The organism is Litoribrevibacter euphylliae (assembly GCF_042646085.1).
Lineage (GTDB): Bacteria > Pseudomonadota > Gammaproteobacteria > Pseudomonadales > Litoribrevibacteraceae > Litoribrevibacter > Litoribrevibacter euphylliae.
This window is the reverse complement of sequence record NZ_JBHRSZ010000005.1, coordinates 173,014-228,004: the sequence shown is the minus strand read 5'-3', so window position 1 is coordinate 228,004 and position 54,991 is coordinate 173,014. Positions and strand designations below refer to the sequence as shown.

At 46.1% G+C, this 54,991-nt stretch carries 62 protein-coding genes (2 of these 62 running past the window's edge); 50 read left to right on the top strand and 12 right to left on the bottom strand.

Translation table 11 applies throughout. The features are described from left to right. From rplJ to rplQ, 36 genes are all read left to right on the top strand, one after another. On the top strand, positions 1–168 hold the 3' end of the coding sequence (gene rplJ, locus ACFOEK_RS13865; RefSeq protein WP_386721944.1) for a 50S ribosomal protein L10. 327 nt of this gene lie to the left of the window's left edge; only the last 168 of its 495 coding nucleotides appear in the window; its start codon lies off the left edge, out of view; it ends in the stop codon at positions 166–168. Positions 169–252: 84 nt separating this feature from the next. Next, positions 253–621 (top strand): 50S ribosomal protein L7/L12, encoded by a 369-nt coding sequence (gene rplL, locus ACFOEK_RS13860; protein ID WP_386721942.1) that lies wholly within the window; start codon positions 253–255, stop codon positions 619–621. Between the two features lie 139 nt (positions 622–760). Further along, a complete protein-coding gene (rpoB, locus tag ACFOEK_RS13855; RefSeq protein WP_386721940.1) occupies positions 761–4,894 on the top strand; it encodes a DNA-directed RNA polymerase subunit beta in 4,134 nt (1,377 codons plus the stop codon). A 69-nt stretch (positions 4,895–4,963) separates the two neighbouring features. Beyond that, a complete protein-coding gene (gene rpoC, locus ACFOEK_RS13850) occupies positions 4,964–9,172 on the top strand; it encodes a DNA-directed RNA polymerase subunit beta' (RefSeq protein WP_386721938.1) in 4,209 nt (1,402 codons plus the stop codon). A gap of 124 nt (positions 9,173–9,296) precedes the next feature. Then, positions 9,297–9,671, top strand: a complete 375-nt coding sequence (rpsL, locus tag ACFOEK_RS13845) for a 30S ribosomal protein S12 (protein ID WP_284379860.1) — start codon at positions 9,297–9,299, stop codon at positions 9,669–9,671. Positions 9,672–9,774: 103 nt separating this feature from the next. Further along, on the top strand, positions 9,775–10,245 hold the full coding sequence (gene rpsG / locus ACFOEK_RS13840) for a 30S ribosomal protein S7 (protein WP_386721936.1): 471 nt from the start codon (positions 9,775–9,777) through the stop codon (positions 10,243–10,245). A 33-nt stretch (positions 10,246–10,278) separates the two neighbouring features. Then, positions 10,279–12,390, top strand: coding sequence for an elongation factor G (gene fusA, locus ACFOEK_RS13835; RefSeq protein ID WP_386721934.1), 2,112 nt, complete (start codon positions 10,279–10,281; stop codon positions 12,388–12,390). A gap of 22 nt (positions 12,391–12,412) precedes the next feature. Continuing rightward, positions 12,413–13,636, top strand: a complete 1,224-nt coding sequence (gene tuf, locus ACFOEK_RS13830; RefSeq protein WP_386721932.1) for an elongation factor Tu — start codon at positions 12,413–12,415, stop codon at positions 13,634–13,636. 175 nt (positions 13,637–13,811) lie between these two features. Then, positions 13,812–14,123 carry a 30S ribosomal protein S10 gene (rpsJ, locus tag ACFOEK_RS13825; RefSeq protein ID WP_284379400.1) on the top strand — a complete coding sequence of 104 codons (312 nt, stop codon included), beginning with the start codon at positions 13,812–13,814 and terminating at the stop codon, positions 14,121–14,123. 106 nt (positions 14,124–14,229) lie between these two features. Next, a complete protein-coding gene (rplC, locus tag ACFOEK_RS13820; RefSeq protein WP_386721929.1) occupies positions 14,230–14,868 on the top strand; it encodes a 50S ribosomal protein L3 in 639 nt (212 codons plus the stop codon). Positions 14,869–14,876: 8 nt separating this feature from the next. Continuing rightward, positions 14,877–15,482 (top strand): 50S ribosomal protein L4, encoded by a 606-nt coding sequence (gene rplD, locus ACFOEK_RS13815; protein ID WP_386721928.1) that lies wholly within the window; start codon positions 14,877–14,879, stop codon positions 15,480–15,482. Then, positions 15,479–15,775 (top strand): 50S ribosomal protein L23, encoded by a 297-nt coding sequence (gene rplW / locus ACFOEK_RS13810; RefSeq protein ID WP_386721926.1) that lies wholly within the window; start codon positions 15,479–15,481, stop codon positions 15,773–15,775. The genes rplD and rplW overlap by 4 nt, the downstream gene beginning before the upstream one ends. A gap of 14 nt (positions 15,776–15,789) precedes the next feature. Further along, positions 15,790–16,617 (top strand): 50S ribosomal protein L2, encoded by an 828-nt coding sequence (gene rplB, locus ACFOEK_RS13805; RefSeq protein ID WP_386721924.1) that lies wholly within the window; start codon positions 15,790–15,792, stop codon positions 16,615–16,617. A 10-nt stretch (positions 16,618–16,627) separates the two neighbouring features. Continuing rightward, positions 16,628–16,903 (top strand): 30S ribosomal protein S19, encoded by a 276-nt coding sequence (gene rpsS / locus ACFOEK_RS13800; RefSeq protein ID WP_284379412.1) that lies wholly within the window; start codon positions 16,628–16,630, stop codon positions 16,901–16,903. Positions 16,904–16,921: 18 nt separating this feature from the next. Beyond that, a complete protein-coding gene (rplV, locus tag ACFOEK_RS13795; RefSeq protein ID WP_386721922.1) occupies positions 16,922–17,254 on the top strand; it encodes a 50S ribosomal protein L22 in 333 nt (110 codons plus the stop codon). Between the two features lie 11 nt (positions 17,255–17,265). Then, positions 17,266–17,943 (top strand): 30S ribosomal protein S3, encoded by a 678-nt coding sequence (rpsC, locus tag ACFOEK_RS13790; protein WP_386721920.1) that lies wholly within the window; start codon positions 17,266–17,268, stop codon positions 17,941–17,943. Between the two features lie 14 nt (positions 17,944–17,957). Beyond that, positions 17,958–18,371 carry a 50S ribosomal protein L16 gene (rplP, locus tag ACFOEK_RS13785; RefSeq protein ID WP_284379420.1) on the top strand — a complete coding sequence of 138 codons (414 nt, stop codon included), beginning with the start codon at positions 17,958–17,960 and terminating at the stop codon, positions 18,369–18,371. Then, on the top strand, positions 18,371–18,562 hold the full coding sequence (gene rpmC / locus ACFOEK_RS13780) for a 50S ribosomal protein L29 (RefSeq protein ID WP_284379423.1): 192 nt from the start codon (positions 18,371–18,373) through the stop codon (positions 18,560–18,562). The genes rplP and rpmC overlap by 1 nt, the downstream gene beginning before the upstream one ends. Positions 18,563–18,564: 2 nt before the next feature. Then, complete coding sequence (gene rpsQ / locus ACFOEK_RS13775; protein ID WP_386721917.1) at positions 18,565–18,828, top strand: 30S ribosomal protein S17; 264 nt, start codon at positions 18,565–18,567, stop codon at positions 18,826–18,828. Positions 18,829–18,859: 31 nt separating this feature from the next. Beyond that, on the top strand, positions 18,860–19,228 hold the full coding sequence (gene rplN / locus ACFOEK_RS13770; protein WP_386721915.1) for a 50S ribosomal protein L14: 369 nt from the start codon (positions 18,860–18,862) through the stop codon (positions 19,226–19,228). A gap of 15 nt (positions 19,229–19,243) precedes the next feature. After that, the gene (rplX, locus tag ACFOEK_RS13765; RefSeq protein WP_386721913.1) at positions 19,244–19,561 is read left to right on the top strand and encodes a 50S ribosomal protein L24; all 318 of its coding nucleotides are present in this window, start codon (positions 19,244–19,246) and stop codon (positions 19,559–19,561) included. A 16-nt stretch (positions 19,562–19,577) separates the two neighbouring features. Continuing rightward, positions 19,578–20,117 carry a 50S ribosomal protein L5 gene (rplE, locus tag ACFOEK_RS13760; protein WP_386721967.1) on the top strand — a complete coding sequence of 180 codons (540 nt, stop codon included), beginning with the start codon at positions 19,578–19,580 and terminating at the stop codon, positions 20,115–20,117. A gap of 11 nt (positions 20,118–20,128) precedes the next feature. Then, positions 20,129–20,434 (top strand): 30S ribosomal protein S14, encoded by a 306-nt coding sequence (rpsN, locus tag ACFOEK_RS13755; RefSeq protein ID WP_386721911.1) that lies wholly within the window; start codon positions 20,129–20,131, stop codon positions 20,432–20,434. Positions 20,435–20,489: 55 nt separating this feature from the next. Continuing rightward, entirely contained in the window at positions 20,490–20,882 is a 393-nt protein-coding gene (rpsH, locus tag ACFOEK_RS13750) for a 30S ribosomal protein S8 (protein WP_386721909.1), read from the top strand. Between the two features lie 11 nt (positions 20,883–20,893). Continuing rightward, positions 20,894–21,427 (top strand): 50S ribosomal protein L6, encoded by a 534-nt coding sequence (gene rplF / locus ACFOEK_RS13745; RefSeq protein WP_386721907.1) that lies wholly within the window; start codon positions 20,894–20,896, stop codon positions 21,425–21,427. Between the two features lie 9 nt (positions 21,428–21,436). After that, positions 21,437–21,787: a 50S ribosomal protein L18 gene (gene rplR / locus ACFOEK_RS13740; RefSeq protein WP_386721905.1), complete on the top strand. Its 351-nt coding sequence runs from the start codon at positions 21,437–21,439 to the stop codon at positions 21,785–21,787. A gap of 10 nt (positions 21,788–21,797) precedes the next feature. After that, positions 21,798–22,298: a 30S ribosomal protein S5 gene (gene rpsE, locus ACFOEK_RS13735; RefSeq protein ID WP_386721903.1), complete on the top strand. Its 501-nt coding sequence runs from the start codon at positions 21,798–21,800 to the stop codon at positions 22,296–22,298. Between the two features lie 4 nt (positions 22,299–22,302). Further along, entirely contained in the window at positions 22,303–22,488 is a 186-nt protein-coding gene (rpmD, locus tag ACFOEK_RS13730; RefSeq protein ID WP_284379440.1) for a 50S ribosomal protein L30, read from the top strand. A gap of 3 nt (positions 22,489–22,491) precedes the next feature. Continuing rightward, entirely contained in the window at positions 22,492–22,926 is a 435-nt protein-coding gene (gene rplO, locus ACFOEK_RS13725) for a 50S ribosomal protein L15 (protein WP_386721900.1), read from the top strand. Then, complete coding sequence (secY, locus tag ACFOEK_RS13720; RefSeq protein WP_386721898.1) at positions 22,926–24,239, top strand: preprotein translocase subunit SecY; 1,314 nt, start codon at positions 22,926–22,928, stop codon at positions 24,237–24,239. The genes rplO and secY overlap by 1 nt, the downstream gene beginning before the upstream one ends. A gap of 32 nt (positions 24,240–24,271) precedes the next feature. Next, positions 24,272–24,388, top strand: a complete 117-nt coding sequence (gene rpmJ, locus ACFOEK_RS13715) for a 50S ribosomal protein L36 (protein ID WP_284379448.1) — start codon at positions 24,272–24,274, stop codon at positions 24,386–24,388. Between the two features lie 116 nt (positions 24,389–24,504). Further along, on the top strand, positions 24,505–24,861 hold the full coding sequence (rpsM, locus tag ACFOEK_RS13710; RefSeq protein ID WP_386721896.1) for a 30S ribosomal protein S13: 357 nt from the start codon (positions 24,505–24,507) through the stop codon (positions 24,859–24,861). 24 nt (positions 24,862–24,885) lie between these two features. Beyond that, positions 24,886–25,278, top strand: coding sequence for a 30S ribosomal protein S11 (gene rpsK / locus ACFOEK_RS13705; RefSeq protein WP_284379453.1), 393 nt, complete (start codon positions 24,886–24,888; stop codon positions 25,276–25,278). A gap of 11 nt (positions 25,279–25,289) precedes the next feature. Then, on the top strand, positions 25,290–25,910 hold the full coding sequence (gene rpsD / locus ACFOEK_RS13700; RefSeq protein WP_386721893.1) for a 30S ribosomal protein S4: 621 nt from the start codon (positions 25,290–25,292) through the stop codon (positions 25,908–25,910). Positions 25,911–25,936: 26 nt separating this feature from the next. Continuing rightward, positions 25,937–26,938, top strand: coding sequence for a DNA-directed RNA polymerase subunit alpha (locus tag ACFOEK_RS13695; RefSeq protein WP_386721891.1), 1,002 nt, complete (start codon positions 25,937–25,939; stop codon positions 26,936–26,938). Between the two features lie 41 nt (positions 26,939–26,979). Continuing rightward, positions 26,980–27,369, top strand: coding sequence for a 50S ribosomal protein L17 (gene rplQ, locus ACFOEK_RS13690; protein WP_386721889.1), 390 nt, complete (start codon positions 26,980–26,982; stop codon positions 27,367–27,369). A gap of 121 nt (positions 27,370–27,490) precedes the next feature. Here rplQ and uvrA read toward each other — a convergent pair whose 3' ends face one another. Further along, complete coding sequence (gene uvrA / locus ACFOEK_RS13685; RefSeq protein ID WP_386721887.1) at positions 27,491–30,313, bottom strand: excinuclease ABC subunit UvrA; 2,823 nt, start codon at positions 30,311–30,313, stop codon at positions 27,491–27,493. 81 nt (positions 30,314–30,394) lie between these two features. Beyond that, positions 30,395–31,081, bottom strand: coding sequence for a LuxR C-terminal-related transcriptional regulator (locus ACFOEK_RS13680; protein WP_386721885.1), 687 nt, complete (start codon positions 31,079–31,081; stop codon positions 30,395–30,397). Between the two features lie 188 nt (positions 31,082–31,269). Here ACFOEK_RS13680 and ACFOEK_RS13675 point away from each other — a divergent pair, with 188 nt between their 5' ends. The 3 genes from ACFOEK_RS13675 (at position 31,270) to mobA (ending at position 33,942) form a co-directional block, all read left to right on the top strand. Then, the gene (locus ACFOEK_RS13675; protein WP_386721883.1) at positions 31,270–32,646 is read left to right on the top strand and encodes an MFS transporter; all 1,377 of its coding nucleotides are present in this window, start codon (positions 31,270–31,272) and stop codon (positions 32,644–32,646) included. 81 nt (positions 32,647–32,727) lie between these two features. After that, positions 32,728–33,303 (top strand): single-stranded DNA-binding protein, encoded by a 576-nt coding sequence (ssb, locus tag ACFOEK_RS13670; RefSeq protein WP_386721881.1) that lies wholly within the window; start codon positions 32,728–32,730, stop codon positions 33,301–33,303. 75 nt (positions 33,304–33,378) lie between these two features. Next, positions 33,379–33,942 (top strand): molybdenum cofactor guanylyltransferase MobA, encoded by a 564-nt coding sequence (gene mobA, locus ACFOEK_RS13665; RefSeq protein ID WP_386721879.1) that lies wholly within the window; start codon positions 33,379–33,381, stop codon positions 33,940–33,942. Between the two features lie 11 nt (positions 33,943–33,953). Here the strand turns inward: mobA and moaA are convergent, their stop codons facing one another. Further along, positions 33,954–34,937, bottom strand: coding sequence for a GTP 3',8-cyclase MoaA (moaA, locus tag ACFOEK_RS13660; protein WP_386721877.1), 984 nt, complete (start codon positions 34,935–34,937; stop codon positions 33,954–33,956). Positions 34,938–35,161: 224 nt separating this feature from the next. Between moaA and ACFOEK_RS13655 the strand changes: the two genes are divergently transcribed. The 3 genes from ACFOEK_RS13655 to ACFOEK_RS13645 all read left to right on the top strand — a co-directional run bounded on the left by ACFOEK_RS13655 (position 35,162) and on the right by ACFOEK_RS13645 (position 37,258). After that, positions 35,162–36,055, top strand: a complete 894-nt coding sequence (locus tag ACFOEK_RS13655) for an SDR family oxidoreductase (protein WP_386721875.1) — start codon at positions 35,162–35,164, stop codon at positions 36,053–36,055. Between the two features lie 34 nt (positions 36,056–36,089). Then, complete coding sequence (gene moaC, locus ACFOEK_RS13650; protein WP_386721873.1) at positions 36,090–36,566, top strand: cyclic pyranopterin monophosphate synthase MoaC; 477 nt, start codon at positions 36,090–36,092, stop codon at positions 36,564–36,566. Between the two features lie 191 nt (positions 36,567–36,757). Next, the gene (locus tag ACFOEK_RS13645) at positions 36,758–37,258 is read left to right on the top strand and encodes a hypothetical protein (protein ID WP_386721871.1); all 501 of its coding nucleotides are present in this window, start codon (positions 36,758–36,760) and stop codon (positions 37,256–37,258) included. A 40-nt stretch (positions 37,259–37,298) separates the two neighbouring features. On the opposite strand, the gene ACFOEK_RS13640 is transcribed toward ACFOEK_RS13645, so the two are convergent. Beyond that, positions 37,299–38,573, bottom strand: a complete 1,275-nt coding sequence (locus ACFOEK_RS13640; protein WP_386721869.1) for an HD-GYP domain-containing protein — start codon at positions 38,571–38,573, stop codon at positions 37,299–37,301. A 181-nt stretch (positions 38,574–38,754) separates the two neighbouring features. Between ACFOEK_RS13640 and ACFOEK_RS13635 the strand changes: the two genes are divergently transcribed. Further along, positions 38,755–40,257, top strand: a complete 1,503-nt coding sequence (locus tag ACFOEK_RS13635) for an amidase (protein ID WP_386721867.1) — start codon at positions 38,755–38,757, stop codon at positions 40,255–40,257. Positions 40,258–40,359: 102 nt separating this feature from the next. On the opposite strand, the gene trxA is transcribed toward ACFOEK_RS13635, so the two are convergent. Continuing rightward, entirely contained in the window at positions 40,360–41,247 is an 888-nt protein-coding gene (gene trxA / locus ACFOEK_RS13630; protein WP_386721865.1) for a thioredoxin, read from the bottom strand. A gap of 174 nt (positions 41,248–41,421) precedes the next feature. Then, a complete protein-coding gene (locus tag ACFOEK_RS13625) occupies positions 41,422–42,165 on the bottom strand; it encodes a hypothetical protein (protein ID WP_386721863.1) in 744 nt (247 codons plus the stop codon). Positions 42,166–42,502: 337 nt separating this feature from the next. Here ACFOEK_RS13625 and ACFOEK_RS13620 point away from each other — a divergent pair, with 337 nt between their 5' ends. Together ACFOEK_RS13620 and ACFOEK_RS13615 are read left to right on the top strand one after the other, a co-directional pair. Further along, a complete protein-coding gene (locus ACFOEK_RS13620) occupies positions 42,503–43,648 on the top strand; it encodes a MalY/PatB family protein (RefSeq protein WP_386721861.1) in 1,146 nt (381 codons plus the stop codon). A gap of 12 nt (positions 43,649–43,660) precedes the next feature. Then, positions 43,661–44,590, top strand: a complete 930-nt coding sequence (locus ACFOEK_RS13615; protein ID WP_386721859.1) for a cation diffusion facilitator family transporter — start codon at positions 43,661–43,663, stop codon at positions 44,588–44,590. A gap of 33 nt (positions 44,591–44,623) precedes the next feature. Here the strand turns inward: ACFOEK_RS13615 and mtnA are convergent, their stop codons facing one another. Beyond that, positions 44,624–45,718, bottom strand: a complete 1,095-nt coding sequence (mtnA, locus tag ACFOEK_RS13610) for an S-methyl-5-thioribose-1-phosphate isomerase (protein ID WP_386721857.1) — start codon at positions 45,716–45,718, stop codon at positions 44,624–44,626. A gap of 36 nt (positions 45,719–45,754) precedes the next feature. After that, entirely contained in the window at positions 45,755–46,534 is a 780-nt protein-coding gene (locus ACFOEK_RS13605) for an S-methyl-5'-thioinosine phosphorylase (RefSeq protein WP_386721855.1), read from the bottom strand. A 301-nt stretch (positions 46,535–46,835) separates the two neighbouring features. On the opposite strand from ACFOEK_RS13605, the gene ACFOEK_RS13600 reads away from it, so the two are divergent. After that, complete coding sequence (locus ACFOEK_RS13600; protein WP_386721853.1) at positions 46,836–48,794, top strand: response regulator; 1,959 nt, start codon at positions 46,836–46,838, stop codon at positions 48,792–48,794. A 199-nt stretch (positions 48,795–48,993) separates the two neighbouring features. Here the strand turns inward: ACFOEK_RS13600 and ACFOEK_RS13595 are convergent, their stop codons facing one another. Next, entirely contained in the window at positions 48,994–50,046 is a 1,053-nt protein-coding gene (locus ACFOEK_RS13595; RefSeq protein ID WP_386721851.1) for a hypothetical protein, read from the bottom strand. Between the two features lie 40 nt (positions 50,047–50,086). Between ACFOEK_RS13595 and ACFOEK_RS13590 the strand changes: the two genes are divergently transcribed. The 4 genes from ACFOEK_RS13590 (at position 50,087) to ACFOEK_RS13575 (ending at position 53,097) form a co-directional block, all read left to right on the top strand. Beyond that, the gene (locus ACFOEK_RS13590; RefSeq protein ID WP_386721849.1) at positions 50,087–50,773 is read left to right on the top strand and encodes a hypothetical protein; all 687 of its coding nucleotides are present in this window, start codon (positions 50,087–50,089) and stop codon (positions 50,771–50,773) included. Between the two features lie 277 nt (positions 50,774–51,050). Then, the gene (locus ACFOEK_RS13585) at positions 51,051–51,419 is read left to right on the top strand and encodes a response regulator (RefSeq protein WP_386721848.1); all 369 of its coding nucleotides are present in this window, start codon (positions 51,051–51,053) and stop codon (positions 51,417–51,419) included. A 44-nt stretch (positions 51,420–51,463) separates the two neighbouring features. Beyond that, on the top strand, positions 51,464–52,078 hold the full coding sequence (locus ACFOEK_RS13580) for a histidine kinase (protein WP_386721847.1): 615 nt from the start codon (positions 51,464–51,466) through the stop codon (positions 52,076–52,078). A 35-nt stretch (positions 52,079–52,113) separates the two neighbouring features. Beyond that, entirely contained in the window at positions 52,114–53,097 is a 984-nt protein-coding gene (locus ACFOEK_RS13575; protein ID WP_386721845.1) for a sensor domain-containing diguanylate cyclase, read from the top strand. A 106-nt stretch (positions 53,098–53,203) separates the two neighbouring features. Here the strand turns inward: ACFOEK_RS13575 and ACFOEK_RS13570 are convergent, their stop codons facing one another. The 3 genes from ACFOEK_RS13570 to ACFOEK_RS13560 all read right to left on the bottom strand — a co-directional run. Further along, positions 53,204–54,454, bottom strand: a complete 1,251-nt coding sequence (locus ACFOEK_RS13570; protein WP_386721843.1) for a permease — start codon at positions 54,452–54,454, stop codon at positions 53,204–53,206. After that, positions 54,447–54,869, bottom strand: coding sequence for a MerR family transcriptional regulator (locus ACFOEK_RS13565; protein WP_386721841.1), 423 nt, complete (start codon positions 54,867–54,869; stop codon positions 54,447–54,449). Before ACFOEK_RS13565 ends, ACFOEK_RS13570 begins: the two co-directional genes overlap by 8 nt. A gap of 115 nt (positions 54,870–54,984) precedes the next feature. After that, positions 54,985–54,991, bottom strand: the end of a protein-coding gene (locus ACFOEK_RS13560) for a YacL family protein (protein ID WP_386721839.1). Its footprint extends 434 nt past the window's final position; only the last 7 of its 441 coding nucleotides appear in the window; the start codon falls outside the window, past its right edge — the gene reads right to left on this strand; the stop codon is at positions 54,985–54,987.

Genomic DNA, 54,991 nt, shown 5'->3' with positions numbered 1-54,991 from the left:
GCGGCGGCATTTGAAGGTAAAGTAGCGGATGTAAACCTACTTGCAACCTTGCCGACATACGACGAAGCGATCGCAAAGCTAATGAGCGTGATGAAAGAAGCAGCCGCTGGCAAACTGGTTCGTACAATTGCTGCGATCCGCGATCAGAAAGAACAAGAAGCAGCTTAATACGTTATCTGAAATTTCTACGTATTTTCTGTTTAGAACTAATTTATCGAGCGAAAGCTCCATTAATGATTCTGGGATAATATTATGTCTCTTACTAAAGACGATATCATCAATGCAGTTGCTGAAATGTCTGTGACTGACGTTGTTGAATTGATTGAAGCAATGGAAGAAAAATTTGGCGTAACTGCAGCGGCAGCGGCAGTAGCAGTATCTGGTGACACTAGCGCTGCAGCTGAAGAGAAGACTGAATTCGACGTAGTGCTTACTGGTGCTGGCGAGAAGAAAGTTAACGTAATTAAAGCAGTTCGTGCAATCACTGGTCTTGGCTTGAAAGAAGCGAAAGGCATGGTTGATGGTACTCCGGCAACTGTTAAAGAAGGCGTTTCTAAAGAAGACGCTGAAGAAGCTAAGAAGCAGCTTGAAGAGGCTGGTGCATCTGTTGAGATTAAATAATCTCGACTTAGCGCATAAAAGCTCTATAGTAAAGCTGGCTGGCGGCATTTTGTCGCCGGCCTTTTACCGTTTATAAAGAACTGAATTATTAGTGCTATCCGCACTATCGCGATAGTTGGTAAAAGAGCTGAGGATCATAATGGCTTACTCATACACCGAAAAAAAACGAATTCGGAAGGACTTCAGTAAAGTACCTCCGGTTATGGATGTGCCGTACTTGTTGGCAATCCAGCTGGATTCTTACAAGAAGTTTTTGCAGGCAGACGCAGATGCGTCCACAAGAATGGAAATGGGCCTGCACGCAGCATTCAAATCTGTATTTCCCATTGTCTCTTTTTCTGGAAACGCAGCGTTGGAATACGTTAGTTATCGGTTAGGCAAGCCTGTATTCGACGTAAAAGAGTGTGTGCTTCGTGGTATTACTTATTCTGCACCGCTTAGAGTTAAAGTTCGTCTAATTATCTATGATAAAGAATCGTCCACTAAGGCGATTAAAGACATTAAAGAGCAAGAAGTGTACATGGGTGAAATGCCGCTCATGACAGAGAACGGTACTTTCGTTATTAATGGTACTGAGCGTGTAATCGTTTCTCAGTTACACCGTTCTCCTGGTGTGTTCTTTGATCATGACAAAGGTAAAACGCACTCTTCTGGCAAACTACTGTATTCTGCTCGTATTATTCCTTACCGTGGTTCATGGTTGGATTTCGAGTTTGATCCTAAAGATAACGTATTTGTTCGTATTGACCGTCGTCGTAAGTTACCTGCAACTATTCTTCTTCGTGCTTTGGGTTATGAAGCTGAAGAAATGCTTGATATGTTCTTTGACACAGCTGAGTACGAGTTCCGTCAAGACGGTGTGTACCTGAAGCTAGTTGCTGGGCGTCTTCGTGGTGAAACTGCGACATTTGATATTGTTGACGCGAACGGTGAGTTAGTTGTTGAAACAGGTCGTCGTATCACTGCTCGTCACATTCGTACTATGGAAAAAGCCGGTCTTGAATGGCTTAAGGTGCCAGTAGAGTATCTATGTGGTAAGACTGTTGCTAAAAACATGGTGCACCCAGCGACAGGTGAGATTCTGTGTGAATGTAACTCAGAAATCACTATGGAGTTATTGGAAACCTTTGCGCAAGCAGGTGTGACTTCAATTGAAACTCTGTACACCAATGACTTGGATTGTGGTTCATTCCTTTCTGATACGTTACGTGTTGATCCTACTCGTAATAAATTAGAAGCCTTGGTGGAAATCTATCGTATGATGCGCCCTGGTGAGCCGCCAACCAAAGAGGCTGCTGAAGCGCTGTTCCATAACTTGTTCTTTACTGATGAACGTTATGACCTTTCGACAGTAGGTCGTATGAAGTTTAATCGCCGTTTGGGTCGAGAAGAGACGACTGGCGATGGTATTCTGTTTGATGCTACTTATTTGGAAGAAGATTCAGATAAGTCATCCGATATTGTTGAAGTACTGAAGACGTTAATCGATATTCGTAACGGTAAAGGTACCGTTGATGACATCGATAACCTGGGTAACCGTCGTATTCGTTCTGTTGGTGAAATGGCTGAAAACCAATTCCGTGTTGGTTTGGTTCGTGTAGAGCGTGCGGTACGTGAGCGCTTGAGCCTAGCTGAGTCTGAAGGGTTAATGCCTCAAGATCTAATTAATGCTAAGCCGGTAGCTGCTGCGATTAAAGAGTTCTTTGGTTCTAGTCAGCTGTCTCAGTTCATGGATCAAAACAACCCGTTGTCAGAGGTTACTCATAAGCGTCGTGTTTCTGCATTAGGCCCTGGTGGTTTGACTCGTGAGCGTGCAGGCTTTGAAGTTCGAGATGTACACGCAACGCATTATGGTCGTGTTTGTCCTATTGAAACACCTGAAGGTCCAAACATTGGTCTGATTAACTCGTTATCAACTTATGCGCGTACAAATGAGTATGGTTTCTTAGAAAGCCCTTACCGTAAAGTTGTTGATGGTGTTGTTACTGAAGACATCGAATATTTATCTGCTATTGAAGAGACTGAGCAAGTTATTGCGCAGGCAAACGCAGAATTAGATGGTGACAACCGTCTTGTTGATGAGCTAGTAACGGTTCGTCATAAAGAAGAAACAACGGTTATGGCTCCAGAAAAAGTAACCTATATGGATGTATCTCCACGTCAGGTTGTTTCTGTTGCTGCGTCACTTATTCCTTTCCTTGAGCACGATGATGCTAACCGTGCATTGATGGGATCAAACATGCAACGTCAGGCTGTGCCAACATTGGTTGCAGACAAGCCTGTTGTTGGTACTGGTATGGAGCGCTATGTTGCTCGTGATTCTGGTGTGTGTTTGATCGCAGCTCGTGGTGGTGTAATTGAAAGTGTTGATGCTTCACGTGTGGTTGTTCGTGTAAACGACGCCGAAACGCAAGCGGGTGAAGCGGGTGTAGACATCTATAACCTCACTAAATACGTTCGTTCTAACCAAAATACCTGTATCAATCAGCGCTCAGTTGTTCGTCCTGGAGATGTGGTTTCTCGTGGCGATGTATTGGCTGACGGTCCATCAGTAGATTTAGGTGAGCTGGCTCTAGGTCAGAATATGCGTATCGCCTTTATGCCGTGGAATGGTTATAACTTCGAGGATTCTATCCTTGTATCTGAGCGTGCTGTTCAAGAAGACCGTTTCACTACGATCCACATTCAAGAGCTAACTTGTATCAGTCGTGATACCAAGCTTGGTTCTGAGGAAATCACTGCTGATATTCCTAATGTCGGTGAAGCTGCATTAGCCAAGCTTGATGAGTCGGGTATCGTATATGTTGGTGCTGAAGTTGGCCCTGGCGATATTTTGGTTGGTAAGGTTACGCCGAAAGGTGAAACTCAGCTAACTCCGGAAGAGAAACTGCTTCGTGCGATTTTCGGTGAAAAAGCGTCGGACGTTAAAGATACTTCTCTTCGTGTAAAGACTGGTACCAAAGGTACTGTAATTGATGTACAGGTCTTTACTCGCGATGGTGTTGAAAAAGATCAGCGTGCTTTGGATATCGAAAAAGCTCAGCTGGATGAGTACCGCAAAGACTTAATGGCTGAGTTTGCAATCGTTGAACGTGCAACGTTTGAACGTTTAGGTGCAGCACTGGTTGGTAAAGAAATTATTGCCGGCCCTGGCATGAAGAAAGGCGACTCGTTAACTCAAGAGTACCTGGATAACCTCCAGCATGATCAATGGTTTAAGTTGAACTTGGCTGATGAATCTTTGAACGAGCAACTTGAAGCGGCGCAAGATTACTTGAAGAATCACCGCAAAGAGCAGGATGAGAAGTTCGAAGATAAGAAACGTAAGATCCAGACAGGTGATGATTTAGCGCCAGGTGTTCTTAAGATTGTTAAGGTCTACGTGGCTATTAAACGTCGTATCCAGCCAGGCGATAAGATGGCTGGTCGTCATGGTAACAAAGGTGTGATTTCTGCAATTATGCCTGTAGAAGATATGCCACATGATGAGAATGGCGAGCCAGTAGATATTGTTCTTAACCCACTGGGTGTACCGTCTCGTATGAACGTGGGGCAGATTCTTGAGATGCACTTGGGGATGGCTGCCAAAGGTCTAGGTGTTCGAATTAACGAAATGTTAAGAGAAGAGCAAGATCGCCTAGAGAAGGTTCAAAAGCTACGTAGCTTCCTAAAAGAAGTCTATAACACTGATGTGTCTGGTAATGTTCCTGCCAGAAACGAAGATATTGACTCTTTATCTGATGAGGAAGTTTTAGAGCTCGCTGGCAATCTAACTGGTGGTGTTCCGATGGCTACACCTGTGTTTGATGGTGCTAAAGAAGCAGAAATTAAGCACATGTTGAAACTGGCCGGTCTTCCTGAAAGTGGTCAGTTCACAATGTTTGATGGTCGTACTGGTCAGAAATTTGACCGTAAAGTTACGGTTGGCTACATGTACATGCTGAAACTTAACCACTTGGTGGATGATAAGATGCATGCTCGTTCCACTGGTTCGTACAGTCTTGTGACGCAGCAGCCGTTAGGTGGTAAAGCACAGTTTGGTGGTCAGCGCTTCGGTGAGATGGAAGTGTGGGCACTAGAGGCATATGGTGCAGCTTATACACTGCAAGAAATGCTTACAGTTAAGTCGGATGACGTGAATGGTCGAACTAAGATGTATAAGAACATCGTGGATGGCGACCACAGAATGGAACCTGGTATGCCGGAATCGTTTAACGTTCTGGTGAAGGAGATCCGTTCTCTTGGCATCGATATCGAACTGGAAACCGAATAATTAACTGAGTATTAACATGAGCGTCTAACTAATGTGTTGGCGCTCATAAAGCTAAATGAGGCTTTATAAATGAAAGACCTGTTAGGCTTGCTAAAAAACCAAGGCCAATCTGACGAGTTTGATTCGATCCGTATTGGTTTGGCATCGCCAGAAATGATTCGCGCGTGGTCGTATGGTGAGGTTAAGAAACCTGAAACCATCAACTACCGTACCTTTAAGCCAGAACGTGAAGGTTTGTTCTGTGCAAAAATCTTTGGTCCAATCAAAGATTATGAATGCTTGTGCGGCAAGTATAAGCGTATGAAGCATCGCGGAATTATCTGTGAAAAGTGTGGTGTTGAAGTAACGCTATCTAAAGTACGTCGTGACCGCATGGGGCATATTGAACTTGCTAGCCCAGTTGCACATATTTGGTTCCTGAAGTCATTGCCGTCTCGCATCGGTATGTTATTGGATATGACTTTGCGTGATATCGAACGAGTACTTTACTTCGAATCATTCGTGGTTGTTGAGCCAGGTATGACTACCCTTGAAAAGGGTCAGATGCTGAATGATGAAGAGTATTTCGAAGCACTTGAGCAGTTCGGTGATGATTTTGATGCTCGTATGGGGGCTGAAGCCGTTCAGTACCTTCTTCAAGATATGGATCTTGAACAAGAAGTGTCAGAAATTCGTGAAGAAATTCCTCAGACAAACTCTGAAACAAAGCTTAAGAAGCTAACTAAGCGTCTTAAACTGTTGGAATCTTTTGTTAAGTCAGGTAACGAACCTGGTTGGATGATTCTTGAAGTTTTACCTGTACTTCCACCTGATTTACGTCCTTTGGTTCCTTTGGATGGTGGTCGTTTTGCTACTTCAGATTTGAACGATCTGTATCGTCGTGTAATTAACCGTAATAATCGTCTTAAGCGTCTTCTTGAGCTTAATGCGCCTGATATTATCGTTCGTAATGAGAAGCGCATGCTTCAAGAGTCTGTCGATGCATTGCTTGATAATGGTCGTCGTGGTCGTGCTATTACCGGTTCTAATAAGCGTCCGTTAAAATCTCTTGCTGATATGATCAAGGGTAAAGGTGGTCGCTTCCGTCAGAACCTACTTGGAAAGCGTGTTGATTACTCTGGTCGTTCGGTAATTACTGTAGGTCCTCAGTTGCGCCTTCATCAGTGTGGTCTTCCTAAGAAGATGGCACTTGAACTGTTCAAACCATTTATTTTTTCTAAGTTAGAGTTACGTGGTCTTGCTACTACTATTAAAGCGGCTAAGAAAATGGTTGAGCGTGAAACTGCTGAAGTTTGGGATATTCTTGCTGAAGTTATCCGTGAACACCCGGTATTACTTAACCGTGCACCGACACTTCACCGTTTGGGTATTCAAGCGTTTGAGCCGCAGCTAATTGAAGGTAAAGCTATCCAGTTGCATCCATTGGTTTGTGCGGCGTATAACGCTGACTTCGATGGTGACCAAATGGCTGTTCACGTACCGTTGACTACTGAAGCTCAGTTGGAAGCGCGTGCGTTGATGATGGCAACCAACAACGTATTGGCACCTGCGAACGGTGAGCCGATTATTGTTCCTTCTCAGGACGTTGTACTTGGTTTGTACTATATGACTCGTGAGCGTATTAATGCTCAGGGTGAAGGTCTGGTTCTTGCGAATATCGAAGAAGCGCATCGTGCTTATTGGTCTGGTCGCGCTCATCTTCAAGCAAAAGTTAAAGTTCGAATTCGCGATGTTAGTATCGATGAAGATGGTAATAGCACCGAAAAGACTGAGTTGCGTGAGACGACTATTGGTCGAGCAATGTTGTTTGACATTGTACCGGAAGGAATTCCGTATGAAATGGTCAACCAAGCAATGAAGAAGAAAGCAATTTCTGCTCTTCTAAATCGTTGTTATCGTGTTGTTGGTCTTAAAGATACAGTTATTTTTGCTGATCAGTTGATGTATACCGGTTTCCATTATGCGACATTGTCTGGTGCATCGATTGGTGTAAATGACTTCGAAATTCCAAAAGAAAAAGCAAGCATCGTTGCTGCGGCGGAAGAAGAAGTTAAAGAAATTGAAGCGCAATATGCTTCAGGTCTTGTAACTCACGGTGAGAAATACAACAAGGTTATTGATATCTGGTCTCGTGCGAACGAAGTCGTTTCGACCAAGATGATGGAAAACCTTGGTAAAGAGTCAGTAGTTGACCGTGAAGGTAATGAAGTTCAGCAAGATTCATTTAACTCTGTATATATGATGGCTGATTCTGGTGCTCGTGGTTCTGCTGCTCAGATTCGTCAGTTGTCTGGTATGCGTGGTCTGATGGCGAAGCCGGATGGCTCTATTATTGAAACCCCAATTGTTGCGAACTTCCGTGAAGGTCTGAACGTTCTTCAGTACTTTATTTCTACACACGGTGCTCGTAAAGGTTTGGCGGATACCGCACTTAAGACTGCAAACTCAGGTTATCTAACTCGTCGTTTGGTTGATGTTGCGCAGGATGTTGTAGTAACTGAAGATGATTGTGGAACTGAAGAAGGTCTAGTCATGACGCCTCTTATTGAGGGTGGTGATGTTGTACTTCCTTTGGGTGATCGTGTTCTTGGTCGTGTTGTGGCTCAAGATGTACTTCAGCCTGGCAGTGATGAAGTTGCAATTGAACGTGGTACTTTGATCGACGAACGTTGGGTTAAGCGTTTAGAGCACATTGGTGTTGATGAGATTATCGTTCGTTCAGCTATTACTTGTAAAACTCGCTTCGGTATTTGTGCTAGCTGTTATGGTCGCGACTTGGCTCGTGGTCACTTGGTTAATCCAGGGGAAGCAGTTGGTGTTATCGCGGCTCAGTCGATTGGTGAGCCGGGTACTCAGCTTACCATGCGTACTTTCCATATTGGTGGTGCGGCATCTCGAGCGTCAGCAGTTGATAATATTCAAGTGAAGAATGGTGGTACGGTACGTCTTCGTAAGCTGAAGTCTGTGCAGCGTGATTCTGGTGAGCTAGTTGCGACTTCACGTTCTGGTGAATTGGCAATTGCTGATGAATTCGGTCGTGAGCGTGAGCTCTATAAAATCCCATATGGTGCTGTAATCAGTGTTCAGGATGGTGATGCAGTGACTCCTGGTCAGGTAGTTGCGAACTGGGATCCTCACACTCACCCAATCATCAGTGAAGTGTCTGGTCGAGCGCAGTTCTCTGGTATGGAAGATAAAATTACCATTGAGCGCCAAACGGATGAATTGACCGGTTTGTCTAGCATTCAGATTATCGATCCTAAGGATCGTCCTGCAGCAGGTAAAGACATTCGACCAATGATTTCCTTGGTAGATGATGCTGGTAACGAAGTTAAGTTTGCGAACTCTGATGCGCCAGCTCAATATATGCTGCCAGGTAGTGCTTTGGTTAATACTGAAGATGGTGCTGAAGTTCGAGTCGGTGATGTTGTTGCTCGTATTCCTCAAGAGTCTTCAGGAAACAAAGATATTACCGGTGGTCTTCCGCGAGTTGCGGATCTGTTTGAAGCACGTAAGCCTAAAGAGCCGGCTATCCTAGCTGAAATCACTGGTACGATCGGCTTCGGTAAAGAGACTAAAGGCAAGAAACGTCTTCAGATTATTCCATCAGACGGTGCTGATGCCTACGAGGTTCTGATTCCTAAGTGGCGTCAATTGAACGTATTTGAAGGTGAGCAAGTGACTAAAGGTGAAGTTATCGCCGATGGTCCAGCAAGTTCACATGATATTTTGCGCCTATTGGGTGTTGAGGCGTTGGCTCAATACATTACCAATGAGGTTCAGGATGTTTACCGTCTTCAAGGTGTTGTAATTAATGATAAGCACATTGAAGTTATTATTCGTCAGATGCTTCGTAAAGTAGATGTAGTAACTACTGGTGAGAGTGATTTGATTGCAGGTGATCAGGTTGAATTGTCTGAGATTGTTGAGGTTAACGAGAAACTCGTAGCTGAAAACAAGGTTCCTGCGAAATTCGAACATGTATTGCTAGGTATTACCAAGGCTTCCTTGTCTACGGATTCCTTCATCTCAGCGGCTTCTTTCCAGGAGACGACTCGAGTTCTTACGGAAGGTGCTGTAACAGGTAAGCGCGACTATTTACGTGGTCTGAAGGAAAATGTTGTGGTAGGTCGTTTGATTCCGGCTGGTACCGGTTTGACTTATCACAAGGAAAGAAAGCGTCGTCAGCAGCAAGAACTGGAGCCATTTGTGGCGCCGACCTTGAATGCAGATGAAGCTGAAGAGAGATTGTCTGAAGAAATGAAAGGGATTGAGTAAATTCTATTCATTTCTAAGACTTGACTAGGATTGCTGAGGTCATTAGACTTTCGCATCCTGAATAATGGTGGGGATTTTGTCTCCACCTTTTCTTGTTTTGTTCAATTAATGTGGAGTTGTTTACATGGCAACGATTAATCAGTTGGTACGTAAGCCTCGTAAACGCGTTGTAGAGAAAAGCAATGTTCCTGCTTTGGAAGCTTGTCCTCAACGTCGTGGTGTTTGTACCCGTGTGTATACAACCACTCCTAAGAAGCCAAACTCAGCATTGCGTAAGGTTTGCCGTGTGCGCCTAACCAATGGTTTTGAAGTAACTTCTTATATCGGTGGTGAAGGTCACAACTTGCAAGAGCACAGTGTTGTGTTAATTCGCGGTGGTCGTGTTAAAGACCTTCCAGGTGTTCGTTATCACACTGTACGTGGTAGCTTGGATACCCAAGGTGTTGCAGATCGTAAGCAAGGTCGTTCTAAGTACGGTACTAAGCGTCCTAAGGGTTAATAAACCTGTAATAGTAGATGCTTTACTGTAGATAAGAGTAAGGCCAAGCAAATAAATGTTGTTTTAGTCTTGGGGAAACCTGAAGACCTTTGAGGACTTATCAATGCCAAGAAGAAGAGTCGCCGCAAAACGTGAAATTCTTCCAGATCCAAAGTTTGGAAACATCACGTTGGCAAAATTTATGAACCACGTAATGGTTAGTGGTAAAAAATCAACAGCGGAAAAAATTGTTTATGGTGCGCTAGATGTAGTAGCAGAACGCACTAATGAAGATCCGTTAGAGTTATTCAATAAAGCGCTTGAAACAGTGCAGCCATTGGTTGAGGTTAAGTCTCGCCGTGTGGGTGGTGCTACATATCAGGTGCCTGTAGAAGTTCGTCCAAGTCGTCGTGAAGCGCTTTCTATGCGCTGGTTGGTTGACGCTGCGCGTGGTCGTGGTGAGAAATCAATGGCGTTACGTCTTGCAAACGAAATGCTAGACGCAGCAGAAGGTAAAGGTTCTGCAGTTAAGAAGCGTGAAGATGTTCACCGTATGGCTGAAGCGAACAAGGCGTTCTCGCACTACCGCTTCTAAGATATTTGTGCTTCTAAATAGCAGGAGAACCACGTGGCACGATCAACCCCCATTAATAGATACCGTAATATTGGTATTTGCGCGCATGTAGATGCTGGTAAAACTACTACGACAGAGCGTGTGCTTTTCTATACTGGTATTTCGCACAAAATCGGCGAAGTGCATGATGGGGCTGCAACCATGGACTGGATGGAGCAAGAGCAGGAGCGTGGTATTACTATCACCTCGGCTGCGACGACTTGTTTCTGGAAGGGGATGGCTCAGCAATTTGATGAGCATCGCATTAACATCATCGACACACCGGGGCACGTTGATTTTACTATTGAAGTAGAGCGTTCCTTGCGTGTTCTTGATGGTGCTGTGGTTGTTTTATGTGGTTCTTCTGGTGTTCAGCCTCAGACTGAAACGGTCTGGCGTCAGGCGAACAAATATGAAGTTCCGCGCATGGTCTTTGTTAATAAAATGGATCGTGCCGGAGCTGACTACTTTATGGTAGTTGATCAACTTAAAGACCGTTTAGGTGCGGTTGCTGTGCCATTGCAAATTAATATTGGTGCAGAAGATGAATTCGCTGGTGTAGTGGATTTGATCAAAATGAAAGCGATCATGTGGAGCGAAGCTGACATGGGCGCTACTTTTGAGTTGGTGGATATTCCTGCTGAGCTGGTTGAAAAAGCAGAAGAGATGCGTGAGCAGATGGTTGAGGCTGCTGCAGAGGCGTCTGAAGAGTTGATGGATAAATACCTTGAAGAAGGTGAGTTGTCCGAAGAGGAAATTAAACAGGGTATTCGTCAGCGTACATTGGCGAACGAGATTGTTCCTGTTTTGTGTGGGTCTGCATTTAAGAATAAAGGTGTGCAGGCTGTGTTGGATGCTGTTATTGAGTATTTGCCTTCTCCGACAGAAGTGAAGGCTATCGAAGGGCATTTAACAGATAAAGATGAAACGCCTGCGGTTCGTCATTCTGATGATAAAGAGCCTTTTGCGGCTCTGGCATTTAAAATTGCGACCGACCCGTTTGTTGGTACCTTAACATTCTTCCGTGTGTATTCTGGTGTGTTAAGTGGTGGTGATAGCGTTCTTAACTCTGTGAAGGGGAAAAAAGAACGTGTAGGTCGTATGGTTCAGATGCATGCTAATAGTCGTGAAGAAATTAAAGAAGTATGTGCTGGCGATATTGCAGCGGCTGTAGGCCTTAAAGATGTTACAACCGGAGATACATTGTGTGATCTTGCTTCTCCGATTGTATTGGAAAGGATGGAATTTCCGGAACCTGTGATCTCAGTTGCTGTTGAGCCTCGCTCAAAAGCTGATCAAGAGAAAATGGGGATTGCGTTAGGTAAATTGGCTCAAGAGGATCCTTCGTTCCGTGTAGAAACGGATGAGGAAACTGGTCAGACGATTATTTCTGGTATGGGTGAGCTTCACCTGGATATTATTGTTGATCGTATGAAGCGTGAGTTCAGTGTTGAGGCTAATGTTGGTGCGCCTCAAGTTGCCTATCGTGAAAAAATTCGTTCAACTGCAGAGATCAATCACAAATTCGTTCGTCAGTCTGGCGGTCGAGGGCAGTATGGTCATGTTGTTGTTCGATTCGAGCCAGCAGAAAATGCAAACTCAGAAACATTGGAGTTTGTTAACGAGGTTGTTGGTGGTGTTGTTCCTAAGGAATACATCCCGGCAGTTGAGAAAGGTATTCAAGAGCAGTTAAAAAATGGTGTGTTGGCTGGTTATCCTGTTCTGGGTGTGAAGGCTACTCTATTTGATGGCTCGTACCATGATGTTGACTCGAATGAGATGGCGTTTAAAATTGCGGCGTCTCAAGCGACAAAGCAGCTTTCTTCTGAAGGTGATCCAGCGTTGATGGAGCCAATGATGAAGGTTGAAGTTGTGACTCCTGAGGACTATATGGGCGATGTGATGGGTGACTTGAATCGTCGTCGTGGTTTAGTTCAGGGCATGGAGGATTCTCCTTCGGGTAAAGTGATTAATGCTGAAGTTCCACTTTCGGAAATGTTCGGTTATGCAACTGATCTGCGTTCCGCAACGCAAGGTCGTGCGACTTACTCAATGGAATTTGCAAAATATGCTGAAGCACCAGCAAACATTGCAGAAGAAGTTATTAAGAAAAATTTTGGCGAATAATTTAATTTCGAGGTAATTAAAAGTGGCAAAGGAAAAATTTGAACGTTCCAAACCGCATGTTAACGTTGGTACTATCGGTCACGTTGACCACGGCAAAACAACTCTAACTGCGGCATTGACTCGTGTATGTTCAGAAGTGTTTGGTGGTGAGAAAGTAGATTTCGCAAACATCGATAACGCTCCAGAAGAGCGTGAGCGTGGTATTACAATTGCGACTTCACACGTAGAGTATGATTCAACTGATCGTCACTACGCGCACGTAGACTGCCCAGGGCACGCTGACTACGTTAAAAACATGATTACTGGTGCTGCTCAGATGGACGGCGCTATCTTGGTATGTGGCGCGACTGATGGTCCTATGCCTCAGACTCGTGAGCATATCCTTCTTTCTCGTCAGGTAGGTGTACCTTACATCGTAGTATTCTTGAACAAAGCAGACCTTCTTGCTGAAGACTGTGGCGGTCACGGTACTGAAGAGTATGACGAGATGCTAGAGCTAGTAGAGATGGAACTGCGTGATCTACTAAGCGAGTATGAATTCCCAGGTGATGACACTCCAATCATCGCTGGTTCTGCTCTAATGGCATTGAATGGTCAAGATGATAATGAGCTAGGTACAACAGCAGTTAAGAAGCTAGTTGAAGCGCTAGATTCTTACATTCCTGAGCCAGAGCGTGATACTGACAAGCCATTCCTAATGCCGATTGAGGATGTATTCTCAATTCAAGGTCGTGGTACTGTAGTAACTGGTCGTATCGAAAGTGGTATCATCACTGTTGGTGAAGAAATCGAAATCGTTGGTATCAAAGAGACTACCAAGACAACTTGTACTGGTGTTGAAATGTTCCGTAAGCTGCTTGACGAAGGTCGTGCAGGTGAGAACTGTGGTATTCTTCTACGTGGTACTAAGCGTGATGAGGTTGAGCGTGGTCAAGTATTAACTAAGCCAGGTGCAATCACTCCGCACACTAAATTCGAAGCAGAAATCTATGTGTTAGGTAAAGATGAAGGTGGTCGTCATACTCCATTCTTCAAAGGTTACCGTCCACAGTTCTACTTCCGTACAACTGACGTAACTGGTTCTTGTGAACTACCTGATGGCGTAGAAATGGTTATGCCTGGTGATAACGTTCAGTTGTCTGTAACTCTAATTGCTCCAATTGCGATGGACGAAGGTCTACGCTTTGCGATCCGTGAAGGCGGTCGTACAGTTGGTGCAGGTGTTGTTGCAAAAATCATCGAATAATATTCGATATTTGCATTAATACTTGAGTTCAAAAAAGGAGGCTTATGCCTCCTTTTTTTATGTGTATTGTAGGGAGTTGACAAAAAATGATCAGTTGCTTACAATGCGCGTCCTTTTAAATGGGGTCGGTTCATCAAAATTGAGCCGATGTTTATGATCTTGTGGAGTTTGGATAATGCAAAACCAAAAAATCAGGATTCGTTTGAAGGCTTTTGACTATCGCCTAATCGATGCTTCGACTCAGGAGATTGTTGAGACTGCAAAACGTACTGGTGCTCAGGTTCGCGGACCAATCCCAATGCCAACTCGTAAAGAGCGTTTTACTGTGCTGATTTCACCACACGTAAACAAAGATGCTCGTGATCAATACGAGATTCGCACTCATAAGCGCATGCTTGACATCGTTGAGCCAACTGAGAAAACAGTTGACGCGTTAATGAAGCTCGATTTGGCAGCTGGTGTTGACGTTCAAATTAGCCTTGGCTAATAACCTTTCATCAGTTTTTGCGCTGAAAGCGTAATTCGATGTTTGGAACGCCTTGGAAAGGGCGACCATAGAGGGTGAAAGTCCCGTACAGATAGAGGAAATAGAAATGTCTATTGGTTTAGTAGGGCGGAAGAGCGGGATGACTCGCGTATTCACCGAAGAAGGTGTATCCGTACCTGTTACAGTAATTGAGGTTGAACCTAACCGCATCGCTCAAGTGAAAACGCTTGAAGTTGATGGTTATAAAGCAGTTCAGGTTACAACTGGTTCTAAAAAAGCAAGTCGTTTGACTAAGGCTGAGCAAGGACACTTTGCAAAAGCTGAAGTTGAAGCAGGTCGTGGTCTATGGGAATTTCGTGTAGATGGCGACGAAGAACTTGCGGTAGGTCAAGAATTGACCGTTGATCGCTTTGAAACTGGTCAAAAAGTAGATGTATCTGGTACATCTAAAGGTAAAGGTTTCCAGGGTGGTGTTAAGCGTCACAACTTTGCGATGCAAGATGCAACCCACGGTAACTCTTTGTCTCACCGTGCGCCTGGTTCGATTGGTCAGTGTCAAACACCTGGTCGTGTTTGGAAAGGTAAGAAAATGGCTGGTCAAATGGGTAACGCTAACGTAACAGTGCAAACTCTTGAGGTTGTACGTGTTGACGCTGAGCGTGGGCTGTTGTTAATCAAGGGTGCTGTTCCTGGTGCTCCTGGTAATGACGTTGTTGTTAAACCAGCTATTAAAGCGCGCGGCTAGGAGGCGATATGGAACTGAATATTACAGGTGCTGAAGGCACTGTTCAGGTATCTGACGTAGCTTTCGGTCGTGAGTACAATGAAGCGTTGATCCATCAGGTAGTGACAAGCTATCTAGCTGGTGCTCGTCAAGGTACTCGTGCTCAAAAGACTCGTTCTGAAGTAAGCGGTGGTGGTAAGAAGCCATGGCGCCAAAAAGGTACTGGTCGTGCACGTGCTGGTACAATTCGTAGCCCGATCTGGGTTGGTGGTGGTAAGGCTTTCGCAGCAAAACCACAAGATCACTCTCAGAAAGTTAACAAAAAGATGTATCGAGCAGCCCTTCAGAGCATTGTTTCTGAATTGGTTCGTCAAGAACGTCTAGTGGTTGTTAATGAAGTTGCTTGCGAAAAGCCAAAAACTAAAGAGTTACTAGGTAAGCTTACTGAGTTGAACCTAGATAACGTTTTAATTGTTTCTGAAAATGTTGAGCAAAACCTATATCTAGCATCACGTAACCTTGTTGGTGTTGAAGTACTAGATGTTGCTGGTATCGATCCTGTTAGCTTGATCGCGCATGAGAAAGTATTGGTTACGGTTCCTGCTCTTAAGAAGATTGAGGAGGCGTTATCATGAATCAAGAACGCGTCTTTAAGGTTTTGCTAGGTCCTCATGTTTCAGAAAAAGCTAGCGTTGTTGCAGAAAAGAACCAGCAGGTTGTTTTCAAAGTTGCTCCAGATGCTACTAAGCCTGAAATTAAAAAAGCTGTCGAGCAGTTGTTCGACGTGAAAGTTGAGTCCGTCCAGGTTCTAAACCAGAAAGGTAAGACAAAGCGCACTGCGCGTGGTCTAGGTAAGCGTAGCGATTCTCGTAAAGCTTATGTTCGTCTTGCTGAAGGCAGTGACATTGATTTTCTGGGCGCTGAATAAGAAGGGGTAAGGTAATGGCAGTTATTAAGTGTAAACCTACGTCCCCGGGTCGTCGCCACGTTGTCAAAGTAGTAAGTGATGAGCTTCATAAGGGTAAGCCTTATGCTCCACTGCTTGAGAAGAAGACGAAATCTGGTGGTCGTAACAACAATGGACGTATTACAACTCGTCACATTGGCGGTGGTCATAAGCAGCACTACCGTAAAATTGACTTCCGTCGTAACAAAGATGGTATCCCAGCAGTAGTTGAGCGTTTGGAATATGATCCAAACCGTAGTGCGCACATTGCACTTCTAAAATATGCTGATGGTGAGCGTCGTTACATCATCGCTCCTAAGGGTGTTAAAGCAGGCGATCCAATCGCTTCAGGTTCTGATGCGCCAATTCGCGTTGGTAGCACGTTACCGCTACGTAACATTCCTGTAGGTTCTACTGTTCACTGTATTGAACTTAAGCCAGGGAAGGGTGCTCAGATCGCACGCTCTGCTGGTGCAGCAGTTCAGCTGGTTGCTCGTGAAGGTGCATACTGCACACTTCGTCTACGTTCAGGCGAAATGCGTAAAGTATTAGCTGACTGTCGTGCGACTCTTGGTGAAGTGAGCAACAGTGAGCATAGCTTGCGTCAACTTGGTAAAGCTGGTGCTTCTCGCTGGCGTGGTGTTCGCCCAACCGTTCGTGGTGTTGTTATGAACCCGGTAGATCACCCGCACGGTGGTGGTGAGGGTCGTACTTCAGGTGGTCGTCATCCTGTTACACCTTGGGGTGTTCCAACTAAGGGACACAAGACTCGTAAGAACAAGCGCACGGACAAGTTTATTGTTCGCCGTCGCAACGCCAAGTAAGGAGTAGACTGTGCCACGTTCATTAAAGAAAGGTCCATTTGTTGACCATCATCTGATGAAAAAGGTTGAAGCTGCTTTGGAAGCTGGCGACAAGAAGCCAATTAAAACTTGGTCTCGTCGTTCAACGATCTTCCCAGAGTTTGTTGGGTTGACCATTGCAGTTCATAACGGACGCCAACATGTGCCTGTTTTCGTAAACGAAGATATGGTTGGTCACAAGTTGGGTGAATTTGCTGCGACACGTACATATCGTGGTCACGTAGCTGATAAGAAAGCCAAGCGCTAATCTTAGGGGTATTTAAAGATGGAAGTATCCGCAGTATTAAAAGGTGCGCGTCTGTCTGCTCAAAAAGCTCGCTTGGTTGCTGATCAGGTGCGCGGTAAAGACGTAGCAGAAGCGCTAGACATTTTGGCCTTCAGTCCTAAAAAGGGCGCTGCAATTGTCAAGAAAGTTCTTGAATCTGCCATCGCTAATGCAGAGCACAACGAAGGTGCTGATATCGATGAATTGCGCGTTAGCACAATTATGGTGGATGAAGGTATGACTCTTAAGCGTATCAAGCCTCGTGCTAAAGGTCGCGCAGATCGTATCTTGAAGAGAACTTGTCATATCACTGTTAAAGTAGCGGACAATTAGGAGACGGCCAGATGGGTCAGAAAGTAAATCCAACAGGTATCCGCCTGGGCGTTACTAAAGATCATAACTCGATCTGGTACGCTGACGGCAGTGCCTACGCAGACAAGCTGCTAACAGACCTTAAAGTTCGTAAGTTCCTTGAAGAACGTTTAGTAAAGGCTTCTGTTAGTAATATTATTATCGAGCGTCCTGCACAGAATGCTCGTATCACTATTCACACTGCTCGTCCGGGTATTGTGATTGGTAAGAAAGGCGAAGATGTAGAAAAACTACGTCAAGAAACTTCTAAGATGATGGGTGTACCTGTACACATCAACATCGAAGAAATTCGCAAGCCAGACATGGATGCAAAGCTAGTTGCTGCTAACGTAGCAGGTCAGCTTGAGCGTCGTGTTATGTTCCGTCGTGCAATGAAGCGTGCAGTGCAAAATGCAATGCGTCAGGGCGCGAAAGGAATCAAAATCCAGGTAAGTGGTCGTCTTGGTGGTGCTGAGATTGCTCGTACTGAGTGGTATCGTGAAGGTCGTGTACCTCTTCACACTCTACGTGCAGACATCGACTATGCGACTTACGAAGCATCCACAACTTACGGCATCATTGGTGTTAAAGTTTGGATCTTTAAAGGCGAAATTTTGGGCGGTATTGAAGAAGTACGTGCTCAGAAAGCGTCTAAGAAAAAAGCTAAGTAAGGGGGTAATGAATTATGTTACAACCTAAACGTATGAAATTCCGTAAGATGCAAAAAGGTCGTAACCGTGGCCTTGCTAATCGCGGAAGTAAGGTTAGCTTTGGTGAATTCGGCCTTAAAGCTACTGGTCGTGGTCGCATCACTGCTCGTCAAATCGAAGCAGCTCGTCGTACCATGACTCGTCACATTAAACGTGGCGGTAAGATCTGGATTCGAGTATTCCCAGATAAGCCAATTACCCAGAAGCCTCTTGAGGTTCGTCAAGGTAAAGGTAAAGGTTCTGTAGAATACTGGGTTGCACAGATTCAGCCAGGTAAAGTGTTGTACGAAATGGAAGGTGTTAGCGAAGAGTTGGCGCGCGAAGCATTCGCTCTAGCTGCCGCTAAGCTACCTGTATCAACAACCTTTGTAACGCGAACGGTGATGTAATGAAAGCGAGTGAATTGAGAGAAAAGAGCTCTGAAGAGCTACAGCAACAACTACTCGACTTGCTACGCGACCAGTTTAACTTGCGTATGCAAAAATCGACCGGTCAATTGAGCCAAACGCACTTGCTAACTCAAGTTCGTAAGGACATTGCTCGCGTAAAAACTGTGCTGAACCAGAAAGCAGGTAATTAAAGATGACAGAACAGCAAAAAAATGCGCGCACTGTCTCAGGTAAAGTCGTGAGCGACAAGATGGATAAGACCATCACAGTACTTGTTGAGCGTCGCGTAAAGCACCCAATTTATGGGAAGTACGTTAAGCGTTCTACGAAAGTACATGCGCATGATGAGAGCAACCAGTGCCGTCTAGGTGATGTGGTTACTATTAGTGAATCTCGTCCAATGTCTAAGACTAAGTCTTGGGCTTTGGTTGAGGTTGTAGAAAAAGCAGCCGACTAAGTCGGCGACAACATAGGTATTGGAGTGAATTATGATTCAGACTCAAACAATGCTTGACGTCGCTGATAACAGCGGTGCACGTCGTGTGATGTGTATCAAGGTCCTAGGCGGTTCTCACCGTCGTTATGCGGGCATTGGTGACATCATTAAAGTTACAGTTAAAGAAGCTATTCCTCGCGGTAAAGTGAAGAAGGGCCAGGTGATGAACGCAGTTGTTGTTCGTACCAAGCGTGGCGTTCGTCGTCCAGATGGTTCTATCATTCGTTTCGATGGAAATGCTGCAGTTTTGTTGAACGCATCAGAAGCGCCAATCGGTACTCGTATCTTTGGTCCGGTTACACGTGAACTACGCTCTGAGAAGTTCATGAAAATCATTTCCCTAGCACCTGAAGTGCTTTAAGGGGGGAGGAGAATTATGAATAAACTCAGAAGTGGCGATGAAGTAATCGTAATCGCGGGTAAAGACAAAGGTAAGCGCGGTAAAGTATCTAAGGTTCTTAAAGATGGTCGTTTGATCGTTTCTGGCATTAACCTAGTTAAGAAGCACCAGAAGCCAAACCCATTCTTAGGTACACCAGGCGGTATCGTTGAGAAAGAAGCTGCAATCCAGACTTCAAACGTTGCAATTTTTAATAATGCAACGAATAAAGCTGATCGCGTAGGCTTCAAGGTGCTTGAAGACGGCAAGAAGGTTCGTATCTTCAAGTCGAATCAAGAAGTTATTGATGCATAAGGCATTGGGTACGACAATGGCAAGATTAAAGCAATTTTATCAAGATCAAGTTGTACCCAAGCTGCGTGAGCAGTTTGAGTACAAAAATGTAATGGAAGTGCCTCGCATCACCAAAATTACTCTTAACATGGGTGTTGGTGAAGCTATTGGCGACCGTAAGCTAATCGAGAACGCTGTTGCGGATATGGAGCAGATTGCAGGTCAAAAGCCTGTTGTTACTCGCGCTCGTAAATCAGTGGCAGGCTTTAAAGTTCGTGAAGGTTGGCCGATTGGTTGTAAGGTGACTTTGCGTAATGATCAAATGTGGGAATTTTTAGACCGTTTCATGAATATCGCGCTACCTCGTGTACGTGATTTTCGCGGTGTAAATCCAAAATCATTTGATGGTCGTGGTAACTACAGCATGGGTATTAAGGAACAGATTATCTTTCCTGAGATTGATTATGATAAAATCGATCGCCTTCGCGGTATGGATATCACTATCAGCACTACAGCGAACACCAATGAAGAAGGTAAGGCTTTATTAGAAGCCTTTAACTTCCCATTCCGCAAGTAAGGGGTTGACACATGGCAAAGGTATCAATGAAACAGCGCGAATTTAAGCGCGAAAAACTTGTAGCCAAATATGCTGAAAAGCGTGCTGCCCTGAAAGCTATCATTTTGAGCCCAGAAAGCTCTGATGATGAAAAGTGGGAAGCGCAGCTTAAGCTGCAACAACTGCCTCGTGATTCTAGTAAAGCTCGTCTACAGCGTCGCTGTCAGCTTACTGGTCGTCCACATGCAGTTTATCGCAAGTTCAAACTAAGCCGTATCCAGCTTCGCGAAGCAGCGATGCGTGGCGACGTTCCTGGTTTGAAAAAAGCAAGTTGGTAAGCGGTTGTGCCCTCTTCTGAGGGCCTTCTGCTGCACAACCTAGGAGTAAACCTAAATGAGTATGCAAGATACGTTAGCGGATATGTTTACACGTATTCGTAACGGACAGATGGCTGAGCACCAAAGTGTTACTATGCCATCTTCAAAACTTAAGGTTGCTGTTGCTGACGTTCTTAAGAACGAAGGTTACATCACTGACTTTGCTGTAACAGAAGGTGCAAAACCTGAACTTACAGTAAGCCTTAAGTATTTCGAAGGTAAGCCAGTTATTGAGCGAATTGAGCGTGTATCTCGTTCTTCTCTTCGTCAATACCGTGGTGTTAATGGATTGCCTAAAGTAGAAGCTGGTCTTGGTATTGCTATCGTTTCTACTTCTAAAGGCGTTATGACTGACCGCCAGGCTCGTAAAGAGAATGTTGGTGGTGAAGTTCTAGCAACGGTATTCTAAGGGAGGGCGGAATGTCTCGAGTAGCTAAAAGCCCTGTCTCGATACCGAGCGGCGTTGAAGTAAAGATCGACGGTGACAAACTAACTGTAAAAGGCGCTAAAGGCAGCCTTGAGTTGGCTTTGACTGGTACCGTTGAAGTTAAACAAGAAGACAACCAACTTACGTTTGCTGCTAAAGATGGTAGTAAGCAGTCTCGTTCTATGTCTGGTACAACTCGTGCACTTATCAACAATATGGTTGTAGGTGTAACTCAGGGCTTCGAGAAGAAGCTTGAGTTGAAAGGTGTTGGTTACCGTGCTGCAGTTCAGGGTAAGAAGTTAAATCTTCAGTTGGGTTTCTCAAACCCAATTGAGTATGAACTACCTGAAGGTATTACTGCTGAAGCACCAAGCCAAACTGAAGTTGTGCTAAAAGGTATTAGCAAGCAGCAAGTTGGTCAAGTCGCAGCTGAAATCCGTGCTTTCCGTCCACCTGAGCCTTACAAAGGTAAAGGCGTCCGCTATGCAGACGAAATGGTTCGCACTAAAGAAGCTAAGAAGAAGTAAGGGTAGGGTATGCTTAGTAAGAAAGAAAGTCGCTTGCGTCGTGCCCGCCGTTCTCGTTCTCATATACGTGAATTGGGTGCGACCCGTTTGTGTGTTACTCGCACATCACAACATATTTATGCGCAAATCATTTCTGGTGACGGAAACAAAGTACTAGCTTCAGCATCTACTTTGGATAAAGAATTGCGTACAGGTGCAACTAGTAATAAAGATGCAGCGGCTAAAGTGGGTGAGCTTATTGCAAACCGCGCTAAAGACGCTGGTGTTACTAAGGTTGCTTTCGACCGTTCTGGTTTTAAGTATCATGGTCGCGTTAAAGCATTAGCTGACGCTGCTCGTGAAGCTGGCCTTGAGTTCTAAGGGGTAGAAGATGTCAAATACAGAACAAACTACTACCGAATTGCAAGAGAAGCTGGTTCAAGTAAATCGTGTTGCGAAAACTGTTAAAGGTGGACGTATTTTCGGTTTTACAGCTTTGACTGTAGTAGGTGATGGCCAAGGTCGTGTAGGTTTCGGTCGTGGTAAAGCTCGTGAAGTACCTGTAGCTATTCAAAAAGCTATGGAAGCGGCGCGTCGTAATATGATCAGTGTTCAACTAGATGGGAACACTCTGCAGTATCCTGTTACAGCACGTCATGGCGCTTCAAAAGTTTACATGCAGCCAGCATCAGAAGGTACTGGTGTTATTGCCGGTGGTGCAATGCGCTCTGTGCTTGAGCTTGCGGGTGTTCAGAACGTACTAGCTAAGTGCTACGGTTCTACGAACCCTGTAAACGTTGTTCGTGCAACGTTCAATGGCTTGAAGCAGATGAAATCACCTGAAGACGTTGCTGCTAAACGTGGCCTTTCAGTGGACGAGATTCTGGGGTAATACGATGGCTGGTAAGAAAGTACAAGTAAAACTGGTTCGTAGCCCTATCTCAACTCTTCCAAAGCACAAGCTTTGTGTAAAGGGTTTAGGTCTGCGCAAGATTGGTCAAGTAGTTGAGCTTGAAGACACGCCATCTGTTCGTGGCATGATCAACAAGGTTAATTACTTAGTTGAAGTTATAGGAGAGTAAGCTATGCGTCTTAATTCTCTTAGCCCAGCTCCAGGTTCCAAGACTGCTAAAAAGCGTGTAGGTCGTGGTATCGGTAGTGGCCTAGGTAAGACAGGTGGCCGTGGTCACAAGGGTCTTAAATCACGTTCAGGCGGTAGCGTAGCTCCTGGTTTTGAGGGTGGTCAACAGCCATTGCAGCGTCGTCTTCCTAAGTTTGGTTTTACTTCTCGTAAGTCTCTAGTAACAGCTGAGATTCGCTTGAATGAACTAGCTAAAGTGGAAGGTGATGTAGTTGATTTGGATACATTGAAAGCAGCCAACGTTGTAAATGGCAGCATTCAGTATGCAAAAATCATCCTCTCTGGCGAAATTAATAAAGCAGTAACGGTTAAAGGCTTGCGCGTAACTAAAGGCGCTAAGGCTGCAATCGAAGCTGCAGGCGGTAAGGTTGAAGAATAATGGCTAAAGCAGGAGCATTGCCAGCAGGTGCGGCAAGTGGCTTAGGCGAGCTTAAGTCTCGTCTGTTATTTGTATTTATGGCTATCGTTGTATATCGCATCGGTGCCCATATACCTGTACCTGGAATTAATCCAGATAGACTGGCAGCCTTGTTCGAGCAAAATCAGGGAACGATTCTAAGCCTCTTCAATATGTTTTCCGGAGGGGCTTTGGAGCGCATGAGTATTCTTGCGCTCGGAATTATGCCTTATATTTCTGCGTCCATTATTATGCAGCTTCTGACAGCAGTTTCTCCTCAATTGGAGGCACTGAAGAAAGAAGGTGAGGCTGGACGTAGAAAAATCAGCCAATATACGCGTTATGGTACCGTGGTTTTAGCAACCGTGCAGGCATTAGGTATGTCTATGGGGCTTGCTAGTCAGGGTATTTCGTTTACTACAGGCTTTTCTTTCTTCTTTGTAGCAACAACGACACTTGTTTGTGGCGCTGTGTTCCTTATGTGGTTAGGTGAGCAGGTAACCGAGCGTGGTATCGGTAATGGTATATCTATCCTGATTTTTGCTGGTATTGTTGCAGGGCTTCCTTCAGCAATTGGGCAAACCTTCGAAGCTGCTCGTCAGCAGGATGGTATGTCATTCCTTGGACTGATAGTTATATCGCTATTGGCCATTGCAACGATTGCATTTGTTGTATGGATGGAACGCGCACAGCGCCGTATCACTGTACATTATGCAAAGCGTCAGCAAGGTCGTAAGGTATTTGCTGCTCAAAGTAGTCATTTACCTTTGAAAGTGAATATGGCGGGTGTTATTCCACCGATTTTTGCTTCTAGTATCCTGTTGTTCCCAGCCTCTCTCGGTCAATGGTTTGGCCAAGGGGAAGGTATGGAATGGTTGCAGGAAGTAGCATTGGCTCTCGCTCCAGGTCAGCCTCTTTACCTGATTTTGTTTACATTAAGTGTTGTGTTCTTCTGTTATTTCTACACAGCCCTTATGTTTAATCCTAAAGATGTGTCAGATAACTTAAAACGGTCTGGCGCATATGTACCGGGGATTCGTCCTGGTGAACAGACATCACGTTATATAGATAATGTACTGTCGCGCTTAACATTGTTCGGCGCCGCTTATATTGCCGCAGTATCTTTGCTGCCGCAGTTGCTAGTGATTTTCTTCGATGTTCCATTCTATTTTGGTGGCACTTCGTTGTTGATCGTAGTAGTGGTGATTATGGACTTTATGGCGCAAGTACAATCTCACTTGATGTCTAGCCAGTACGGCTCTCTGATGAAGAAAGCTAACCTTAAGGGCGCTTAAGCCCGGTTAGTACTTGAATTGGAGATGCGATCATGAAAGTACGTGCATCAGTAAAGAAAATTTGTCGTAACTGTAAGATTATTCGTCGTAACGGTGTTGTTCGTGTGATCTGCGATGCAGAACCACGTCATAAGCAGCGTCAAGGCTAATAATGTTAACGGTGGGTGCAACAGTGCTTGATTTTTATTCGATCACGCATTATGCTGTTGCGCCTTTCACGATAGTCGTGAACAATTCGTTACGAAAGTTTAACGGAGTAATTTAGATGGCCCGTATAGCAGGCGTCAATATTCCAGACAACAAACATGCGGTGATTTCACTCACCTACATTTTTGGTGTTGGTCGTACAAGATCTCAGAGCATTCTTGCTGCTGTAGGTGTTGAGCCAACTACTAAAATTAAAGACTTGTCTGAAGAAGTATTGGATAAAATTCGTGCGGAAGTTGCTAAGTTTGACACTGAAGGTGACTTACGCCGTGAAATCAATATGAACATCAAGCGGCTTATGGATTTAGGTTGTTACCGTGGTTTACGCCACCGTCGCAGTCTACCTCTACGTGGACAGCGTTCTAAAACGAATGCTCGTACTCGTAAAGGTCCTCGTAAGCCTATTAAGAAATAATCTTTGATAGCAGGAAACTGAAGCATGGCAAAGCCAAGCAGTTCAAAGGCACGTAAAAAAGTTAAAAAGCAAGTCGCGGATGGCATTGCGCACATTCACGCTTCTTTTAACAATACCATCGTGACTATTACTGACCGTCAAGGCAATGCTCTAGCGTGGGCAACTGCAGGCGGATCTGGTTTCCGAGGTTCTCGTAAGTCTACTCCGTTCGCGGCACAGGTTGCTGCTGAGCGTGCAGGTACTGCAGCTCAAGAGTATGGTCTTAAGAACCTGGATGTAGAAGTTAAGGGCCCAGGCCCTGGTCGTGAGTCTGCAGTGCGTGCACTAAACGCTTGTGGATACAAGATCAGCAACATTACGGACGTTACACCTATTCCTCATAATGGTTGTCGTCCTCCTAAGAAGCGTCGCGTGTAAAAGGGGGCAGTATGGCTCGTTATATCGGACCAAAATGTAAACTGTCTCGTCGTGAAGGCACTGATCTTTTCTTAAAGAGCGGTGCACGTGCACTTGATTCCAAGTGTAAGCTAGAGACAGCTCCGGGTCAGCACGGCCAACGTCGTGGTCGTTTGTCTGATTACGGTCTACAGTTGCGTGAAAAGCAAAAAGTTCGTCGTACTTATGGCGTTCTTGAGAAGCAATTCCGTAACTATTATAAAGAAGCAGCGCGTCTTAAAGGTGCTACAGGTGAAAACTTGTTGCAACTTTTAGAGGCTCGCTTAGATAACGTTGTTTATCGCATGGGCTTTGGTTCTACACGTGCAGAAGCACGTCAAATCGTAAGCCACAAAGCGATTCAAGTTAACGGTCGTACAGTTAATATCGCTTCTTATCAAGTCGCTCCTGGCGATGTAGTAAGCATCCGTGAAGGTGCCAAAGGTCAACTTCGTATCCAAGGTGCTCTTGAATTGAGCAAAAACCGTGCTGCGGTTGAATGGGTAGAAGTAGACGAGAAGAAGCTGGAAGGTACGTTCAAGTCTGTTCCTGAGCGTTCTGATCTGTCGGCAGAAATTAACGAAAACCTGATTGTTGAGCTTTACTCTAAGTAACAGGTATAGCTAATTAAGAGGCAACTATGCAGCGTTCCGTGAACGACTTTTTAGTTCCACGTCACATTGATGTGACTGAATACAGTAATACTCGCGCAAAAGTGGTTCTTGAGCCATTGGAGCGTGGATTTGGTCATACGCTGGGTAGTGCTTTGCGTAGGATCCTGCTCTCTTCAATGCCTGGTGCAGCTATTGTTGAAGCCGAAATTGACGGTGTTCAGCACGAGTACAGTGCAATTGAAGGTGTGCAGGAAGACGTAATTGAGATTCTGTTGAACCTTAAAGGTGTTGCAGTTCGCATGAATGAAGCGGATACAGCAACATTAACCCTTTCTAAGGTTGGTCCTGGTCCTGTATTGGCCGGAGATATTCAAGTTGATCATTCAGTGGAAATCGCAAACCCTGAGCACGTGATTGCAAACTTGAATGAAGCAGCAGAGTTGAAAATGACTCTTAAAGTTGCCAAAGGTCGTGGCTATGAGCCAGCTGATACTCGCGAGTCCGATGAAGACGAAACTCGTCCAATCGGCCGCCTTCAGCTAGACGCCACATACAGCCCAATTCGTCGCGTCGCTTATAGTGTTGAGAGTGCGCGTGTTGAGCAACGTACTGACCTGGATAAGCTGGTGATTGATCTAGACACTGATGGCACTATTGAGCCTGAAGAGTGTATTCGCCGTGCTGCAACTATCCTACAGCAACAGTTAGCTGTGTTCGTCGATCTTGAGAATGAAGCTGAGCCAGAAGTTAAAGAAGAAGAAGATCAAATTGATCCTATCCTTCTTCGTCCTGTTGACGATCTAGAGCTAACAGTTCGTTCTGCAAATTGCTTGAAGGCCGAGAATATTTACTATATTGGCGATCTAATTCAGCGTACTGAAGTTGAGTTGCTGAAAACGCCAAACCTTGGTAAGAAGTCTCTGACTGAAATTAAAGACGTACTCGCTTCGCGCGGTCTGTCTTTAGGTATGCGTCTAGAGAACTGGCCTCCAGCAAGTTTGAAAAACGACGACAGGGTAAACCCGTAATCAGAGCATCCGAACTCTGATGTTTGGTAAGGAATTAAATCATGCGTCATCGTAAGAGTGGTCGTCACTTAAATCGTACAAGTGCACATCGCCAAGCGATGTTCAAGAACATGACCGTATCTCTTGTTGAGCATGAAGTGATTAAAACAACTCTACCTAAGGCGAAAGAGCTTCGTCGTTTTGCAGAGCCTTTAATTACTCTTGCTAAAAAAGATACAGTTGCTAACCGTCGTCTTGCTTTTGCTCGTACTCGTAGCAATGCAGCGGTAGGTAAATTGTTCAATGAACTAGGTCCTCGTTATGAGAGCCGTCCTGGTGGTTATATCCGTATCCTTAAATGCGGATTCCGTGCAGGTGATAATGCGCCAATGGCGATCGTTGAGTTAGTTGATCGTCCTTTGCCAGCTGGCGAAGACAGCGCAGAAGATTAATAAAAAGCCGGGTTTAACCCGGCTTTTTATTGTCCAATCAATTTGGATTGGTTTAAAAAGGGATCAAATGATCCCTTTTTTCGTTTTTAAGATCCGTTCTAAATACGGTTGTCACTTCTTATCATGGAAGTAATGGCTTTAAGTATTTTCCTGTATGAGAGCCTTTTGCAGTTGCTACGTCTTCAGGTGTTCCTTCTGCGATAATTGTTCCGCCACCTTTTCCGCCTTCTGGTCCTAAGTCTACGACCCAGTCTGCCGTTTTAATGACATCTAGATTATGCTCAATAACAACTACAGTATTTCCTCGATCACGAAGTTTATGCAGAACCGTTAGCAGCTGTTGAATATCATGAAAATGGAGGCCTGTGGTAGGTTCATCCAATATGTAGAGGGTGTTTCCGCTATCTCGTTTAGACAGCTCTTTGGACAGTTTAACTCGCTGCGCTTCCCCTCCTGAAAGAGTAATAGCACTCTGACCAAGTTTGATGTAACCAAGACCCACATCAAGCAGCGTTTGCAGTTTTCTTGCAATGGCGGGAATAGCATCGAAAAACTCTCGTGCATCTTCTACCGTCATATCGAGTACTTGATGAATGTTTTTACCTTTGTAAGTGATGTCGAGTGTTTCTCGGTTGTAGCGTTTCCCTTTACAGACATCACAAGGAACGTAGATATCTGGTAAAAAGTGCATTTCAACTTTGATGACGCCATCACCTTGGCAGGCCTCACAGCGGCCGCCTTTCACATTAAAGCTGAAGCGACCAGGTTTGTACCCTCTTGATCTCGCCTCTTGAGTCCCAGAAAATAATTCCCGGACTCCTGTGAAGATACCGGTATAAGTTGCGGGGTTTGATCGTGGGGTGCGTCCAATTGGGCTCTGGTCGATATCAATAACTTTGTCCAGATGATCAACGCCTTGGATATCCGTATATGGTGCGGTCGTCGATTGATGGGCTCCATTCAGCTTGTGTGCCATGATGGGATATAAAGTGGTGTTAACTAACGTTGATTTTCCTGAGCCTGAGACTCCGGTAACACAGGTCATTAAGCCGATTGGTAGCTTTAGGTTTACTTTTTGAAGGTTGTTTCCGGATGCGCCAGACAGTTCTAACCATTTTTCAGTTACGGGATGACGTTTTTCTGGAACTGAAATTTCTTTCACCCCTGACAAGTACTGTCCAGTCAGAGATGTTTCGTCCGCGCTGACTTCTTTCGGAGTACCTTTTGAAATGACTTGCCCGCCGTGTACTCCCGCGCCTGGGCCAATATCAATTACATAATCGGCCATACGAATCGCATCTTCATCGTGTTCAACCACGATGACGGTGTTGCCAAGATCTCTGAGTCTTTTCAATGTTTCAAGAAGGCGATCATTGTCTCTTTGGTGTAGGCCAATAGAGGGCTCGTCCAATATATACATGACGCCAACCAAGCCTGCACCAATCTGGCTGGCTAGTCGAATTCGCTGAGCTTCACCGCCAGATAGGGTATCGGCACTTCGATCAAGCGTAAGATATTCAAGGCCGACATTAACCAGAAAGTGTAAGCGGTCACTGATTTCTTTTACGATCTTGTCTGCAATTTGAGCTTTGGCTCCTTCGAGCTCCATTTTGGAGAACAGCTCTTGTGCATCTCCGACAGAGAGTTGGGTTACGGACGGAAGCGTTTCTTCGTTCACGAAAACATGTCGTGATGATTCTTTAAGTCTTGCGCCATCGCAACTTGGGCAAGGCTGTATGCTTAAATAATTAGAAAGTTCTTCCCGTACCAATGGGCTCTCTGTCTCTCGATATCGTCGCTCAAGGTTTGGAAGGACACCTTCGAAACTCTGTTCTTTGTAATATACATCGCCTTTTGCTGTGACATGTTTGAAGGAAACTTTGTCTTTGCCTGAACCGGAAAGAATGATCTTCTGATGTGATTTGCTTAGCTCATCCCAAGGCGTATCTAAAGAGAATTCATAGTGGTTAGCAATGGATTCCAATAACTGGAAATAATATAAGCTTCGCTTATCCCAACCTTTAATTGCGCCGGTAGCTAACGATAAGGTGTCGCTTACAATGATTTTAGATGCGTCAAAGAACTGTTTAGTCCCCAAACCATCACAGGTAGGGCAAGCGCCTGCAGGGTTATTGAAAGAAAATGATCTGGGTTCCAGTTCGGCAATGGAGTAGCCACAGCTCGGGCAGGCATGCTTGGCTGAGAAGGTAATGTCTTCTTGCTCATCGTCGTCCATAAAAGCAACTAAGGCAATTCCTTCTGATAACTCAATGGTTGTCTCCAAAGATTCGGCCAAGCGCGTTTCAATCTCTGGTTTTACTTTCAGGCGATCAACAATCACTTCGATGGTGTGTTTTTTGTTCTTATCAAGTTCAGGTAATTCATCCAGCTCATAGACTCGACCGTCAATACGAGCACGAATAAAGCCTTTGGCTTGTAGATCTTCAAATAAATGAAGGTGTTCGCCTTTGCGGTTTCTTACTACCGGTGCCAACAGCATGATTTTGCTGCCTTCGGGTAGGGCAATAATTTGGTCGACCATCTGACTGATAGTCTGCGCCTGCAGGGGCTGGTCGTGGGTTGGGCAGCGTGCTTCACCAACGCGGGCAAATAAAAGCCTTAGGTAGTCATATATCTCTGTGACAGTACCAACGGTTGATCTTGGATTGTGAGAGGTCGACTTTTGTTCAATGGATATAGCTGGAGACAAGCCTTCGATGCTGTCTACGTCAGGCTTTTCCATCATGGATAAGAACTGTCGGGCATAAGTCGACAGGCTTTCAACATAACGTCGCTGTCCTTCTGCATACAAGGTGTCGAAAGCAAGCGACGATTTACCGGAACCTGAAAGCCCTGTAATTACGACTAGCTTATCTCGTGGGATATCAAGATCGATATTTTTAAGATTGTGTGTTCTTGCACCGCGAACGGAAATAGTATCCATTAAAGCCTCTAGCCCGAATAATAAAACACCTCATTATAGGGTCTACAGGAGGGAGATAAAGAGCCAAAAGCTCTTTATCTGTTATGCAGCGTTAGATCGGTTAATTGAGTCCGTATCTAGGTTTTCATTAGCCCAATTGATTGCTTGTACTCGATTCGATGCACCAATCTTTTTGAACAGGTTATACATGTGGGTTTTTACGGTGTGCATACTGACGTTCAATTTATCGGCAATCTGAGCATTGGTCGCACCAGTGGCAGTTAGCTTCAAAATTTGTAGTTCACGCTTGGTCAATAACTGGCTTGAATCTTCTGCGGTTCTGTATGCCGTACGAGTTTGTTGCAGATAAATTTTTAGCAGTTTACGTGGTATCCATAAATCACCAGTTAGTAAGGCGTTAATGCCTTTGTATACCTGACTTTGAGGTTGGTGTGCGTAGAAGATACCGCCAATGGTTGGATGATCGATGAGCTTTTCAAACTTTGAATCAGACAAAACATTGATGAAGGCAACAGAGATAGCGTTATTTCTTTGGTAGAGTTCGTTCAGGAAGCGAATGGCTTGTTCTGGACGAATATCTCGAACATCTAGTAATAGAAGTGTTGTTAGGTCTTCATCATTTGAAATACGTTTCACGGCTTCAGCTTGGCTGGTTAGCTGAGCGGATAGATGCTGTTCGTTAATCAAATAGTTAATGATGACCGAATTTTGGAGGTTTTGTTGACCTACCAGAAGAATATGTTGAGTAGATTTCTTTAAATTAGTCATAGTGAGCTCCTCTTCCTTGGGGCGAAAAACAGTGAAATCCCTTACTGCTCTGACTAGGGAATTCTATTAAGCCACAAAAAAAGTTCGGTTTCTTGGTCTATGTCTAATTTCCTACATTGCGAGAAGATATTGTCGTAACGACAAAAGTGATAAACTTGCGGCCGATCACAAAAAGGAGTGAAGAAGGCATGAATTCTAATGAGCGCATCAGCACGTTATCACTGGCGTTGCTCTACTCATTTCGTATGTTAGGCCTGTTTATGGTGCTTCCTGTTTTATCTTTATATATGTCTCCGGAAGCCACAGGTAAAAGTTTAGAAGGGGCAACTCCCTTACTGATTGGTTTAGCGATCGGTGGCTATGGGTTAACTCAAGCTTTGATGCAGATCCCGTTTGGTTCTTTGTCTGACCGTTATGGTCGGAAGTTTCTGATCAGTATCGGCTACTGTTTGTTTATTGCTGGTAGTTTGGTCGCCGCAATGAGTGATTCTATTTATGGAATTATTGCCGGTCGCGTGTTGCAGGGGGGCGGTGCTGTGGCTGCTTGTATTATGGCGTTATTAGGTGATTTAACGTCTGAGCAGACGCGAACGCGTTCTATGGCAATGGTGGGGGCTAGCATCGGTGTTTCATTTGCCATATCAATTGTATTGGGGCCGATTGTGGATGCTTACTTCGGAATCCAAGGCGTCTTTTGGCTAACCGCAGCGTTAGGGGTACTTGGTTTGGTGATCTTATGGAAGCTAGTGCCAAACCCGCCGACCTCGGTGTATTCACTGGAAACCTTGTCGACTAAACAGGGGTTACAGAAAAGTTATTTTAATGGCGAATTGCAGCGTGTCTATTGGGGCGTTTTGATTCTTCATGCGTTGCTTACTGCGTTGTTCATTTTCTTACCGACAAAAATCATTGCTGCTTTTGATATTGAAGCGTCCATGACGGGGTGGGTTTATCTTCCTGTCGTTGTTATGGGGTTTGTACTTGCAGTGCCTTTCATTTTAATAGCCGAAGTAAAACGTCAGATGAAATGGATGATGGTGTTGGCAGTGGCTTTGATGCTGTTGGTAACATTGAGCTTAATGATGAATGTGCAAGCCGGTGCGGTGATGGCAGTACTGTTATTGGTGTTTTTTACTGCGTTTAACTTGATGGAAGCAACCCTGCCTTCTTTGGTTGCGAAGCTCGCTTCCGCTGGCACGCGGGGCAGTGCTATGGGCTTGTTTTCTTCCCATCAATTTTTAGGCGCGTTTATTGGCGGTTGGCTTGGTGGTATGGCATTGCAATGGAAAGGTGAGAATTTTCTGTTAATTGTATGCTCTGGTTTGTTGGTCGTGTGGTTGTTGCTGGTGTTGACAATGAAAGCGCCTAAGTTCTTGAAAGGTGTTTCTATTCCTTTTGTGCTCGATGAGAAGAGTGCTGAAGGTTTGGATAAGCTAGGTAGTCAACAAGGTGTACTTGAAGTCTTTCACTACAATGAGATGCAGACTTTATACATAAAATACGATCCCGATCTGACGAATGAAGGTATTATTCAGAAAACTTTAGGGAGTCCTAGCTTGGCCTAAGTGCACTCTAAGGCTACAATGGTTCCCTTCATTTTTTTCATTATTCGAACCTTGCTATAGATAGATTTTCTGGAGAGTTTCATGGCACGAGGAATTAACAAAGTCATCCTGGTTGGTAATCTTGGACAAGATCCAGAAACCAGATATACCGCGAATAACAGTGCTGTGACCAATATTACTATTGCTACCAGTGATTCATGGACCGATAAGCAATCAGGTCAGAAACAAGAGCGTACTGAGTGGCACCGTGTTGTGATGTTTAACAAACTTGGTGAAATTGCAGGCCAGTACCTACGTAAAGGCTCAAAGGTTTATATTGAAGGCGCATTGCGTACTCGTAAGTGGCAGGATCAGCAAGGTCAGGATCGTTATACTACTGAAATTGTTGCGAATGACATGCAAATGTTGGATAGCCGTGGTGGTGATCAGCCTATGGGCGGCGGACAGCCGATGAATCAGCCTATGGGTGGTTATCAGCAACCAACTGCGGCGCCTGCGCCAGCTCAATCAAATATGGCTCCTCAATCTCAGCCTATGCAGCAGCCCGTTCAACAACCGTATCAACCGCAGCAAGGTCAGCAGCCTCAGCAAGCGCCGCAACAACCTGCGCCAGCGCCAGGCGGTTTTGATGATTTCGATGATGACATTCCGTTCTAAGAGACTTCTCTCTTTGGATCGTATATAAAGCCTCACTTTCGTGGGGCTTTTTATTGGGTGTAAAAGAAAGGAGTGATGGCGATGACAGTTCAGGGGTTAATTCTTGCGGGTGGGCAGGGAACTCGAATGGGAGGCGTCGATAAAGGGCTTCAAGTGTGGCGTGGTCAGGCGTTGGTTTCTTATCCGCTATATGCGTTGGAGGACATCTGCGATTCCACGTTAATCAGTTGTAATCGTAATCTTGAGACTTATCAAACATTAGCTCATGCCGTCGTTGAAGATCAGGCGCCAGACTTTCAAGGCCCGTTGAGTGGTTTGGTCAGTTCATTGAAAGAGGTTAGTTCGGAATGGCTGTTAGTATCACCTTGTGATACGCCTTTAGTGACGAAGCAGGATTTTCAATCATTGCTTGAGAAGGCAAAAAGCTCTCCTGAGCATAAACTCTTTGCGTTGATGGCTGTTGAAAAAGCGCATCCTTTACATGCATTGATTCACAGAAGCGTCTTCCCTGGCATCGTGTCGGCTTTCAATGAAGGGCAGAGAAGCGTATTTCGGGTGTTTAAGCAGTTAGGTGTTGAATGGGTGGATGTCGACGAGCGGCATATGAAGAACTTTAATGCCTTGGCGCAGCTCGATTGATACAGGGCTGATTAGCCCCCGGTAGTGTTCATGAAACGTAAAATTTGAGGTTCGTCATGGACATCAAATTCATGACTTTTCGGCTTGATCTTCATGGCATCGACAATGATGCTTTTTAGTTCGTCATCGCTGCAACCATTACGTAACGGCTCGCGTAAATCTACGGAATGTTCATTTCCTAAACATAGCAATAAACGACCTTCGACAGTTACACGAACACGATTGCAGTCCCCGCAGAAATTGTGGGAGTGAGGTGAAATAAATCCAATACGTGAATTGCTGTCAGCAAGGCGGTAATAACGCGATGGTCCGGCGGTTTTAAAAGTATCAGGAATCAATTCGTAGTCTTGTTCGATGATGGTACGAACTTCATCACTGGTGCAGAGGCTTTCACCGCGGTTGTGTTCTGTAATAACGCCCAATGGCATTTCTTCGATAAAGCTGATGTCGATGGCTTTTTCTTTGGCGAAATTCACTAAGTCCAGGATCTCATCATCATTTCGGCCTTTGATGATCACTGAATTCAGTTTGATTTGTTTGAAACCAGCCTCGCGTGCGGCATCAATACCGGCTAACACGGCCTCTAATTTTCCGAAGCGGGTAAGATCCGTAAAGCGTTCAGCGTTAAGGCTGTCTAAGCTGATGTTGAGACGCTGTACGCCAGCGTCTTTAAGCGGTTGAGCCAAAGTGGTGAGTTGGCTACCGTTAGTGGTGGTGACGAGATCTTTCAGGCCGTCCAATTTCCCCAATTGTTGGAACAGTGATATCACGTTCTTACGAATTAAGGGCTCGCCGCCAGTGAGTCGAATCTTGGAAACGCCGAGATTAACAAAAGCTGAGGCTATGCGTTCGATTTCTTCGAGCGTCAGGATGGATGATTTAGGAAGAAAGGTCATGTCCTCCGCCATGCAGTACACGCACCGGAAATCACAACGGTCGGTTACTGACATACGAACGTAATTAACGACACGTCCAAACTGATCAATCAAAGCCATGATTTATGCTCTCTTTGTATTGCTCTCAAGGTTGAGACAAGGCTGACAATACAATAAATGGGTTGATTTGACTATTGTCGAGTATTTTACCAAAAAGTTTGATGTTTCAGATCAAGTATTTTGTAACCGACTTCAGCGAATCCTCGCACTCTGTATGGTAATTTGTGGCGGCATTGTTGATAATCCGAAGATTCGTCAAAGGTATTTGATCAGGTGAGGTTTCGATGAAGTTAATGGTGGTTGGCTCGGAGAGTCAGGTCGGTGGAGAGCTAGTGTCTCTGCTTGAAACGCAAGGCGTTGACTTTGTTGCCTTTGACTCGGATGAGCAGCTGTTTATCGACCATCGGGACATCGTTCAGTTGATTCAGGAGCATCAGCCTGATTTTTTGATTAACTCGACTTTGTACCCCTTTGTGGATCGTGCAGAAGAAGAGATTGAGCGTTGTCGTTTGAAAAATCTGGAAATTCCTCGTGCGTTGGCGAAAGCGTGTCAGGAAGCTGATATTCCGATGTTACATTTGACGTCACCCTATTTATTCGATGGTGATAAGGTCGGGCCCTATACAGAGAAAGATACCCCTAATCCGGTGAACTTGTATGGTGAAATCCATCAGGCGTCTGAGGAGGCGGTTTCTTCCATTCTAGAGAAACACATTATTATCCGGTTGGGGTTGGTGTTCAGTTCTGGCGAAGATAACTTCGTAGGGCGGGTTTTGGATCATGGCGGCGAAGATGAGCGTATGGAAGTCATTGGGCAGCAACTGGCGTGTCCAACCTCTGCCTGCAGTGCGGCAGAAGTCTTGTTGGCAATTTGCAAACAGCTGTCTTGTGATATTAACGTATGGGGCACTTATCACTATTGTGATGTGGAAGCGGTAACCCGTCGCGAATTTCTTAAGGCGGTGATTGAGGAAGCCGAGCGTCACCCCGAATTGAAAGCGCGACATGTGGAGCAAGTCAGCAGTGCTCAACACAAAGGTTCTGCGAAGCGTCCGATGAATGCGGTACTGAACTGTCAGAAGCTCTTATATACCTTTGGCATCAAGCAACGCTCATGGCGAGTGGAGTTGGCTAAAGTCGTTGTTAAATTGGCCGACAGTCGCCTCAACCCTTCTTAATTACGAATAACCTTTTCATTTTTCAGGAATCGAGATGTCAAAATTTACCCATATTGACGATAAGGGCAACGCCGTAATGGTGGATGTCTCTGAGAAACAGGCAACCACTCGAACGTCTCAGGCGGAAGGTTTTGTTTACATGAATGACGAAACCTTGGCGATGGTGATGGCTGGCTCTCATAAGAAAGGTGATGTGTTGGCCGTGGCAAGAATTGCCGGGATTCAGGCGGCAAAGAAGACGTCGGATCTGATTCCATTATGTCACCCGTTAATGCTGAGTTCGGTGAAAGTAGAGTTTGACGCGCAACCGGATCAAGGGCGGATCAAAGTGCTGTCGATGTGTAAGCTGACAGGTCAAACCGGTGTTGAAATGGAAGCACTGACTGCGGTTTCTGTGGCGTGTTTAACCGTTTATGACATGTGTAAGGCCGTTGATAAGATGATGCGGATTGACGGCGTCAGAGTGTTGTCTAAATCAGGAGGGAAGTCAGGAGATTGGCAGGTTGAGTAACTGATTTCTGGCTTTGTTTGACTGTATCCTGCCTCTGATCTTGATCTTTAGACCGTATGTCCAAATAGGAGAGAACTGGCAGCGAGTTTGCTTCGTATAGAGAAACGATGGAGTTTATGACCATTAATAAGGGTTAAACGGTAGTAAGTTTTAATCCTGTGCCGCCGATAGAATAATTAAGGAGGTGGCCTATGTACGAAATAGTGACCGACCAAACTCAAGTCCCTGTGCTTTCTGCTGTTGAAGGAGAGATAGAAGCTTGTTATCTGCCTGCTGGAACGGCTACCCGAAAGCTAGCCTCTGACTCTTGTCTGACGCCTCTTCTCCCCTCAGATTCTAGTGTAAAAAGTGACCAGCTACGGCAGTATGTGACTCAAAGTGAAGAGGGGTATTACCTGGACATTCGTTTTTCCCATGACGAGTTTGACTTCATTAATGCCATGTCCAAGTGGCTGTCTCGAATTACTACTTATGACCTTCAGACGTATCCGGATTTAGCGGAGCTGGTGGTACGGGAGTTTCGCCAAGGTGCCTGCATGGAAGACCTACCTGTGACCAAAATAAGATCTTATGCGGAGCGTTGGGATGCGTCTTTTTGGCAGACCATTCAGGTCTACAAGAAATTCAGCCGCGATTTACATGAGCACTATCAAAACTCATTAAAACGATGGGTGTGTGAACAGACGTTATAAGCGCTATGAATGTGCTGATTCACAGTGCTGGTATCAGCCACTATAGCCAATCAAACTCGGTGAGATGAGGGAATTCTCTTGGTTTAGTGTAGTCTAGAATGTTGACCCCAAAGCTTCCATTACTTAATGCTTGTGATATTTCTAATGGTGTTCCATCGAGAGCGGTTGGACTCTTCGCGAGATTAATGATGCGTTCTTGTTGAGGCTTTTTGTGTTCGTCACGAACTAACAGAACTTTCGGTTTTAGCTTATATTCCGTGTTATTCGCCAGAACAATACCTACCTGACCATTATTCAGCTCGACAATACTGCCTGTCGGAACAATTCCTACCATTAGAATGAAATGTTGAAGTAGATCGGCATCGAATTGACTGCCACGATTGTCATATAAGATCTTTAACGCTTCTGCGGGTGTGGTGGCTTTCTTATAACAGCGTTCGCTGGAAATCGCATCGTAAGCATCAACGATGGATACAATCCGAGTGTAGAGTGAAATATTCTCCGCTTTTAACTTAGCGGGGTAACCCATGCCATCTAGACGTTCATGATGATGGCGAGCCACAGTGACAATGCAAGGATCGAGTCCGCTTTGATCCTCTAATAACTCTCCACCTTTGGCCGCATGGCTTTTCATAATTTCAAATTCTTCGGCGGTAAGTCTTCCCGGCTTATTGAGAACTTCATTCGGGATTACCATCTTACCTACGTCGTGCAGCATGCCACACATGCCGACCAGAGAGAGTTCCGAATCCGACAGGCCTAGGTGACGCCCGAAGGCAATGGCCATAATGGCGACACGAAGACAGTGTTCTGCGGTGTATTCATCGCGTTCTTTAATTCGGGTCAACCATAGCAAGGCATTTGGATTCGAAACCACACTCTTAACAAAGCCATTTACGGTTTCTTGAATCGGCTCAATATCAATGTCTTCGGCTTTTTTAACTTTATTGAGAATGGAATGGATTTCAATGTCCGCTTTATCGTAAAGGGCTTTGGCTTCAGGTAATGCTCTATTGATGGGTTCGGAAATAACAGGTTTTTTAGTTGGGGCTTCCTGGGATTTCTCATTGAGACGGTGTTTTTGGTAAGAGAACCAATAATGTTTCTCGACCTCAACGATGACGTATTTACAAACAGATTTAAGTTGCTGAAGTTCTCTGTCCGTAGTGATCCTAAAGCCTTGAAACATAAAGGGAGTTTGTAACCAAGGACGATCCAGCTCCTTGACATACATGCCAATGTCCAATTGTGACACATCCAGCTTGACCTCAATAAGCTCGCTGCCGTGATGTTTAGTGGTGTGTGTGTCTGACATATATTTTTATTGTTTAGCGGGTAAGACGTTTAATGAGTATAGCAAGGCAAATTATTAAGCGGCCAAAATTACTTCGCATTTCTGGCCACTTACTAATAGTGAGTATAGGCATCCAATCGAGAAGTAATAGAAATAGAGCAAAGGCTCATGTATAAAAAGAAAAACTCTGAAGGATAAGGTTATGGTCAGGCTGCCGGAATACGACGACATGGATGCGATAGACATTGCTCAAGCTATCGCGAATAAAGAGTTATCAGTAGATGATGTGGTGGATGCGGCAATTGAGCGCATGGATAAACGAAATGGGCACATCAATGCCGTGGTGACCCCCATGATTTCGCGCTGGAAAGACGATTTTAAGCAAGCGCCTCAAGACAGCGTGTTGTACGGAGTGCCTTTTCTGCTAAAAGATTTAGTGGCGGCTTACGAAGGCGTGCCTTTCAGTTGTGGCAGTCGAGTGCTGGTGGACTACATTCCCGATCACGATTCGGAGATGGTCAAGCGTTTCAAGCAAGCGGGTTTGGTGCATTTAGGCAAAACCAATACACCAGAATTTGGATTGATGGGTGTTACTGAGCCTGAGTTATTTGGGCCAACGCGGAATCCGTGGAATTTAGATCATACGCCGGGCGGTTCCAGCGGAGGAAGTGGCGCGGCGGTCGCCTCACGTATAGTGCCTGTTGCTTCCGCGGGCGATGGTGGAGGTTCGATACGTATCCCTGCTTCTTGTTGTGGTTTGTTTGGTCTAAAGCCGTCCCGTGGTCGGACGCCAACAGGGCCAGATCAGGGGCAGCTATGGCAAGGTGCTGCTGTTGAGCATGTGTTGTCGAGAAGTGTTAGAGACAGTGCCTTGATGCTTGATCTTACGGCGGGGTCGGATCATGGAGCGCATTTCCCAATCGCAAAACCTGAAATCTCTTATTTAAAAGCAACCAAAGACGCACCGAGAAAATTAAGGATTGCCTTCAGTACCAAGAATCCAACGGGTGGTAAGGTGCATCCTGAATGTGTTCGAGCGATTGAAGAAACGGCTCGGCTATTGGTGTCGTTAGGGCATGAAGTGGAAGAAGCTCAGCCGGAGTACGATGCTCAAAAACTCTATCAATGTTATTTGTCGATGAATCTGGGTGAGACGGCGGCGTCGATTGGTCACATTGAGGAAGAATTGGGGCGTCCACTGAAGCCGGGTCAAGACATCGAGGTTATGACCGCGATGCTGGCCAAGCTCGGTAAGGCGTATTCGGCCAAAGAGTTCGCGCAAGCTCTACATGCCTGGAATCTCTATGCGCGCGCGTTAGGTGAGTTTCATAAAACCTACGATCTTTACATGACGCCAACGATGGCCGATTTACCTGCCAAAGTAGGTGAGTTAATGCCTTCTCCTGTGGAAAAAATTGTTTTACGAGGCCTATATAAGTTACCTGTGGCTGGGTTGTTAAAACGTGCGGGGATTTTTGAGCAACTCGCGTTTCGACAGTTGGAGAAACTGCCTTTTACGCAGTTGGCGAATTTAACTGGTCAGCCGGCGATGTCGGTGCCTGCGCACTGGGCGGATAATGGATTACCTGTCGGCGTGCAGTTTATGGCCCCAATGGGTGATGAAACCACCTTATTTCAGTTGGCGGCGCAACTGGAAGCCGAGCTTAAGTGGCAAGCACATAAACCAGCCTGGATTGAGCATTAGCTTTTAAGGACTGGTTGGGTTAAGAAAACAACAGCGCCGATAGCAAATGTCCTAAGGCGCTGTTATTTTCGAAAATAATAAGTCGTAGAGATGTAGGTGAACTCAGTAGAGCAAGGTATACAGCTTACGTTGATATTTGGCTTTCAATGCGTCGGCGTTGGTGAGCGAAGACAGTATATCGGTCATGGTTTTCTTGAGCTCGCCATCACTAGCATTAATGTCTTTTCGCAAATGGCTCAACAAGAGTTCCAGGGCTTCTTCCGTACGATTGGCTTGGTTGTATTGTACCGCTAACTCAAGAGCTAAGGTGGCATTTTCAGGCGAAGCTGACAGCTTTTCTTCCAAGAGTTTTAATTCTGGTGAATCCGCGGCATCGGCTGCCAATTCCAGCTTGGCTTTCACTTGATTGTATTGCGCGTCATGATCTTGCATTGGGATGGCATCAATCACGGCCTGAGCTGCTTCAAAATTAGCCAGTTCAATTAACACGTCGGCAAAGGCGAGAGCGATATCGGAACGCTTTGGTTCTGCAAGATGAGCCGCGTTTAATAATGCACAGGCTGAATCCAGATCACCTTCCGCTAACTTTTCCTGGGCTTGTTGATAGGCGATTTCATATTCTTTCGGTAAATGCTTCTCCAACATCTCACGGATTTCAGATTCCGGTTGCACGCCCATAAAACCATCAACGGGTTGGCCGTTCTTCATTAAGGCAACCGTTGGCAAAGATCGCACGCCAAATTGAGCGGCAATGGTTTGTTGCTCGTCGCAGTTTACCTTCGCTAACAGTAACTGACCGTTGTATTCATTGGCCAGTTTTTCCAACACGGGCATTAACGCTTTACAGGGGGCACACCAGTCAGCCCAAAAGTCGACCACGACTAATCGTTTTTGAGATTCTTCAAGAATCGTTTGTTGGAAGTTGTCTTGGGTAACTTCGACGATATTGTTTGATGCAGATGGGGTTGCAGGGTTATCCAATTCGATCATGTATACATCTCTGAGACTGACTTGCGGAGGCCGCAAAAAATTGTAGGTTGCACTAATAATGGGGGTGGAATGGTGAGATTTCAATTCTGGGAGTGGTTGGTCGCTAAAAAGCCCTCTATATGGTGAGGGCTTACTGCAGAAGGATTGAGAATACGAACAGGCGTTGATTCCCAGTTAGGCTATGGCGTTTAAGTTAATGCCCACTCGCTGTTCCGCGTTTTGTTCCAAGAACCCAGAAACCAACGCATTTTGAGCACCGCTATCAGGTTCGTCGTTTTGATCTGCAAGCGACGGGCTGAACGAGCTGGTATCATCGGATGATTCAATGTCTGTGTTGTCGGAACTTCGGATTGCTTCTCGGGTCTCCGCCAGTTGAGCTGCATTCTCTGATTGAACTCGCTGTAAGTTGTCGCCATTAGTGAGATCGTTTCGATCCGCTGGCGCTTGAGCTGCATCACTCTGAACTGGTTGGGTTTGATTCGGTTCAGGCGCTGAATCATTTCTTTGAACAGGTTGTTCATTGTTCTGAAGATCATCTCTGCTCAGTGCATCACGCGTTGGCACCTCCGTCTCCGGTTGATCGTTGTTGGAGAGGGTGACAGTGACATCTTGAGTTGGCCGCTCCGGTGGAGCATCGAGATTCACTTCTGAACGGCGTGGTTCATTATTGGTTTCGTTCAGTTCGGCACGTCTTGCCTGCAGTTCCGGATCGTCCCGTCGGTTAATCTCTTCTTGCGGTTGGGTCGACGATTGACTGTCGTTCCTTGGTGATGGCTCATCGGACGCTTCGGGGCCACGAGCAGAAACGTTGTCTTGAGAGGCATTTCGAGTTGTACTGGCAACACGTTGCTCTTCCTCTCCAGTGTTCAGCGACTGAACCAGAGGATTGATGCCAGTTGTTGCAGTAATGTTAGTCATACGAATTTAGCCACATTTATGGATAGTTGTACAATTAATATACAATAGTAAGCGGTTTCTCTCAAGAAAATGCCTTTCGTCTTACTAGAACGAAACGTACTAAAAATGGAACTTCTTACTCTTATAATAAGTGCCTGTCTAGGGAATGGCGGAGGCTTATCGGTGTTTATAATTTGTACGCAGTTGTTCGCGGTTGTTGATACTCTGCCACGAGTTTCTGATACCGGGTATTGAGGCTGTATGAAGTGTCCTTGATCTCAAGTACACTTCTGAACGATGAATCTCAAGAGCGATTAATCTCAAGAACAACAAGCATCAGCGTGACCAAGAGGACGTCATGAAAGGAATCGACTTTAATCACACCATTGATCGTACAGAATCTTCGAGCATGAAGTGGGAAAAATACCGAGGTCAGGATGTATTACCCATGTGGGTGGCGGACAGCGACTTCAGGGTTGCGGATGAAATTATTGATGCGCTAAAAAGCCGCGCCGATCATGGTATTTTTGGCTACACCCTGGTGCCGGATCGTTTGAAGACTCTGGTGGTTGAGCGGATGGCTCGACTGTACCGCTGGCAGATAGACCCCGACAGTTTGGTGTTTATTCCTGGGCTAGTGTGTGGCTTGAATATTACGGCTCGGGCGTTTGGTGATGAAGCGAAAGAAGTGGGAATCCCTACTCCTATTTACCCTCCGTTTGTGTCGTCGGTGAATAACGCGGGTTTGACTGCCTGCTATTTACCTTTCATTGAACAATCTGGCCGTTGGATGCTGGATTGGCAAGCGCTGGAAGCCAAGGCTGATCGCATCAGTTTGTTGATGTTATGCAATCCTCAAAACCCTGGTGGTACCGTTTTTCGTCGTGACGAACTGGAGCGTTTGGCGCAGTTGGCGGAGCAATACGGTTGGATCGTGTGTTCTGATGAAATTCACTGCGATTTGCTGTTGGATGACCTGCCTCATATTCCGTTTGCGTCTCTCTCAGACGAGGCCGCAGCACGTTCCTGTACCCTGATGGCACCGAGTAAAACCTGGAATATCGCAGGATTAGGCTGTTCTTTTGCAATCATTGAAAACGCACAGCTACGCGCCAGGTTTAAACGCGCGGCGCAAGGCATTGTGCCGGAACTGAATCTAATGGCGATAGAAGCTGCTATGGCCGCGTATGAGCACGGTCAGCCATGGTTGAGTGAGCAGATTCAGTATTTGCGTGACAGTCGTGATTATATCGAACAACAAGTGGCGGAGATTGATGGCATCGAGATGCTTCATATTGAGGCGACCTTCTTAGCTTGGATTGATGCTTCGGGGCTAGGGTTGGAGAATCCAGCGAAGTATTTTGAATCTTATGGCGTGGGTTTTTCGCCGGGAAGTGACTTCGGTAATGATCAGTTCATTCGCTTGAACTTTGGTTGTCAGCGCGCTTTATTAGAAGAGGCGTTTGCCCGGATTCGTCGAGCCATTACGGATTTATCCGATTAAAGAAGAACGATAATGCCAAATCACAGCAGATCGCAACAGACCATATCGGAAGAGTATGCACGTCTTACTATCTTGGCAGGGCGGGTCGCTATGGGGACGGCGTTGTTTTTGATTCTTGCCAAAGTAGTGGCGGTGATGATGACCGGGTCGTCGAGTGTGTTGGCATCGCTGACCGATTCGTTATTGGATTTGGCGGCATCGACGGCCAACTTATTTGCGTTAAAACTCGCCATTCAGCCTGCCGATAAAGAACACCGATTTGGTCATGGTAAGGCTGAAGGTTTGGCCGGATTGGCTCAAAGTGCCTTTATTTCAGGTTCCTGCGTGTTGCTGGTGCTGCACGCGGTGGATCGCATTATCGAGCCGCAACCGGTACGTCAGCCGGAAGTCGGGATCGCCGTGATGTTGCTGTCGATTGTGGTGACGCTTGGCTTGGTCAGTTTTCAGCGTTATGTGGCTCGAGTGACGGGAAGTTTGGCCGTTACTGCCGATTCGCTCCACTACAAAGGCGATCTGCTGATGAATCTGGCGATTATGGTTGCGGTGATCTTAGCGTCTTATGGTTTTGACGCTGTGGATGGCTGGTTTGCCTTGCTGGTGGCGTTATACATTCTGTTCAGTGCCTGGGGCATTGCCAAAGAGGCGGTGAATGCGCTTATGGATCGTGCCTTGGATGACGACAGCCATCGCTTGATTAGAGAGACGGTTGCGGCTCATCCCGAGGTTCATGGCTTGCATGAACTGAGAACACGGCAATCGGGGCCGACCAAGTTCATTCAATTCCATCTGGAGCTGGACGATTTTTTACCCTTGTACGATGCTCATCAAATCGCCGATCAGGTGGAAGCGTCGTTACGAGACGCTTTTCCTGATGCCGATATTTTGATACACCAAGACCCACAAAGCGTTGTGCGAAAGCGTAATGGAACCGTTAAGTCTTAACACTTACGGGAACCAAGCGTTATGAATGGCGTGCTATGAATCAAAGTGCGCTGCAATTTTTTCACGGTTTGGACGCTCAATAACGCCACGTTCTGTGACAATGGCATCAATTAAATCCGCAGGTGTGACATCAAAGGATGGATTGAGTGCCGACACGCCTTCCGGGGCAATTGGAATATCCTGATAGTGCGTCACTTCTTGATCCGCCCGTTGCTCGATGGGAATGTCATCGCCCTGATGAATAGTGAGATCAAAGGTCGAACTGGGTGCTGCCACCATCACTTTACAGTTGTGATGTCGAGCCAGAATCGCCAGATTGTAGGTACCCACTTTATTTGCCACTGAGCCATCGGCAGCAATACGATCTGCCCCGACGATCAGCCAATCTACCGAATTGTGTTTTAAGGTATGACCCGCCGCGCCTTCTGTTACTAGGCGCACCGGAATACCTGCTTGCTGGAGTTCCCACGAGGTCAATCGTGCGCCTTGCAACCAAGGGCGAGTTTCACCGGCAAACACCTGAGATATTTTATCTTGAGTAAAGGCGCTGCGAATGACTCCCAAAGCCGTGCCATGCCCACCGGTGGCTAAAGCTCCGGCATTACAGTGGGTATAGACAGTGCTATTGGGTGACAACAAGTCAGCACCGTGATCACCAATGCTGTGGCAGAAGTGGATGTCTTGCTGGTGGATTGATATTGCTTCTTCGATCAAGGCCGTCACTATGGCATCGATGGCGGTGTGTTTTGCTACCGCTTTCAGCAAGCACAGCTTCATGCGATCCAGGGCCCACATTAAGTTAATGGCGGTGGGGCGGCTGTTGGATAGCAGTGTTATGTCGGCCATGATGGGGGTTAAGTCTTCCGAGGATAATGTACCCCGATGCGCCATAGCTGAGAGGGCAACGCCGTAGGCGGCGGTAATGCCAATGGCCGGTGCGCCGCGAACCACCATGTCGGTAATGGCATGGGCAACGGAAGGTGCATCCTGATAGCTGATCCAGTGGATTTGATGCGGTAATAGACGTTGATCCAGCAGTTCCAAAGCACCGTTATTCCAGCGGATGGGGCTGAATTCCTGTGGTTCAAAATTCATCAGAGTCGAAGGAAGAGAGTTGGTTGTTGCCATGATTGCAACCTTTGTCTGTGTTTGGGTTTAGGGGCGTTACGCGTTAGCAGGTGATGCTTCGGTGAGCAGGTGATGGACACTGGCTTCCAGTAATTGCGTTACTTGATGCATGCCAGTATCGATGACCGCCCGAATATCGTCCATGGTAATTTCTTCGGTGGTTTTTCCCGCTGCCGGGTTCACTGACAAGCAAATGCTTGCGTAATTTAAATTGAGTTCTCTGGCCAGTGCCGCTTCAGGCATGGCGGTCATTCCTACCAGGTCGCAGCCATCACGTTCGTATTTAGCGATTTCTGCGGCGGTTTCCAGACGAGGGCCTTGAGTGGCGGCGTACGTGCCACCATCTGTCATTGGCAGATCAAGATGGTGCCCCTGTTCAATTAATACGGCACGTAAGGACTCGGTGAACGGATACGAAAAGTCGATGTGTTGCACCGAGAGCAGACCGTTGCCCTCTTCTTGCTGTGAGAAAGTGTGCTCGCGCCCCCAGGTGTAATCAATCAGCTGGTCAGGAATGCAGAGCTGGCCTGTTGGTGCGTTTTCGGTGATGCCACCCACTGCGTTCACCGCAAACACATCGGTCACTCCCAATTGATGCAGCGCATGAATATTGGCGCGGTAGTTGATCTGATGCGGAGGCAAACAATGAGGCTGACCATGACGAGCCAGAAAGTAGACCGACTGGCCTTGGAGAGTCAGCTTTTGAATCTTCCCAGAAGGCGCACCATAGGGCGTAGTGACTTGAATGGTTTCTTGAGAAACGGCATTTGGGAACTGGTTTAATCCTGTGCCGCCAATGATGGCAATCGTGCGCAAACTAGACTCCTTGGCTCTGTGAATTCGGTCGATGGTGATTCGTTCTATGTCGATTCTTTCAGTGCTGATTCGTTGATGAATACGACGACATAATGCGGTGCATCTTGGATGGGTCAAGAGTATAACGCAAGTCTTACACGGCGCTATGGTGGTTTGGTCGGGTCGAATCTGTATCCGCTGCTATACTGAGGTGATCTTGGGTTAGAACGGACTTCTTGATAGGTGCCGTGAACCTTGGATTAAGGCATGGGCTAAGGCTTTCGTTTTTTCGTTCATACGGATTCTGAAGGAAGGAAAGGGAATGATATCCAATGTTCTGACAATCGAAGGAAGTACCACTCAAAGAGCGGTGTTAGAGCGCTTGTTCAGCTCGGTGGGGATGAATGCCGTGTTGTTGGATAACTCCGATCAGCTTGATGCCGCACTTTCAGAAACGAGTTTTGATTTTATCTGCTTAGCGATGCAACTGCCTGGACCGCGTGATGGACTGGCCGTATGCCGCTACATCCGAGAACAACCTGGCTATCAATATACACCGATTGTGCTGCTGACGACCGAAGGGGCGGCGGCCACTCAAAGTGACGCTTTCAGCGCCGGGATCACCGACATTTTCAATCGCCATGAACTGGTTGAATTAGGTGCCTATTTAACGCGTCATTTGGAACGTCTGCGCCCGGTCGAGGGGTGTGTGCTGTACGTTGAGGATTCCAAAAGCCAGCAACTGCCCATGATAAAGTTTTTGAATGATGCAGGATTAAGCGTCGACGCCTACGAAACCGGCGAGGCGGCCTGGTATGCCTTTCAGAATCGACATTATGACTTAATTCTCACGGACGTGGTGTTAGCCGGTGATATTTCTGGTTTGCAACTGGTTCACAAAATTCGACGCATTGGGGGTGAAAAGGGGGATGTTCCCATCATCGCCATCACTGGTTTCGATGACTCGGCACGGAGAATTGAACTGCTGCAACGCGGTGTCAACGACTACGTGTCTAAGCCCGTGTTACCGATGGAGGTGATCGTTCGTGTTCGTACTTTGTTGCGAAACAGTCAGCTGATTGCACAACTTAAGGATCAGAATGAAAAGATCGAACAACAAAGCAAAAACCAACTCGCCTTTCTTGCCAGTATTAGCCATGACGTACGTACACCGTTGAATGGCATTTTAGGGATTCTCGATCTCATTCAGTCGGATCCGTTGTCCGAACGTCATCAGGAATTGCTGGCCATCGCAATGCAATCCGGGGATCACTTAGTGTCGATAATTGACGATGTGTTGGATCTGTCGCGGGCTGAAATTGAAGAGTTTCATGTTGATTTTCGACCGATGATGATCAAGAAAATTGCAGACAATGTGATTCAGAATATCAAGCAGCAAGCGGACAAGAAGAACATACGCCTTACTCTTTCTTACTCTGACAACATGCCCGACCTGATGCTGGGTGATAACAAACGCTTCTATCAGATATTGATGAATCTTATCGGCAATGCGGTCAAGTTTACCGAACAGGGCGGTGTCGAAGTGATGCTGGACTATCTGCCGCCGGAGGGGGAAACTCAGGAGGGGGTGTTGCAAGGTTCGGTACGAGATACTGGTCGAGGAATACCGCAAGTGCAATGCGACACTATATTCAATAAGTTTCATCAGGTGGATGCCGTAGCGCGGAGCAAAGGCGGCAGTGGCCTTGGCCTGGCCATCGTTCGCACCATTGTTGAAACTTGGGGTGGGACATTGGGTGTGGAGTCGAAACTGGGTGAGGGATCGCGTTTTTGGTTTCATCTACCGATAGAAGCGCTGCCTGATAACGAAGAAAGTAAGGTAACTCAAAGCGTACAACCGCAAGTGTTTCAGGGCGATGAACTTCGGGTGCTTATGGTTGAAGACAATAACGTTAACCAGCTGGTGACGGGCAGTATGCTGGATAAAATGTCGGTGCCTTATCGTGTGGCAGAAAATGGTCAGGAAGCGCTGACCATGTTGGATGCGGAGGAGTATAACCTGGTCATTATGGATTGCTTGATGCCTATCATGGATGGCTATGAAGCAGCGGCCAGTATCCGTCACTCTAAGAAAGCCTATGAGAATATTTACATCATCGCCCTAACGGCCTCTGCAATGCTGGATGAAGAACGCAAATGCTATCGCATGGGCATGAATGATTTTGTGGCGAAACCGCTGTTGTTTGATACCTTAGTGCGTGCCTTAAACAAGGCGTATAGCGTGATTTATACTTCCGACAAGAAATTGGTTCACTTTTAGGGCGCTTCTTTCATGGGCAGCGCTCCCATGTACAGCGTCTCCACTCCATGGTAAGTGCCTCCATAGAAAATGCCGAACAACTACCGCTCAACTAATCCGGTTAAACGACTACTAGAGTTAAACAACTACCACAGTTAAATTGCTACGGCTGAGTTCCTACAGTTGAATATGGAGGTGACGCTGTCTATAAGCGAGCTCACTAATGCGCTCGAACCTGCACTGAGTTGATCGATTCAGACACTTGCGAGTCTTCTGAACTAGCGCTGTGTTCCCGAGGTTGCTTGGCCGTTTCTGGTTTCGCGGCCGTCGTTGGTTCCGGCAACTGTTGCTTCAGATACACCACTTGTCGTTCGAGATGGTGAATGTGTTTGATCAGTTGCTTCACCACGCTTTCCACGTCTTCTTTCGACGCGAGTAGAGAAGTCGCACTGTCGATGTCGTGCTTGGTTAACTGCCTTTTGCTGAGATCTCTGAGGTCGTCCCGAGTTGCCAATTGCGCCATGAGGATTTCGATACGCGAATGGTGGGTTTCCATTTGATTCGCCAAAACGGCTTGTGCGGTTTTCAGCGAATGTTCTTTGGCGAGAGGCGCAAGATCATCTCGGGTGGCCAGCGTTTCTACTTTCTCAGTCAGCACTGGGATGTTGGCTAATACCTCCGATAACGCGGAAATATCCGTTTTCGATGCCAAGGCGTCCAATTCTTTGGAGGTGGCCAGCGACGCCAGTTCTTCCGTCTTAGCGAGTTGTTTGAGTTCGACCGAACGGGCTAATGGTGCCAGATCAAACTTGTCGGCCTTTTGTGCCAATTCATTCAGTTGTTTATTGAACTGAAAGTTTACATGGTCGTTGAATACGGCCATTTGATTGGACAGTGCATTCAGATGGGATAACTTTGCGTTATCTTTGACATCCTTATGGGTGGCCACCCCCGAAAGGGCCAAAATTCGATCACGTCCGTGATCTGTCGCTTGTTCAAGGGCGGTTTGAACCTCTTTTACTGCTGATTTGCCTGACTCAAGCTGCTGCTCCAATTTGCTTTGTGTTCGATCCAGGGTTTGATTGGCCGAGGCTTTGAGCTGTTGATCTACTTCTGTACCGCGTTCAATGAGATCGGCAGAGGCTTTTTGAGTGGCTTCGATGAGTTTTTTACCGCTTTGTTTACGACGATCATTGATGAGTAAGGCGATGCCTAAGGCGGTGGTGGCCAGTTTAGCTAATGGTGATTTTCCAGGAGATGCACTTGCTGTCATGGTATTGCTCCTCACGTATTAAGTGTTGGGTATTTCGCGGATGGCGAACTGGCAATACCCTGTGGTTTCGATGCTATCTCACTACTACAATGCAACGCTTCCTACAGAGAGACTTGGCGAGGGTGCTCCAGACACCCTAATTAAGACCAATCTAATCCAAGGAGTTAGAGTTTGCATTCAGTTTTGTGGTACTTTATCGAGCAATTCGTTCGAGCCATTGGGATCGAACTCTTGGGACGACTTATTTATGGATACTTTGATGAACAAGCCAATGATTTTGGGGGCATTGTTTGCCTCAACGCTATTAGTTTCTTTTCAAGCGTCAGCAGAGTCTAAGGACTTAGACGAACAGCTATTAAAATGCTTTGAAATGTCTGATGAGAAACGCCGTATGGTGTGTTACGACGATATTTCTCGTGCGATTGCCAGTGCCAACCCTGAAAAACAGGAAGTTGTGAAGCAGCGTGCCATTGCCGATTTTGGTTTAAGTCATCAGAAACAAGCGCATGATGAAATGGTTATGAAAGCGGTTAAAGTCGATCGTGAACCAGCTGGTAAGTGGTTGATTACCATGGAAAACGGTCAGGTATGGCAGCAAACCGATGATGAGCGTTACAACTTTAATTCGAAGCAACCAGAGGTTCGAATCTTTAAAATGTTGTTTGGTTCATATGCCATGACTGAAGTGGATCGATCTAAGAAGATCCGGGTTAAGCGTATTCAGTAATCCGAGATTATCAAAGGGCCGTCAGAGGCCCTTTTTTTTGGATAACTTTCGCGATTTTACGTGGCATTTACCGTTAAGCTGGTATTCATCTAAGACGATATGATGGGAAATAGCCTTGAAAAGCGGCTAGTTAACGACTTTACTTGGAGAGTGGACAAAGACAATGGCATTACCGGTGTCATTGTCAGAGGCGACGTCTTTAAGGCAGATCAATGGGGTTATTGCCTGCCGAATTTTACAATCAATCCAAATTCACCAGACAAAGAAAGTAGGGAACATGTCTACTCCTGTTTTGATATGTGACGATTCCAGTTTTGCTCGTAAGCAAATGGCTAAAGCCTTGCCCGATCAATGGGACATTGAGATCAGCTTTGCCGGCAATGGCCAGGAAGCGCTGGATGCCATCAAGGAAGGAAAAGCCGATGTGTTGTTTCTTGATTTGACCATGCCTGTTTTGGACGGGTATGGCGTACTTGAAGCGATTCGTGCTGAAGATTTACCGACCATGGTGATCGTGGTTTCTGGGGATATTCAACCGGAAGCCCGAGATCGGGTTAAACAGTTGGGCGCGTTGGAGTTTATTAAAAAGCCGATCACCACGGACAAAATCAACGAGATATTAACCGCCTATGGCATCGTTGCTTAGACACAATTATTAAGCCAATAGCGGAATACTTCTACGAGGTATATGTGAGCGAACAAGTAGTTGAACTCAATGAAGAATTAAGAGATGTCTATCAGGAAGTGACAAACGTCGCTATGGGGCAGGCGGCGGATCGTCTGGCTCGGCTGTTGGATGTGTTCGTTGTGTTGCCTATTCCAAATGTTAATATTTTGGAAGCAAGTGAATTAGAAATGGCGTTGCAGGCTGCGTCTGATAGCTCGTCAGTGTCTGCGGTCTGCCAAGGTTTTATTGGCAAAGGCGTCGCAGGTGAAGCGTTATTGATTTTCAATGATTCCAGTTTTACCGACATCGCTAAGTTGATGAAATATGGCGGTGAAATAGATGACGCAGTGCAGCTGGAACTGGAGATGGACATTGCCAGTATCTTGATTGGCGCATTCTTGAAAGGTCTGGCTGAACAATTGGACATGAGTTTCAGTCAGGGGCATCCGGTGGTGTTGGGTCAGCACTGTGAAATTTCAGAGCTGATTTCTGAAAACTCTGCCCGCTGGAAAAAGGTGTTAACTCTGGAAGTGAATTACACCATTAAAGATCACAATATTAACTGCGATTTGTTGCTGTTATTTTCAGATGATTCCATTGTTCGCTTGAACGAAATCGCATCTTATTTATTGGAATGATACGTTACAGCCGTTAAGTATCTGTTGGAAATGTTATGCCGTCAGAAACCAAATTAGATATCTCCGAATTCCATTGGATGATGGACATGCTTCAAACCATCGACGTGGGTTTGGTGGTCTTAAATAATAAGCACCAGGTACAGATCTGGAACAGCTTTATGGAAAACCATTCGGGGCTTGATCCTGCGGATGTCAAAGGCAAGGTGCTGTTTGATCTGTTTCCTGAGGTGCCTCGGGATTGGTTCTGCCATAAAATTGATTCCGTCTTTCAATTGCACAGTCGCGCCTTTACCACTTGGGAACAGCGTCCGTACGTGTTCAAGTTCAAAAATTATCGAACCATCACCGGCACTGCGGATTTCATGTACCAGAACATCACCATTATTCCTTTGCTGTCCTTGAACGGTGCGGTGGATCACGTATGCATTCTGGTGTATGACGTCACAGATGCAGCCACCAGTAAAGCGCAGCTGGAGCAAGCCAATCAGAAGTTGGAAATCTTAAGCCGTACCGATCGATTAACGCAGCTGTTTAATCGCGGTCATTGGGAAGAGTGTTTGGCGAAAGAGTTTAAACGTTGTCAGCGCAGCCGCTTGACCAGTTCCCTGATCATGTTTGATATCGACCATTTCAAAAAAGTAAACGATACCTATGGTCATCAGGCGGGTGATGAAGTGATCCGTGTGACCTCACAAGCATTACAGGACACCTTGAGGCAAACCGACATCGCCGGACGGTATGGTGGTGAAGAGTTTGGCGTGATTTTGGTCGATACCAATGCCCAGGATGCCTATGCCTTTGCGGAACGATTGCGAGAGCGCATTGAAGCGTTGACGGTGAAGTACGAAGCGTTAGAAATTAACTACACCATCAGTATCGGGATCTCTGAAATAGCCTCTGATATTTCTGAATATACTCTGTGGTTGGAGCATGCAGACATTGCCTTGTATCACTGCAAACGCAACGGTCGAAACTGCTCAACGGTGTATCAAGCCGGCATGGATGGGGAAGGCCATTGATTCTCTCGTGCTAATGTAGAGCTTCCTTAGATCACTAAAAAGGGGATGGCATAAGCCATCCCCTTTTTATTTTTAACATCACTTGGATCTGGACTTCGATTGGTTCCTATCCAAAGACGTTCATCGCCCAACCAATAAACAGTACCTGTGGAACGGTGATCAGTGGTAAGAACAGCGCTATCTTCCAACTCTTCATAGTGTCCCGAACCACCATGATTTCGGTGTAATCGGTGGCGGCACCGGCCATCAAGAAGGTGAAGCCATTACCCGGTGCACCTGCACGGTTGACTAAATCCGCGGCGATGGGGGTTGAACCTTCTGAACACACTTCAATGATAGTGGCGGCCAATAAGGTCAGGAACAAACCGCCCACGGTGGCACCAAACCAGGTTTCAAAAATCTCCATCGGTACAAAGGCACGCAGCAGAGCCACCAGGACTACGCCGAACATAATCCAACGAATCACCATCTTGGCACCTTTTAAGCCATCCCACAGCATGTCGAGAGTGGCTTTTGGTGAGTAGTCGGCTTCCTTCATCAAACGCGCCAATTCAGGTTTCAGTTTGAAATCTTCAGGCAGCGATTCTTTGTTGGGGTTCATCGGTAAGGTGCCGTTGATCTCGAGGCGATCAAAGATCCAACCACTGATCCAGGCGATCACCATGGAAAAGGCGATAAAGGCCAGCGTCCAAGGGATACCAATCAAGCCAAACAGAATCAGGGTGAGCGTAAAGGAATTCCACGGGCTGGCGATCATAAAGGCCATCACCTGACCTAAACTGGCACCGCGTTCGTACAGTTTCATAGCCACCATCAGAATACCGTGGTTGCATAAATCTAATAACAAGCCCGCTAAGGTTGCTCTGAAAATACCGCGCTTGGTATGGCCAGGGCCCAGTGCGGAAACGACCACTTCACGCGGAATACGATTGAGCCAACCCACCAACGCAATCCCTAATAACACCCCCCACCACATGGCATGAAGCATTTCGATGGAGGTGTCGATCATGGTGTTCAACCAGCCAATTTCACCACTTTCAGGCCAGAACGACAGCGCCACTAAAACAGCAATAAAGCTGGTGGAACCCCACAGAATCCAGTCGAAGCGTGCTTGTTGATCATCGTCGCAACAACTTGAGACGGTCGTTTTAGTCGTGGCTTCACTGCCACAACAGCTGGTGGCTTGGGGGTGATCAGCTACGGCATGGCTGGTACTGCAGCAACTTTCGGTTTTTGCCTTGGCGTTTGAGGCACAACAGCTGCTTTCGGTATTTTCGCTGGCCGTCGTCATTTGGTCGGAGGTCATATCTTGGTCCGTTACTTTGCTGCCACAGCAGCCAGATGTTTGCTCAGTCATGGCAGCAGCCTCCTTCGCTGAATCCTTCAATCAAGTGACAGATGTGATCACCTGTCGGGATACAATCCGGTTGCGTTTTCCAGCGTTCCATCGCTTCCTCCATTTGACGATAGGTGGCCTGCATGGCCTCAATCTTTTTGGCGACCTCGGTCATACGGTGTGACATGATTTCCCGAACTTGCGGGCAAGGAGATTCCCCTTGTGCTGCCTGACCAAAAATCAGCTGGATATCCGGCAGTGAAAAGCCTAACGACTTGGCTTCAACAATGAACAGCAAGCGTTTTAAGTGACTCTCGGAAAAGCGTTTGTAGCCATTGTTGGGGTCGCGTTGCGGAATTAATAAGCCAGTTCGAACGTAATGACGAACGGTGTCGGCGGTGACGCCTGCGCGTTTAGCAAGTTCTGAAACAGTCATTGTGTGCTCCTGGTATCTTGTTAGTGTATACCATAGGCTTGTGTGTAACACACAGGTCAAGCATCAAATTTAACGTTTGTTCAGTGGCTTGTTCAGCGGTTAGTTCAGTGACTGACTAATGG

What these genes read in the sequence shown, in the direction of transcription:
- rpsD (WP_386721893.1), top strand. Translation starts at nt 25,290, where the DNA reads ATGGCTCGTTATATCGGACCAAAATGTAAACTGTCTCGTCGTGAAGGC.
- rpsN (WP_386721911.1), top strand. Translation starts at nt 20,129, where the DNA reads ATGGCAAAGGTATCAATGAAACAGCGCGAATTTAAGCGCGAAAAACTT.
- rpoC (WP_386721938.1), top strand. Translation starts at nt 4,964, where the DNA reads ATGAAAGACCTGTTAGGCTTGCTAAAAAACCAAGGCCAATCTGACGAG.
- rpmC (WP_284379423.1), top strand. Translation starts at nt 18,371, where the DNA reads ATGAAAGCGAGTGAATTGAGAGAAAAGAGCTCTGAAGAGCTACAGCAA.
- rplC (WP_386721929.1), top strand. Translation starts at nt 14,230, where the DNA reads ATGTCTATTGGTTTAGTAGGGCGGAAGAGCGGGATGACTCGCGTATTC.
- rplO (WP_386721900.1), top strand. Translation starts at nt 22,492, where the DNA reads ATGCGTCTTAATTCTCTTAGCCCAGCTCCAGGTTCCAAGACTGCTAAA.
- ACFOEK_RS13600 (WP_386721853.1), top strand. Translation starts at nt 46,836, where the DNA reads ATGATATCCAATGTTCTGACAATCGAAGGAAGTACCACTCAAAGAGCG.
- rpsG (WP_386721936.1), top strand. Translation starts at nt 9,775, where the DNA reads ATGCCAAGAAGAAGAGTCGCCGCAAAACGTGAAATTCTTCCAGATCCA.
- rplQ (WP_386721889.1), top strand. Translation starts at nt 26,980, where the DNA reads ATGCGTCATCGTAAGAGTGGTCGTCACTTAAATCGTACAAGTGCACAT.
- rplF (WP_386721907.1), top strand. Translation starts at nt 20,894, where the DNA reads ATGTCTCGAGTAGCTAAAAGCCCTGTCTCGATACCGAGCGGCGTTGAA.
- ACFOEK_RS13655 (WP_386721875.1), top strand. Translation starts at nt 35,162, where the DNA reads ATGAAGTTAATGGTGGTTGGCTCGGAGAGTCAGGTCGGTGGAGAGCTA.
- ACFOEK_RS13640 (WP_386721869.1), bottom strand. Translation starts at nt 38,573, where the DNA reads ATGTCAGACACACACACCACTAAACATCACGGCAGCGAGCTTATTGAG.
- ACFOEK_RS13590 (WP_386721849.1), top strand. Translation starts at nt 50,087, where the DNA reads ATGGCGAACTGGCAATACCCTGTGGTTTCGATGCTATCTCACTACTAC.
- ACFOEK_RS13675 (WP_386721883.1), top strand. Translation starts at nt 31,270, where the DNA reads ATGAATTCTAATGAGCGCATCAGCACGTTATCACTGGCGTTGCTCTAC.
- mobA (WP_386721879.1), top strand. Translation starts at nt 33,379, where the DNA reads ATGGCGATGACAGTTCAGGGGTTAATTCTTGCGGGTGGGCAGGGAACT.
- ACFOEK_RS13615 (WP_386721859.1), top strand. Translation starts at nt 43,661, where the DNA reads ATGCCAAATCACAGCAGATCGCAACAGACCATATCGGAAGAGTATGCA.
- rpsM (WP_386721896.1), top strand. Translation starts at nt 24,505, where the DNA reads ATGGCCCGTATAGCAGGCGTCAATATTCCAGACAACAAACATGCGGTG.
- secY (WP_386721898.1), top strand. Translation starts at nt 22,926, where the DNA reads ATGGCTAAAGCAGGAGCATTGCCAGCAGGTGCGGCAAGTGGCTTAGGC.
- rplB (WP_386721924.1), top strand. Translation starts at nt 15,790, where the DNA reads ATGGCAGTTATTAAGTGTAAACCTACGTCCCCGGGTCGTCGCCACGTT.
- ACFOEK_RS13595 (WP_386721851.1), bottom strand. Translation starts at nt 50,046, where the DNA reads ATGACAGCAAGTGCATCTCCTGGAAAATCACCATTAGCTAAACTGGCC.
- rpsH (WP_386721909.1), top strand. Translation starts at nt 20,490, where the DNA reads ATGAGTATGCAAGATACGTTAGCGGATATGTTTACACGTATTCGTAAC.
- rplE (WP_386721967.1), top strand. Translation starts at nt 19,578, where the DNA reads ATGGCAAGATTAAAGCAATTTTATCAAGATCAAGTTGTACCCAAGCTG.
- rplV (WP_386721922.1), top strand. Translation starts at nt 16,922, where the DNA reads ATGGAAGTATCCGCAGTATTAAAAGGTGCGCGTCTGTCTGCTCAAAAA.
- rpsJ (WP_284379400.1), top strand. Translation starts at nt 13,812, where the DNA reads ATGCAAAACCAAAAAATCAGGATTCGTTTGAAGGCTTTTGACTATCGC.
- rpsE (WP_386721903.1), top strand. Translation starts at nt 21,798, where the DNA reads ATGTCAAATACAGAACAAACTACTACCGAATTGCAAGAGAAGCTGGTT.
- moaC (WP_386721873.1), top strand. Translation starts at nt 36,090, where the DNA reads ATGTCAAAATTTACCCATATTGACGATAAGGGCAACGCCGTAATGGTG.
- ACFOEK_RS13695 (WP_386721891.1), top strand. Translation starts at nt 25,937, where the DNA reads ATGCAGCGTTCCGTGAACGACTTTTTAGTTCCACGTCACATTGATGTG.
- rplP (WP_284379420.1), top strand. Translation starts at nt 17,958, where the DNA reads ATGTTACAACCTAAACGTATGAAATTCCGTAAGATGCAAAAAGGTCGT.
- ACFOEK_RS13575 (WP_386721845.1), top strand. Translation starts at nt 52,114, where the DNA reads ATGCCGTCAGAAACCAAATTAGATATCTCCGAATTCCATTGGATGATG.
- ACFOEK_RS13620 (WP_386721861.1), top strand. Translation starts at nt 42,503, where the DNA reads ATGAAAGGAATCGACTTTAATCACACCATTGATCGTACAGAATCTTCG.
- uvrA (WP_386721887.1), bottom strand. Translation starts at nt 30,313, where the DNA reads ATGGATACTATTTCCGTTCGCGGTGCAAGAACACACAATCTTAAAAAT.
- mtnA (WP_386721857.1), bottom strand. Translation starts at nt 45,718, where the DNA reads ATGGCAACAACCAACTCTCTTCCTTCGACTCTGATGAATTTTGAACCA.
- ACFOEK_RS13585 (WP_386721848.1), top strand. Translation starts at nt 51,051, where the DNA reads ATGTCTACTCCTGTTTTGATATGTGACGATTCCAGTTTTGCTCGTAAG.
- ACFOEK_RS13680 (WP_386721885.1), bottom strand. Translation starts at nt 31,081, where the DNA reads ATGACTAATTTAAAGAAATCTACTCAACATATTCTTCTGGTAGGTCAA.
- rplN (WP_386721915.1), top strand. Translation starts at nt 18,860, where the DNA reads ATGATTCAGACTCAAACAATGCTTGACGTCGCTGATAACAGCGGTGCA.
- rplL (WP_386721942.1), top strand. Translation starts at nt 253, where the DNA reads ATGTCTCTTACTAAAGACGATATCATCAATGCAGTTGCTGAAATGTCT.
- rpmJ (WP_284379448.1), top strand. Translation starts at nt 24,272, where the DNA reads ATGAAAGTACGTGCATCAGTAAAGAAAATTTGTCGTAACTGTAAGATT.
- rplR (WP_386721905.1), top strand. Translation starts at nt 21,437, where the DNA reads ATGCTTAGTAAGAAAGAAAGTCGCTTGCGTCGTGCCCGCCGTTCTCGT.
- rplW (WP_386721926.1), top strand. Translation starts at nt 15,479, where the DNA reads ATGAATCAAGAACGCGTCTTTAAGGTTTTGCTAGGTCCTCATGTTTCA.
- rplD (WP_386721928.1), top strand. Translation starts at nt 14,877, where the DNA reads ATGGAACTGAATATTACAGGTGCTGAAGGCACTGTTCAGGTATCTGAC.
- moaA (WP_386721877.1), bottom strand. Translation starts at nt 34,937, where the DNA reads ATGGCTTTGATTGATCAGTTTGGACGTGTCGTTAATTACGTTCGTATG.
- ACFOEK_RS13625 (WP_386721863.1), bottom strand. Translation starts at nt 42,165, where the DNA reads ATGACTAACATTACTGCAACAACTGGCATCAATCCTCTGGTTCAGTCG.
- ACFOEK_RS13570 (WP_386721843.1), bottom strand. Translation starts at nt 54,454, where the DNA reads ATGACTGAGCAAACATCTGGCTGCTGTGGCAGCAAAGTAACGGACCAA.
- rpsQ (WP_386721917.1), top strand. Translation starts at nt 18,565, where the DNA reads ATGACAGAACAGCAAAAAAATGCGCGCACTGTCTCAGGTAAAGTCGTG.
- rpoB (WP_386721940.1), top strand. Translation starts at nt 761, where the DNA reads ATGGCTTACTCATACACCGAAAAAAAACGAATTCGGAAGGACTTCAGT.
- ACFOEK_RS13565 (WP_386721841.1), bottom strand. Translation starts at nt 54,869, where the DNA reads ATGACTGTTTCAGAACTTGCTAAACGCGCAGGCGTCACCGCCGACACC.
- rpsL (WP_284379860.1), top strand. Translation starts at nt 9,297, where the DNA reads ATGGCAACGATTAATCAGTTGGTACGTAAGCCTCGTAAACGCGTTGTA.
- ACFOEK_RS13645 (WP_386721871.1), top strand. Translation starts at nt 36,758, where the DNA reads ATGTACGAAATAGTGACCGACCAAACTCAAGTCCCTGTGCTTTCTGCT.
- rpsK (WP_284379453.1), top strand. Translation starts at nt 24,886, where the DNA reads ATGGCAAAGCCAAGCAGTTCAAAGGCACGTAAAAAAGTTAAAAAGCAA.
- ACFOEK_RS13635 (WP_386721867.1), top strand. Translation starts at nt 38,755, where the DNA reads ATGGTCAGGCTGCCGGAATACGACGACATGGATGCGATAGACATTGCT.
- rpsC (WP_386721920.1), top strand. Translation starts at nt 17,266, where the DNA reads ATGGGTCAGAAAGTAAATCCAACAGGTATCCGCCTGGGCGTTACTAAA.
- ssb (WP_386721881.1), top strand. Translation starts at nt 32,728, where the DNA reads ATGGCACGAGGAATTAACAAAGTCATCCTGGTTGGTAATCTTGGACAA.
- rpmD (WP_284379440.1), top strand. Translation starts at nt 22,303, where the DNA reads ATGGCTGGTAAGAAAGTACAAGTAAAACTGGTTCGTAGCCCTATCTCA.
- rplX (WP_386721913.1), top strand. Translation starts at nt 19,244, where the DNA reads ATGAATAAACTCAGAAGTGGCGATGAAGTAATCGTAATCGCGGGTAAA.
- trxA (WP_386721865.1), bottom strand. Translation starts at nt 41,247, where the DNA reads ATGATCGAATTGGATAACCCTGCAACCCCATCTGCATCAAACAATATC.